At 66.0% G+C, this 55454-nt stretch carries 59 protein-coding genes and 1 tRNA gene (2 of these 60 cut by a window edge); 28 read left to right on the top strand and 32 right to left on the bottom strand.

The features are described from left to right. Positions 1-236: the end of a DUF7344 domain-containing protein gene (locus BM282_RS00525; protein ID WP_089875751.1), read on the top strand. 628 nt of this gene lie to the left of the window's left edge; the window shows 236 of its 864 coding nt (coding positions 629-864); the start codon falls outside the window, past its left edge; its stop codon occupies positions 234-236. Positions 237-281: 45 nt separating this feature from the next. Here the strand turns inward: BM282_RS00525 and BM282_RS00530 are convergent, their stop codons facing one another. Next, positions 282-575: an amphi-Trp domain-containing protein gene (locus BM282_RS00530; RefSeq protein WP_089875753.1), complete on the bottom strand. Its 294-nt coding sequence runs from the start codon at positions 573-575 to the stop codon at positions 282-284. A 76-nt stretch (positions 576-651) separates the two neighbouring features. Here BM282_RS00530 and BM282_RS18325 point away from each other — a divergent pair, with 76 nt between their 5' ends. Continuing rightward, positions 652-825, top strand: coding sequence for a hypothetical protein (locus BM282_RS18325; RefSeq protein WP_175501323.1), 174 nt, complete (start codon positions 652-654; stop codon positions 823-825). A 115-nt stretch (positions 826-940) separates the two neighbouring features. Here BM282_RS18325 and BM282_RS00540 read toward each other — a convergent pair. The 3 genes from BM282_RS00540 to BM282_RS00550 all read right to left on the bottom strand — a co-directional run bounded on the left by BM282_RS00540 (position 941) and on the right by BM282_RS00550 (position 1888). After that, positions 941-1013 (bottom strand) — tRNA-Gln (locus tag BM282_RS00540). 191 nt (positions 1014-1204) lie between these two features. Continuing rightward, entirely contained in the window at positions 1205-1636 is a 432-nt protein-coding gene (locus tag BM282_RS00545; RefSeq protein WP_089875757.1) for a type II toxin-antitoxin system VapC family toxin, read from the bottom strand. After that, positions 1637-1888: an AbrB/MazE/SpoVT family DNA-binding domain-containing protein gene (locus BM282_RS00550; RefSeq protein ID WP_089875759.1), complete on the bottom strand. Its 252-nt coding sequence runs from the start codon at positions 1886-1888 to the stop codon at positions 1637-1639. Positions 1889-2065: 177 nt separating this feature from the next. Here BM282_RS00550 and BM282_RS00555 point away from each other — a divergent pair, with 177 nt between their 5' ends. Beyond that, the gene (locus BM282_RS00555) at positions 2066-2452 is read left to right on the top strand and encodes a hypothetical protein (RefSeq protein ID WP_089875761.1); all 387 of its coding nucleotides are present in this window, start codon (positions 2066-2068) and stop codon (positions 2450-2452) included. Positions 2453-2514: 62 nt separating this feature from the next. On the opposite strand, the gene BM282_RS00560 is transcribed toward BM282_RS00555, so the two are convergent. Then, a complete protein-coding gene (locus BM282_RS00560; RefSeq protein ID WP_089875763.1) occupies positions 2515-3150 on the bottom strand; it encodes an SDR family oxidoreductase in 636 nt (211 codons plus the stop codon). A 135-nt stretch (positions 3151-3285) separates the two neighbouring features. Next, positions 3286-3858, bottom strand: coding sequence for a type 1 glutamine amidotransferase domain-containing protein (locus BM282_RS00565; protein WP_089875765.1), 573 nt, complete (start codon positions 3856-3858; stop codon positions 3286-3288). 131 nt (positions 3859-3989) lie between these two features. On the opposite strand from BM282_RS00565, the gene BM282_RS00570 reads away from it, so the two are divergent. Beyond that, positions 3990-4568, top strand: a complete 579-nt coding sequence (locus tag BM282_RS00570; protein ID WP_089875767.1) for an IMP cyclohydrolase — start codon at positions 3990-3992, stop codon at positions 4566-4568. Positions 4569-4618: 50 nt separating this feature from the next. Further along, positions 4619-5278 carry a metallophosphoesterase family protein gene (locus BM282_RS00575; protein ID WP_089875769.1) on the top strand — a complete coding sequence of 220 codons (660 nt, stop codon included), beginning with the start codon at positions 4619-4621 and terminating at the stop codon, positions 5276-5278. A gap of 46 nt (positions 5279-5324) precedes the next feature. Here the strand turns inward: BM282_RS00575 and BM282_RS00580 are convergent, their stop codons facing one another. Further along, positions 5325-6035 (bottom strand): hypothetical protein, encoded by a 711-nt coding sequence (locus BM282_RS00580; protein ID WP_089875771.1) that lies wholly within the window; start codon positions 6033-6035, stop codon positions 5325-5327. Positions 6036-6175: 140 nt separating this feature from the next. Here BM282_RS00580 and BM282_RS00585 point away from each other — a divergent pair, with 140 nt between their 5' ends. Further along, the gene (locus BM282_RS00585) at positions 6176-6613 is read left to right on the top strand and encodes a hypothetical protein (protein WP_089875773.1); all 438 of its coding nucleotides are present in this window, start codon (positions 6176-6178) and stop codon (positions 6611-6613) included. Between the two features lie 42 nt (positions 6614-6655). Here the strand turns inward: BM282_RS00585 and BM282_RS00590 are convergent, their stop codons facing one another. Then, positions 6656-8017 carry a tryptophanase gene (locus BM282_RS00590; protein WP_089875775.1) on the bottom strand — a complete coding sequence of 454 codons (1362 nt, stop codon included), beginning with the start codon at positions 8015-8017 and terminating at the stop codon, positions 6656-6658. A gap of 231 nt (positions 8018-8248) precedes the next feature. Beyond that, positions 8249-9427, bottom strand: coding sequence for an aspartate kinase (locus BM282_RS00595; protein WP_089875777.1), 1179 nt, complete (start codon positions 9425-9427; stop codon positions 8249-8251). Positions 9428-9611: 184 nt separating this feature from the next. Here BM282_RS00595 and BM282_RS00600 point away from each other — a divergent pair, with 184 nt between their 5' ends. After that, on the top strand, positions 9612-10043 hold the full coding sequence (locus BM282_RS00600; protein ID WP_089875779.1) for a hypothetical protein: 432 nt from the start codon (positions 9612-9614) through the stop codon (positions 10041-10043). Between the two features lie 92 nt (positions 10044-10135). Here BM282_RS00600 and BM282_RS00605 read toward each other — a convergent pair whose 3' ends face one another. Both BM282_RS00605 and BM282_RS00610 read right to left on the bottom strand, forming a co-directional pair. Then, the gene (locus BM282_RS00605) at positions 10136-11275 is read right to left on the bottom strand and encodes an oxidoreductase (RefSeq protein ID WP_089875781.1); all 1140 of its coding nucleotides are present in this window, start codon (positions 11273-11275) and stop codon (positions 10136-10138) included. A gap of 174 nt (positions 11276-11449) precedes the next feature. Continuing rightward, complete coding sequence (locus BM282_RS00610) at positions 11450-13072, bottom strand: DNA-directed DNA polymerase II small subunit (protein WP_089875783.1); 1623 nt, start codon at positions 13070-13072, stop codon at positions 11450-11452. A 94-nt stretch (positions 13073-13166) separates the two neighbouring features. On the opposite strand from BM282_RS00610, the gene BM282_RS00615 reads away from it, so the two are divergent. Then, the gene (locus BM282_RS00615; protein WP_089875785.1) at positions 13167-13958 is read left to right on the top strand and encodes a S26 family signal peptidase; all 792 of its coding nucleotides are present in this window, start codon (positions 13167-13169) and stop codon (positions 13956-13958) included. Between the two features lie 91 nt (positions 13959-14049). On the opposite strand, the gene BM282_RS00620 is transcribed toward BM282_RS00615, so the two are convergent. Next, positions 14050-15792, bottom strand: coding sequence for a Cdc6/Cdc18 family protein (locus BM282_RS00620; RefSeq protein ID WP_089875787.1), 1743 nt, complete (start codon positions 15790-15792; stop codon positions 14050-14052). A gap of 1189 nt (positions 15793-16981) precedes the next feature. Between BM282_RS00620 and BM282_RS00625 the strand changes: the two genes are divergently transcribed. The 6 genes from BM282_RS00625 to BM282_RS00645 all read left to right on the top strand — a co-directional run bounded on the left by BM282_RS00625 (position 16982) and on the right by BM282_RS00645 (position 22126). Then, positions 16982-17623 (top strand): Era-like GTP-binding protein, encoded by a 642-nt coding sequence (locus BM282_RS00625; RefSeq protein ID WP_089875789.1) that lies wholly within the window; start codon positions 16982-16984, stop codon positions 17621-17623. Positions 17624-17688: 65 nt separating this feature from the next. Further along, the gene (locus BM282_RS00630) at positions 17689-18009 is read left to right on the top strand and encodes a DUF2073 domain-containing protein (protein WP_245758300.1); all 321 of its coding nucleotides are present in this window, start codon (positions 17689-17691) and stop codon (positions 18007-18009) included. A gap of 102 nt (positions 18010-18111) precedes the next feature. Then, positions 18112-19236 (top strand): OapC/ArvC family zinc-ribbon domain-containing protein, encoded by a 1125-nt coding sequence (locus tag BM282_RS00635; protein WP_089875793.1) that lies wholly within the window; start codon positions 18112-18114, stop codon positions 19234-19236. A gap of 207 nt (positions 19237-19443) precedes the next feature. Continuing rightward, positions 19444-20913: an MATE family efflux transporter gene (locus BM282_RS00640; protein WP_089875795.1), complete on the top strand. Its 1470-nt coding sequence runs from the start codon at positions 19444-19446 to the stop codon at positions 20911-20913. Positions 20914-21087: 174 nt separating this feature from the next. Next, positions 21088-21177: an adenosine deaminase gene (locus tag BM282_RS19000; protein WP_139229664.1), complete on the top strand. Its 90-nt coding sequence runs from the start codon at positions 21088-21090 to the stop codon at positions 21175-21177. Between the two features lie 94 nt (positions 21178-21271). Further along, positions 21272-22126 (top strand): DUF7089 family protein, encoded by an 855-nt coding sequence (locus tag BM282_RS00645; RefSeq protein WP_089875797.1) that lies wholly within the window; start codon positions 21272-21274, stop codon positions 22124-22126. Positions 22127-22148: 22 nt separating this feature from the next. Here BM282_RS00645 and BM282_RS00650 read toward each other — a convergent pair whose 3' ends face one another. Continuing rightward, positions 22149-22727, bottom strand: coding sequence for a DUF7090 family protein (locus tag BM282_RS00650; RefSeq protein WP_089875799.1), 579 nt, complete (start codon positions 22725-22727; stop codon positions 22149-22151). Positions 22728-22834: 107 nt separating this feature from the next. Beyond that, a complete protein-coding gene (locus BM282_RS00655; RefSeq protein WP_089875801.1) occupies positions 22835-23284 on the bottom strand; it encodes a DUF2391 family protein in 450 nt (149 codons plus the stop codon). Between the two features lie 89 nt (positions 23285-23373). Here BM282_RS00655 and BM282_RS00660 point away from each other — a divergent pair, with 89 nt between their 5' ends. Further along, a complete protein-coding gene (locus BM282_RS00660; RefSeq protein ID WP_089875802.1) occupies positions 23374-24054 on the top strand; it encodes a class I SAM-dependent methyltransferase in 681 nt (226 codons plus the stop codon). Positions 24055-24183: 129 nt separating this feature from the next. On the opposite strand, the gene BM282_RS00665 is transcribed toward BM282_RS00660, so the two are convergent. Both BM282_RS00665 and BM282_RS00670 read right to left on the bottom strand, forming a co-directional pair. Next, on the bottom strand, positions 24184-25896 hold the full coding sequence (locus BM282_RS00665; RefSeq protein WP_089875804.1) for an ABC transporter permease: 1713 nt from the start codon (positions 25894-25896) through the stop codon (positions 24184-24186). A gap of 7 nt (positions 25897-25903) precedes the next feature. Further along, positions 25904-27049 carry a thiamine ABC transporter substrate-binding protein gene (locus BM282_RS00670; RefSeq protein ID WP_089875806.1) on the bottom strand — a complete coding sequence of 382 codons (1146 nt, stop codon included), beginning with the start codon at positions 27047-27049 and terminating at the stop codon, positions 25904-25906. A gap of 109 nt (positions 27050-27158) precedes the next feature. On the opposite strand from BM282_RS00670, the gene BM282_RS00675 reads away from it, so the two are divergent. Further along, complete coding sequence (locus BM282_RS00675; protein ID WP_089875808.1) at positions 27159-28160, top strand: AI-2E family transporter; 1002 nt, start codon at positions 27159-27161, stop codon at positions 28158-28160. A gap of 30 nt (positions 28161-28190) precedes the next feature. Here the strand turns inward: BM282_RS00675 and BM282_RS00680 are convergent, their stop codons facing one another. Further along, a complete protein-coding gene (locus tag BM282_RS00680) occupies positions 28191-29024 on the bottom strand; it encodes a sulfurtransferase (RefSeq protein WP_089875810.1) in 834 nt (277 codons plus the stop codon). 241 nt (positions 29025-29265) lie between these two features. Here BM282_RS00680 and BM282_RS00685 point away from each other — a divergent pair, with 241 nt between their 5' ends. Both BM282_RS00685 and BM282_RS00690 read left to right on the top strand, forming a co-directional pair. Next, the gene (locus BM282_RS00685; protein ID WP_089875812.1) at positions 29266-30126 is read left to right on the top strand and encodes a sulfurtransferase; all 861 of its coding nucleotides are present in this window, start codon (positions 29266-29268) and stop codon (positions 30124-30126) included. Positions 30127-30233: 107 nt separating this feature from the next. Then, the gene (locus BM282_RS00690; protein WP_089875813.1) at positions 30234-30656 is read left to right on the top strand and encodes a CoA-binding protein; all 423 of its coding nucleotides are present in this window, start codon (positions 30234-30236) and stop codon (positions 30654-30656) included. Between the two features lie 82 nt (positions 30657-30738). On the opposite strand, the gene BM282_RS00695 is transcribed toward BM282_RS00690, so the two are convergent. Beyond that, entirely contained in the window at positions 30739-32277 is a 1539-nt protein-coding gene (locus BM282_RS00695) for a stage II sporulation protein M (protein ID WP_245758258.1), read from the bottom strand. 77 nt (positions 32278-32354) lie between these two features. Here BM282_RS00695 and BM282_RS00700 point away from each other — a divergent pair, with 77 nt between their 5' ends. Then, a complete protein-coding gene (locus BM282_RS00700; protein ID WP_089875815.1) occupies positions 32355-32972 on the top strand; it encodes a transcription antitermination protein in 618 nt (205 codons plus the stop codon). Positions 32973-33345: 373 nt separating this feature from the next. Here BM282_RS00700 and BM282_RS00705 read toward each other — a convergent pair whose 3' ends face one another. After that, positions 33346-33618, bottom strand: a complete 273-nt coding sequence (locus tag BM282_RS00705) for a DUF7553 family protein (RefSeq protein ID WP_089875817.1) — start codon at positions 33616-33618, stop codon at positions 33346-33348. A gap of 132 nt (positions 33619-33750) precedes the next feature. Here BM282_RS00705 and uvrB point away from each other — a divergent pair, with 132 nt between their 5' ends. Beyond that, positions 33751-35853 carry an excinuclease ABC subunit UvrB gene (gene uvrB / locus BM282_RS00710; protein WP_089875819.1) on the top strand — a complete coding sequence of 701 codons (2103 nt, stop codon included), beginning with the start codon at positions 33751-33753 and terminating at the stop codon, positions 35851-35853. 130 nt (positions 35854-35983) lie between these two features. Here uvrB and BM282_RS00715 read toward each other — a convergent pair whose 3' ends face one another. Further along, positions 35984-36592: a DUF3426 domain-containing protein gene (locus tag BM282_RS00715; RefSeq protein WP_089875821.1), complete on the bottom strand. Its 609-nt coding sequence runs from the start codon at positions 36590-36592 to the stop codon at positions 35984-35986. A gap of 147 nt (positions 36593-36739) precedes the next feature. On the opposite strand from BM282_RS00715, the gene BM282_RS00720 reads away from it, so the two are divergent. Beyond that, positions 36740-37123, top strand: a complete 384-nt coding sequence (locus BM282_RS00720) for an NUDIX hydrolase (RefSeq protein WP_089875823.1) — start codon at positions 36740-36742, stop codon at positions 37121-37123. Positions 37124-37385: 262 nt separating this feature from the next. Next, positions 37386-38474, top strand: a complete 1089-nt coding sequence (locus tag BM282_RS00725; RefSeq protein ID WP_089875825.1) for a sulfite exporter TauE/SafE family protein — start codon at positions 37386-37388, stop codon at positions 38472-38474. A gap of 106 nt (positions 38475-38580) precedes the next feature. On the opposite strand, the gene BM282_RS18330 is transcribed toward BM282_RS00725, so the two are convergent. Both BM282_RS18330 and BM282_RS00730 read right to left on the bottom strand, forming a co-directional pair. Beyond that, positions 38581-38742 (bottom strand): hypothetical protein, encoded by a 162-nt coding sequence (locus tag BM282_RS18330; RefSeq protein WP_175501324.1) that lies wholly within the window; start codon positions 38740-38742, stop codon positions 38581-38583. A gap of 77 nt (positions 38743-38819) precedes the next feature. After that, positions 38820-39953, bottom strand: a complete 1134-nt coding sequence (locus BM282_RS00730; RefSeq protein WP_089875827.1) for an SPFH domain-containing protein — start codon at positions 39951-39953, stop codon at positions 38820-38822. Between the two features lie 97 nt (positions 39954-40050). On the opposite strand from BM282_RS00730, the gene BM282_RS00735 reads away from it, so the two are divergent. Beyond that, positions 40051-40248 carry a DUF7554 family protein gene (locus BM282_RS00735; RefSeq protein ID WP_089875829.1) on the top strand — a complete coding sequence of 66 codons (198 nt, stop codon included), beginning with the start codon at positions 40051-40053 and terminating at the stop codon, positions 40246-40248. A gap of 56 nt (positions 40249-40304) precedes the next feature. Then, positions 40305-40817 (top strand): 2'-5' RNA ligase family protein, encoded by a 513-nt coding sequence (locus tag BM282_RS00740; RefSeq protein WP_089875831.1) that lies wholly within the window; start codon positions 40305-40307, stop codon positions 40815-40817. A gap of 59 nt (positions 40818-40876) precedes the next feature. On the opposite strand, the gene BM282_RS00745 is transcribed toward BM282_RS00740, so the two are convergent. Together BM282_RS00745 and BM282_RS00750 are read right to left on the bottom strand one after the other, a co-directional pair. Beyond that, the gene (locus tag BM282_RS00745) at positions 40877-42235 is read right to left on the bottom strand and encodes a cytochrome P450 (RefSeq protein ID WP_089875833.1); all 1359 of its coding nucleotides are present in this window, start codon (positions 42233-42235) and stop codon (positions 40877-40879) included. Between the two features lie 84 nt (positions 42236-42319). Continuing rightward, the gene (locus tag BM282_RS00750; protein ID WP_089877278.1) at positions 42320-44476 is read right to left on the bottom strand and encodes an ATP-dependent DNA helicase; all 2157 of its coding nucleotides are present in this window, start codon (positions 44474-44476) and stop codon (positions 42320-42322) included. 137 nt (positions 44477-44613) lie between these two features. Between BM282_RS00750 and BM282_RS00755 the strand changes: the two genes are divergently transcribed. The 4 genes from BM282_RS00755 to BM282_RS00770 all read left to right on the top strand — a co-directional run bounded on the left by BM282_RS00755 (position 44614) and on the right by BM282_RS00770 (position 47442). Next, positions 44614-45546 (top strand): mechanosensitive ion channel family protein, encoded by a 933-nt coding sequence (locus BM282_RS00755; protein ID WP_089875835.1) that lies wholly within the window; start codon positions 44614-44616, stop codon positions 45544-45546. Between the two features lie 90 nt (positions 45547-45636). Next, positions 45637-46146, top strand: a complete 510-nt coding sequence (locus BM282_RS00760) for a histidine kinase (RefSeq protein WP_394327778.1) — start codon at positions 45637-45639, stop codon at positions 46144-46146. Between the two features lie 155 nt (positions 46147-46301). Then, positions 46302-46766, top strand: coding sequence for a histidine kinase (locus BM282_RS00765; RefSeq protein ID WP_089875837.1), 465 nt, complete (start codon positions 46302-46304; stop codon positions 46764-46766). Between the two features lie 193 nt (positions 46767-46959). Then, positions 46960-47442 carry a hypothetical protein gene (locus BM282_RS00770; protein WP_089875839.1) on the top strand — a complete coding sequence of 161 codons (483 nt, stop codon included), beginning with the start codon at positions 46960-46962 and terminating at the stop codon, positions 47440-47442. A 60-nt stretch (positions 47443-47502) separates the two neighbouring features. Here the strand turns inward: BM282_RS00770 and argF are convergent, their stop codons facing one another. The 8 genes from argF to argH all read right to left on the bottom strand — a co-directional run. Next, on the bottom strand, positions 47503-48402 hold the full coding sequence (gene argF / locus BM282_RS00775; RefSeq protein ID WP_089875840.1) for an ornithine carbamoyltransferase: 900 nt from the start codon (positions 48400-48402) through the stop codon (positions 47503-47505). Between the two features lie 13 nt (positions 48403-48415). Then, on the bottom strand, positions 48416-49468 hold the full coding sequence (locus BM282_RS00780; RefSeq protein WP_245758301.1) for a [LysW]-lysine hydrolase: 1053 nt from the start codon (positions 49466-49468) through the stop codon (positions 48416-48418). A gap of 38 nt (positions 49469-49506) precedes the next feature. Next, positions 49507-50643: an aspartate aminotransferase family protein gene (locus tag BM282_RS00785; protein WP_089875843.1), complete on the bottom strand. Its 1137-nt coding sequence runs from the start codon at positions 50641-50643 to the stop codon at positions 49507-49509. Continuing rightward, entirely contained in the window at positions 50640-51578 is a 939-nt protein-coding gene (locus BM282_RS00790; protein ID WP_089875846.1) for an acetylglutamate/acetylaminoadipate kinase, read from the bottom strand. The genes BM282_RS00785 and BM282_RS00790 overlap by 4 nt, the downstream gene beginning before the upstream one ends. Before the next feature lie 72 nt (positions 51579-51650). Continuing rightward, complete coding sequence (argC, locus tag BM282_RS00795) at positions 51651-52706, bottom strand: N-acetyl-gamma-glutamyl-phosphate reductase (RefSeq protein ID WP_089875848.1); 1056 nt, start codon at positions 52704-52706, stop codon at positions 51651-51653. Further along, the gene (gene lysX / locus BM282_RS00800; RefSeq protein WP_089875850.1) at positions 52703-53578 is read right to left on the bottom strand and encodes a lysine biosynthesis protein LysX; all 876 of its coding nucleotides are present in this window, start codon (positions 53576-53578) and stop codon (positions 52703-52705) included. The genes argC and lysX overlap by 4 nt, the downstream gene beginning before the upstream one ends. Before the next feature lies 1 nt (position 53579). Next, complete coding sequence (gene lysW, locus BM282_RS00805) at positions 53580-53759, bottom strand: lysine biosynthesis protein LysW (RefSeq protein WP_089875852.1); 180 nt, start codon at positions 53757-53759, stop codon at positions 53580-53582. Positions 53760-53998: 239 nt separating this feature from the next. Then, positions 53999-55454, bottom strand: partial view of an argininosuccinate lyase gene (gene argH, locus BM282_RS00810; RefSeq protein ID WP_089875854.1) — the 3' portion only. The gene runs 8 nt beyond the window's last position; 1456 of the gene's 1464 nt are visible here — the last part of the coding sequence; its start codon lies off the right edge, out of view; it ends in the stop codon at positions 53999-54001.

Raw genomic sequence — 55454 nt, forward strand, 5'->3', positions numbered from 1 at the left:
TCGTCTCCTACGACCCGAACGGAGAGACGGCGGTGTACGAGGGCCACCCCGCCCTGTGGACGGAGTCGGAGTCCCCTCGCCCCGACGTCGTCGTTCGGAACTGCACCCAGTGCGGCGGGATGCGAGAACACGAAGTGGAGACGGCGCGCGAGGACCGGCACGACGCTCGGGGGCAGCGTCACCGAGAGCTTCGCTGTCTGTACTGTCAGCACGTCAGCGAACGAATCCTCGCCTGAGTGGGAGCGCGTGCCGTCGTCGCGGGGTCCGCGCCGCGAGAACGCCTACTCGACGTTCGGTGCCTTCTCGTCGGTTCGCCCCGGAATCTCCACCTCTATCTCCAACTCGGGTTCGCCGACGCCCTCGAAGTCGACTTCGAGTTCGACCGGTTCGCCGAACGCGAACGGGAGTTCCCACTCGTCCGTCGAGAGCGTCAGGTCGTCGCCGTCGCGGAGTTGTTCGCCGAGTGCGACGAGGAAGTCGCCCGCCTCCGCCGCGTCGAGGCGGAACTCCTGTTCGAAGTCGCGACCGGACCGAATCACCGTCTTCTCGTCTGTCGTCTGCTGGTCGTCGGACATGGCTGTGCACTATTTTAGGGGGGCCTAAATCAAAAAAGCCGGGGCCGATTTATGTTGTCGTCGCTACTCGCTAGTCGTGTTGGGACTGCGTTTCTTCGCGTGTGACCGCTGTGACACCGTCTTCGCCGACGTCGCGGAACCACCGTGGTGCGACGGGTGCGGCGGAGACGATGGGTGCGGCGGTGGGTCGTTCGCCGAGATTACGTCGCGGGTGCAGCGTGACGAGTACTTCTTCGCGCGGGGAGAGTAACGGCAGACTCCCTTCCCACGGGTACACGAGATGTCGTGACTTAGTCAGGAGACGTCCCGTCCACCGTGAGTTGACAGAGAATAGACACCTCTCGAAGCGTCGAAATCGAGAGAAGTAGTTCCACCAGGATTCGAACCTGGGTCGTTGCCCCCAGAAGGCAACAGGATTGGCCACTACCCCATGGAACTGGTACGTCTGCTGTCGTCGGCTCCGTCCAACGACGTACCTACACGTATCCAGTGCCGAACTATGAATGTTGCGAAACGGGTCACGTGACGATTCGTGGGTGGAAGCGAGCGAAGTGCAGCCACCGTTGGACCACACGGGTTCCGAAATCCGTCTGTCACGAACGGTGTTCGTCTCTGGTCTCTGAGCTAGCCTACGACTGGTGTGGCCTGTCGGCAATCTCCAACCGATTGACCCAGTCGAGTGCGTCGAAGTCGTCGTCGAACGAATACAGATACTCGACGCCTTCTCGTTCCATGTAGGCGGCAATCGTCGCGTCGCCGAAGGCGATGCCGTCGTATCGCTCGAACAGTTCCATGGCCCGTCTGAAGTCCTTCTGCGGTGCGTGGTGAACCTCGAAGCCCGAAGAGGCGTTGAGACGCTGGTACGTCTCTGTCGCCTTGTCGTGCCGATTGCGTCCGTGAATCCAGTTCAGCGTTTCCAGCAGGACGTAGGTCGTCACTCGACCGGTCGGCAGGTCCCCCGAGTCGATTCCGCGGACGATATCGAAGCCCGTGCTGTGTCGCTCGTCGTCGGCGTCGAACCCTGCGATGAGAACACTCGTATCGACGACAGCGGAGACCACTTACTGCTGCTCCGTCGCTTCGCTTTCGTGGCCCGCCAGGTCGTGCGTTCCGAGACCGTCACCGCCCATCGACACGGGCTCGAAGTCGGTGAAGGCTCCGTACTGCTCGTGGACCACGTCGACGCTCAGTTCGCCGTCTTCAGCGACTTTCCACCGAATCGTGTCTCCGGGCTCGATGTCGAGACGGCGACGAACGGCGGCCGGAATCGTCACCATGCCGCTCTCGCTCACCTTCGTCTCTTCGGTGGCCATGGTCGTCTGTAGGCGGTGACGGATGAGACATGTTGCGCCACATGTAGACCAGTAAACCAGCGTAGACCGACGGTGCCAAACCGGCTTCGTGGGGTCGCGCTGGCATCCGGTCGACAACGACGAACTCGACACCCGAACCGACCACGACGTTATCTCCGCTGTCGTCCTTATGACGGTGTGGCAGACACGAAGCGCGGCCGAGAGAAACAGGCTCGAAACGCAGAGCGACGGCGGTGGGAACGGGAGATGGCGGACGAGGTGGCTCGCTCCGACGAATCCGAACCCGAATTCGAACCCGAACCGGTGGACGACGAGGAGACCGCGGAGACCGAAGCGGAACCGTCGGGAGAGGCGTGCCACCGTCGCGGCTGTACGGAGCCCGCGGCGTTCGTCGTCGTCGAACGCTATCAAGAGGAGACTGGGCAGGGTGCCGTCGAGGCGAGGGCGGCCCTGTGCGTCGACCACACCGCCGAAGAAGGCCCGACGAACCTCGACCACGCCTATCCGGGATACGTGTTCCGCGTCGAACCGTTCCCGGAGACGACGGTGCAGAAACCGGAGTGAGCGAGCGACGAGCGAGGGGGAGCGCGGACCGTTCGCGCGGCCAATCGCCGCTGTCCGGGGGTTCAGTCCTCGCCGAGGGGGTTCGCGAGCGCGTCCTCGATAGCGTCGTCGCCGCCGAGCATCTCGAACGTCACTCCGTACGTACGCTCCGCGGTGAGCGCGGTGACGAGCGTCCGAGCGACGTCCTCGCGAGGCACGTCACCGTCCGGGTCGATGTCGGCGCCCGTTCGGATACGACCCGTTCCCTCCTCGTTCGTCAGTCGACCGGGTCTGACGATGGTGTACGTCAACTCGCTCTCGCGGAGTCTGTCGTCCGCCTCGGCCTTCGCCCGAAGGTACTCTCTGAGCGCTTCCGGGCCGTCTGCCGGCGAGTCGGCGCCGAGAGAACTCAACATCACGAACCGCTCCACGCCGTGCGCTTCGGCGGCTTCGACGAGGTTCACCGCGCCGTCTCTGTCGACGCCCCACACGTCGTCACCGCCGGACCCGGCGGCGAAGACGACGGCGTCACAGCCGTCGACGGCGTGCGTCACGTCCTCGGTCAGGTCGGCGACGACGGCCTCCGCGCCGAGCGCTTCGATATCGGCGACCTGCGACGCTTCGCGGACCATCCCACGAACGTCGTGAGCGCTCTCAGCCAGCAGTTTCGTGACGTGCTGTCCGACCTGTCCGTGAGAACCCGCGACGAGTACCTGCATCGTGAGTGAACCTCGGACCGGGAGTCGGAAGACGTCATCGGCCGTCACTGGTCGTCATCGGCCTCACCGGACGTCGCCCCGCCGGCGGCGGCCGTCGGCGGTCCGTCACCGGTCGACCGGTCGACCGCGACCGACTCAGGCCAGCGCGCTCCGGTCGACCTCGCCCTCGGCGAACGTCTCGACGATGCCCTCGCAGAACGCTTCTAAGTCGCCCGGGTTCCGACTCGTCACGACGCCAGCGTCGACGACGACTTCCTCGTCGACCCACTCGCCGCCCGCGTTTCGGACGTCCGTCTGAAGGCTCGGGTAGGAGGTGAGCGTCAGGTCCTCCACCACGTCGGCTTCGACGAGCGTCCACGGTCCGTGACAGATGACGCCGATTGGCGTCCCCGTCTCGAACGCCTCGCGGACGAACGCCACCGCGTCGCCGTCGGCGCGGAGTTCGTCCGCACCGACCGTCCCGCCGGGGACGAGAACGGCGTCGTAGTCGGCCGCGAGCGTGTCCGCGACGGCTCGCTCCACCTCGACCGTCTCCGCCGGTTCGAGGTCGTTCTCGACCGTCTGCACCTCGCCCGTCTCGGGGCCGACCACCTCGACGGTCGCGCCCGCCGCTTCGAGGGCGTCTCGCGGTTCGGTGAACTCGACCGATTCGGTGCCTCTCGGTGCCACCAGCGCTGCGACCGTCGTTCCTTCGAGTGTTTCGGACATGGGTTCGAATCGACACGAGCCAGCCCCATACGAGCGGTGCCTAACTCTGAAGGCCGCGCGTCGAGCGGTGCGCGGCAAACGAACGTGTACAATCCGCCACCTATTTACCCTCTGTCTATACACCCTCGTGTATGTACGTCGGACGATTCATCGTCATCGGTCCCGATTTCGGCGCGTACCGCGTCTCCTCACGGTCGTTCCCCAACCGCCGCGTCGTCGAGCGTGACGGCACGCTCACCGTCTCGCCGACGCCGGACGCGCCAGAGACGGACAACCCCTACATCTCCTACAACTGCGTCCGCGAGGGCGGCGACGGCGTCGTCGTCGGCAACGGGTCGCACGTCGACCCCATCGCCGAGAAGTTGGACCTCGGCTACCCCGCCCGCGACGCCCTCGCGGAGTCGCTGCTCGCGATGGACTACGAGAAGGACGACTACGACACACCGCGAATCGCCGGCGTGGTAGGCGAGCAGTCGTATATCGGCATCGTCCGGAAGGACGCCCTCCTCGTGCGTCCCGTCGAAGACGACCCGATGCTCGTCGCCACCTACGAACAGGCCGACCCGGGCGCCGTCACCTTCGACGGGAGCGGGTCGCCCGCCGAGATAGCCGAACGCGCCTACGAGATGGAGTACGAACACGCCGTCTGCGCCGCGGGCGTCACCTACGACGACGGCGACGCGGACGTGGGGTTCTACAACGGCGAGTAAGCGTCGTCCGCCGCACATCGTTTTTGCATCTCGCGCGTGTACGCGGAGCCATGCGAGTCGCCGTCATCTCGGACGTGCACGCGAACCGCGTCGCACTCGACGCCGTCCTCGCCGATATGCCCGACGTGGACGGGATGGTCTGTGCGGGCGACGTCGTCGGCTACAACCCGTGGCCCGCGGAGTGCGTCGCCGAACTCCGTCGCAGGGAGGTTCCGACGGTGATGGGCAACCACGACAGGGCCGTCGCCGCCGGGAGTTCGTTTCGGTTCAACAGCATGGCCGCCGCGGGCGTCGAGTACGCGCGAGAGCGACTGGACGAGGAGGCGATGGAGTGGCTCTCCGAACTCCCCACCGAGCGAACCGAGTTCGGCGGGCGAGTGAAACTCGTCCACGGCCACCCGGCGGACCCCGACCGGTACACCTACCCGGACGAGTTCGCGCCCGAGTTGCTCGAAGACGAGGACGTCCTCGTCCTCGGCCACACCCACGTACAGGGACACCGAACGTTCGACGGGGGAATCGTGATGAACCCCGGGAGCGTCGGCCAACCGCGCGACGGCGACCACCGCGCGGCGTACGCGATTCTGGACCTAGACGAGATGACCGTGGAGGAACGCCGCGTCGACTACGACGTCGACGCCGTCGTGGACGCCGTCGAAGAAGCGGGTCTCCCGGAGCGAATCGGGACGCGGTTGTACGACGGGCAGTGACACTCGCTGATTGCCGAGGCTCTCCTCGGCGACCGACGCGCGTCGGCTACGTCCGCGAATCTCGCCGAACCGGGACGTGGGCCGTCCCTTCGATACACACGGACATGTTCTTCACGTCACCGTCAGCGAACGGCCGGTCCGGCCGGACGACCGCCCCCGCGTCGACGCCGTCTATCGTCGCCGTCGCGTCGGTGACCGCCCACGTCCTGTCAGCCGTGAATCGATACGGCTCGCCGGTCCCGAACCGTCCGGCGACTTTGGTTCCGTTCGCGTCTACCAACCGGTTGAGGAGCGCCGTACTCAGCGCGCTCCCGAACCGAGTCCGGGCGACTGCGTCCGGCGTCACCGCAGACAGGACGTTCAACACCCGTGTCCCCACCGTCTTCTCGAACCGAACCTCGAACGCTATCGACGCGTCGTCGCTCACCACCGTGACGATTACCTCTCCGTCTCTCGGTCGGTCGATAGAGACGTCGGCGACGACCGTCCGGTCGAAACGGTGGTTCCCCGAGATGACGTCTCTCGCCACCGCCGAGTCGATGTAGAGCGTTCGTTCGCCGTCGGGAGCGAACACCCACACGTCGCTGAACGGAGCGAGGTCGTCCGGGACCGAACGGAAGTCGAACGCCCACAGACAGTATCCGCTGTCGAAGCAGATACCCGGGACGAACGTCCCCGAGAACGGTTCGAGTCTCGGGGATTCCGGTACCAGAGACTCGCTCGCGTCGCCTGTCGGTTGTACGGCTGATTCGGCCATCGTCGTGTCAGTTCGTCGTAAGCGTCGATAGCCGTTTTTCACGATGTCGAGGACAGTACGACTTTCCGGCGTTGGCCTCGTACGAAGGTACGGACAGTCCGCGAAAACGCTTTTTTCCGAGCCACACCGAGAGACACGCCATGTCGAAGCGAACGCTGTCGACGGACGCCGAGCACAGCACGACGCGGCGACGACTACTCACGGTCGCGAGCGCTGGCGTCGTCGCCGGCCTCGCGGGGTGTTCTTCGGGGCCCGGGGAGTCGACGCCGATTCCCTCCGAAGAGGCCACCGTCACCATCACGCTCGAGAACCGCGACTCGGTGCCGCGTTCGTACGAAATCGTCGTCGACCAGGGGTCGAGCGTGAGCGACCAGTTCTCGGGGACGGTTCCCGCCGGCGAGTCCGTCGAGATGGTCGCCTCGTTCAAACTGACGGACGAACAGTACGACTTCTCTATCAACACCGATGGCGGTCAACGCGGACAGACGTGGGACCCGACCGAGTGCGCGGACCTCGCCGTCGACGCGGCGATTCAAGACGGCAATCCGCAGTTCGAGACCCGCTGTCGGTCGGAGTGACCGTCGTGGACGGCCTCGCGGCCGCCGCGAACGCTCCGGCGTTCAGTCCGCCGTCCCGGTCTCGGTGACGGGCTCCAACCGCGCCGAGAAGTGCCTGAGTTCTTTCATGGGTGGTTCCTCCACAATCTCCAGTCCCTCGTAGAACGCGGCGGACTGCTTCACCTTCGCCGCCGTCTCCGCGACGTGTTCGAGGTGTTCGCGCGAGTACGTCCGGCGGGGGAGTGCGAGGCGGACGAGGTCGGGTCTGTCGGTGCCGGGGAAGGCGAACCCACCGAGTTCGACGCCGCGAACGCCCCCTTCGAGGTAGAGTGCGCAGACGAGTTCCTGTCCGGGGAAGCGGTCTTTCGGGACGTGCGGGAGGACGGACTCGGCGTCGAGGTAGACGGCGTGCCCGCCGGTCGGTTCGTAGACGGGCACCCCCGCCTCCGCGAGGAGACGGCCGAGTTCGGCCACCTGTTCGACGCGTTCTTCGACGTACGGCGGTTCGACCGCCTCTCTGAGACCGACCGCCATCGCGGCGACGTCGCGGCCCGCGAGGCCGCCGTAGGTGGGAAAGCCCTCGTAGAGGATACCGCGCTGTTTCGCGTGCTCGAACAGTTCGGGGTCGTTCATCGCCGCGAAGCCGCCGATGTTGACGAGGGCGTCTTTCTTGCCGGACATCGTGACGGCGTCGGCGTACGACAGTTGCTCGCGGGCGATGTCGGCGACGGCAGCGTCTTCGAACTCCGCCTCTCGCTGCTGGACGAAGTAGGCGTTTTCCGCGAACCGGCAGGCGTCGACGACGAAGGTCGCGTCTATCTCGTCGGCGAAGGCGGCCACCTCGCGCGTGTTCTCGACGCTCACGGGTTGCCCGGCGACGGAGTTGTTCGTGATGGTCTGGACGACGACCGGAATCGCGTCCGCACCGACGTCTTCGACCAGTTCCCGGCCCGCGTCGAGGTCGAAGTTCCCCTTGAACGGGTGGTCCGCGTCCGGGTCGCGAGCGAGGGGGTGCGGACAGTCCACCGGGTCGGCACCCTGATTGGCGACGTGGGCGCGGGTCGTATCGAAGTGCGCGTTGTTCGGGACGACGTCGCCCTCCTCGACGAGGACGCCGTACACGACGTTCTCCGCGCCGCGGCCCTGGTGGGTCGGGACGACGTACTCGAAGCCCATCACGTCGCGGACGGCGTCGCGAAGTTCCGAGAAGCTACTGCTGCCGGCGTACGCCTCGTCGCCGCGCATGAGAGCGGCCCACTGCTCCGCGCTCATCGTCCCCGTTCCGGAGTCGGTCAAGAGGTCGACGAACACGTCGTCGGCGTCGAGGTTGAAGACGTTGTATCCGGCCGCATCGAGAGCGTCCTCGCGTTCGGCCCGCGAGGGGAGCGTGATGGGTTCGACCATCTTCGATTTGTACGAGCGCATGCGGAGAAACACGCCGCCGGACGTGAAGGTCCTTCCCGACGGAAATCGGGCGACGACGGGCAGTCAGCGACGCTAGTGAACCGAGACGGGGTGTCGATGGTCGATATCTGCGCGGTGATGGACGGACTCGTCCGTCGGCGTCTGCTGTCGGGCGATGCGGCGGTCACGGCACCGTGGAGACCGGTCCGCGTACGAGAGCGAGCGAACGAGAGGGGCGCGACCGGTCGAGCCTCAGAACTCGTTTTGGACGATACGGAGCGTCTCTTCGCGGTCGTCCCACGCGACGAAGATGGCGACGGACGTCGCGGAGGTGATGACGTCGTGGATGTTGATACCCGCGTCGGCGATGGGTTGGACGATGTTCAGGATGACGCCCGGTCGGTTCGGGAGTTCGCCACCCGTGACGCGGATGACGGCGATGTCGTCCTCGACGGTGACGGAGGAGAGCGACTGCTCGTCGACGACTTTCGCGTGCAGGAGGTTCTCGGCCTCTTCTGCTCTCTCTTCGTCGACGTAGAACGTCACCGAATCCATCCCGGAGGCGACGGCGTCGACGTTCACCTCTTTCTCGCGGAGGGCCTGCGAGAGGTCCGCGAGGATGCCCGGTCGGTTCCGGATGGAGCGACCGGCGACGGTGACGCAGGAGAGCGGGTTCTCCTGCATGTCGATGAGGTTGTGGAACTCGCCTTCGATGAGCGTCCCGCCCGTGAGGAGGTTGCCGTGCTGATAGTGGACGACGCGGACGGCCAGCGTGTCGTCTTTGTAGGAGAGCGCGGAGGGAGCGACGACTTCGGCCCCGCGGAACGAGAGGTTGCGGAGTTCGTCGACGGTGATGCGTCCGACGTTTCGCGCGCCTTCGACGACGTGCGGGTCGCCCGTCATGACGCCCTCGACGTCGGTGACGATGACGACTTCGTCGGCGTCCATGTAGCGTCCGAGCATCACGGCCGTCGTGTCGGACCCACCGCGGCCGAGCGTCGTTATCTCGCCCGCGTGGTTCTGCGCGAGGAACCCGGTGATGACCGGGACGACGCCGTCTAACCCCTCTGCGAGTTCGGCGGCGCGACGCTGGGTCTCCTCGACGTCGACTTCGCCGAGGTCGTTCGTGATGACGGGCCACTCGTCCGCACCCGGTTCGACGAACAACGCGTTCACGCCGCGGGCGGTGAGTGCGGCCTTCAGCATCCGGACGCTGGTCCGTTCGCCCATCGAGACGATTTCGGCGCGGTCGCGGTCGTCCGCCTCGAACCGAATCTCGTCGAGGAGGTCGTCCGTCGTGTTGCCCATCGCGGAGGCGACGACGGCTATCTCGTGGCCCTGTTCGACCGCGGCGGCGATGGAGTCGGCCGCGCGGTTGATTCGGTCACCGCTCCCGAGCGAGGTGCCGCCGAACTTCGCGACTACGCGCACGGTCGGTCCTCCGTTCGGTCCGCCAGACGAGACTGAGACTGGTGCTGCATCATGCGCGGGGATAGCGTAGGGCCGGGTATAACTGTGTCTCCCTGTTCAACCGTTGCCGACGCCGACAGTCCGTCCGCCCGTCAGTCTACGCTGCGTGAGTTGTCTTTATCCGTGACGCGTGGTAACGAGTAGTATGGACGCGGACGTACGCGACGCCCTGGAGACGGACGCGGAGTCGTTGGCCGCCATCGCCGACGTGCCGACGGACGTGATGCGCAACGTCGTCCACGACCGAACGGTTCGCGTCGTCGAGCGTCGGCGGTCGACGACCGACCCCAACGTCGACACCGACGCCGACGAGACGGAACTGCTCGGATTCGTCGCGTTCGACGTGCGCGACACGACGGTCCACGTGACCCAACTCGGCGGGTCGGTCGAAGCAGTCGAGCGACTGCTGGGTGAACCGGTTCGCTTCGCCTCGAACGAACGACTCGACGTGGAGTACCTCGCGACGGCGTCGGCGACGGACCTCCACGAAGCGGCAGAACGGGCGGGGTTCGAACGCACCGGACCCGGACCACGGTTCCTGGGCGAAGAGACGGTGAAGTTCCGACTCGACCCCTGAGCGGTCGCCGGAGCGGTCGCGGTCGAACCGCGGCGGTCACGGATAGCGTGCCGTTTCAGTCGCGGGAGACGCTTCAGTCGTCGGCGAATGCTTCAGTCGTCAGCGGCCGTTTCGGTCGCGGGAGACGCTTCGGTCGGAATTTCGTGAGTCGACAGTTCCGCGGAGGGGACGAGAAACTCCGCCGGGTCGAACCCGTCGAGTTCGTCGCCGGCGGCGACGCGGTGCGGCCAGTCGGGGTTCGCCAGCGCACTCGTCCCGAGCGTCAGGAGGTCCGCGCCCGTCCGCAGGACGGAGCGTGCGGTGTCCGGGTCGCCGAGGCCGCCGTTCGCGACGACCGGTGCGTCTCCGTACTCGACGGCGTACTCGGCCAGCGTCGGCCCCTCGTCGCCGAACGCCGGAGCGGTGATGTCCGGTTCGGTGACGTGGACGTAGTCCGCGCCGGCGGCGGAGAACGCCTCGAAGAACGCTTCTGCGGCCTCCTCGCCTTCCGCCCACTCGTAGCTGTCGTCGACGACTTTCGTCTGCGAGACGCGGACGCCGACGACGAACTCCTCGGGCAGTTCCTCGGCGACGGCTTCGACGACGCTCGCGGGGTAGCGGACGCGCGCCTCGGGGTCGCCGCCGAACTCGTCGTCGCGTTGGTTCGTGTCGCTCGCGAGGAACTCGTTGAGCAGGTAGCCGTTCGCGCCGTGAATCTCGACGCCGTCGAATCCGGCCTCCTGCGCGTTCCTCGCCGCGTCGACGAAGCCCTCGCGGGCCGCGTCGAGGTCCTCGCGCGTCGCTTCCGTCGGGACGGCGAACTCGCCGGTCCCACCGTACGCTTCGGCCTTCTCGCCCGGCGGTTGGACCGCCGACGGTGCGAGCGTCTCGTCGCCCTCGACGTGGGGGTTACCCTGCGCCTGCGCCCCGGCGTGCATCAACTGCGCGAAGATGGGCGCTCCGGCGTCGTGGACCGCTTCGGTCACCGTCGTCCACGCTTCGACCTGTTCGTCGGTGACCAAGCCGGGTTGGTTCAGGTAGCCCTGACTGTAGGCGTCGTCGGTGTAGGTGCCCTCGGTGAGAAGGAACGAGAAGCCGCCGTCGGCGAACTTCGTGTAGTACCGCGCCATCTCGTCGGTCGCGCGGCCGTCGTCCGTCGCACTCACCCGCGTCATGGGGGCGAGTCCGACGCGATTACCGAGTTCCAGTCCGTTCAGCGCAGTCGACTCGAAGAGCGGGTCGGCGTCAGTCATCACCCGGCGTTGGGTCGGGGAACACAAGAACGAGACGCGGAAATGCCGGACCCGCGCACATTCCGTGTGCTGACGCGGGGCATACGGAGCGCGATGAACAGTCGGAGCGCGAGGAACGGTTCACTCGGTCGTTGGTGGACCGGCGCGGCAGTGCTGGCGGTTCGAACAGTCCGCTCAGGCGAACTTCCGAACGGTCATGTCGAGGGTGTCGAGGTCCACGATGGGCGCGTAGCCCGAGTCGGGGTCGATGTTGACGGACTTCTGGAAGTCGGTCTGCGACTGCCAACAGCCGGAGTTGACCGCGAGGACGTTGTGGTACTTGCCCCAGCCGAGTTTGTGGACGTGGCCGGTGTGAAAGATGTCCGGCACCTCCTCCATCACGAGGTAGTCTTTCTCTTCGGGTGCGAGGCGAGTGTGGCCGCCGTACTGCGGCGCGACGTGGCGCTTCTTCAGGAGTTGGTACATCGCCTTGTGCGGTTCGTCGTAACTCGCCGACTCCGCGGGGAGTTCCGCGATGACTTCGTCCAAGGAGACGCCGTGGTACATGAGCACCTTCACGCCTTCGAGCGTCACCATCGAGGGGTTGCTCACGATGCGGGCGTCGTGGACGTCCATGATGTCGCGGAGTCGGTCGTCGAACCCGGGTTGCGGTTCCGCGAGTCGGACCGCGTCGTGGTTGCCCGGTATCATCACAATCTCGATGTCGCCGGGCACCTCCTTCAGGTGCTCTGCGAACTGCTCGTACTGGTCGTAGATGTCGACGATATCCAACTCCTCGTCCTGATTCGGGTAGACGCCGACGCCCTCCACCATGTCGCCCGCGACGAGGAGATACTCCACGCGTTCGGCCTCCTGCGTGTGAAGCCAGTCGGTGAAGCGATGCCACGCCTCGGCCATGAACTCCTGACTCCCGACGTGGACGTCGGAGATGAGTGCGGCCTGCACGTCTCTGTCGGCGGTGTTCGGTTTGTACGTCCGGGGCACGTCCGGCGAGTACATCGAGTCGACGAACATGATTCCGGCGTCACCCGAGAGCGTCCCCTCAACGGCGATGCACTCGTCCATCAGGAGTTCGTCGACGGCGGAGGCGAACTCGCGGTCTTTCATCACGAGACAGGGAAACGTGCCCGTCGTGTCCTCCAACTCGACCAACCAGTGACCGCTGGCGGTCGACCGGATGTCGTTCACGAGGCCGACCATCGCGGCGTCGCTGCCGCCCGACATCGACTGAATCGCCTCGGCGGGACGGTGGTTCACCCGCCCGCGGAGTTGCCGAGAGAGCTTCTCGTATCGGTCTTTGAACACCTTCACGAAGTCGCCGTACTCGCCGGTACCGGTGCTCTGTCCGGTCATATCGTTCTCTATCTCGAGCGAACGGAGCGAGCGGTCGGGATTTCGACCGTTCCAGGACCCCCCCGTTTCGGGTGGACCGGTCGTCTCGGTGGCGGTGGTCGTGTCAGCCGAAGTTGCAGTCGAAGTCGAGGGGTTCGACGTTCGCGACGCGGAGGCGTTCGACGCTTGCGACGCAGAGGCGTTCGAGGCCTGCGTGGCCGATTCGGCGTCCGTCGGCGTCGGGTCGGAGACGGCGGCGTCGGTGGCGTTGGCGTCCGCGTCGAGGACGGCCCGCACGTCGGCGGCGGTGACGCGGAACGCGTCAGGTCCGGCGTGTTCGACCGCACGCGCGAGCGTCGTACCGGGGTCCGCCGCACCGGCGATGAGCGTCACGGCCTCTCGTTCGGCGTTGTAGCCGTGGCGCGCGAGTTCGCGGACGATTCGGGCGGGCGTCTCCAGAGGCACACCCGTCGAAGGACGAGGCCGAAGAAAAGCGTACTGAAAACCGAGACGCTCTTCCCAGAAAGTTGAAACTCGGTGACGGCGAATCGAGGGGTAGATGAACGACGACCAGGGCGAGACAGGCGTCGACGACGCACCCCGTCCGGAACCCGACGCGTCGAATCGCGAATCGTCGAAGACCCCCCTCCACCGACTGCTACACGCGCAAGACGGCGTCCTCCTGTTCGTCCGCGAGGTACTCGTCAGCGTCTCCGCCGTCGTCGCACTCGGTCTCCTCCTCTTCGCCATCAGCGGCGTCTGGCCCCCGATGGTCGCCGTCGAGAGCGGAAGTATGGAACCGGAGATGTACCGCGGTGACCTCGTGTTCATCACCGCGCCCGACCGGTTCACGCCCGGGTACGCATTCGAGGATACCGGCATCGTCACCGTCGACATCGGCACCGAGGAGGGCTACACGTCGTTCGGCGGGGCGGGGTCCGTCGTCGTCTTCGACCCGCCCTCCCGCATCGGGTCGCCCATCATCCACCGCGCGCACTTTCACGTCGAGAAGGGAGAGAACTGGTACGACAAGGCGAACCCCGACTACATCAATGCGGAGAACTGCGAGGAGTTGCGCTACTGCCCCGCCCCGCACGCCGGGTTCATCACGAAAGGCGACGCGAACGCCCGCTACGACCAAGCGAGCAACATCGCCGAACCGGTCAGACCCGAGTGGATAGAGGGCGTCGCTCGACTCCGCGTCCCCTACCTCGGGTACGTTCGACTCGAACTCGCGGGGATGCTCTACCCGTCACCGGTGGCGGCGGAGTCCCTCGCCGACGAGAACAGGCCTGCGTCCGCAGACCCCCTCGGTTTCGGGTCCACGACTCGAACAGTCGGCGTCGCGTAACCGTCGGTCGTATCTCACAGTCACGTCCGGTTCAGTTTCGGAAACCATCGGAGAATCGGTGACTCGCCGAACCGTGCAGTTGTCGAACCGTTCAGTTGTCGAACCGCGCTTGGACGAACGGTTGCGCGTTCTCGATGTCGCCGAGACGCGAGTCCGACAGGAGAACGGCTTCCGTCTCGTCGATAGGGACCGAGAGCGAGATTTCTTTCGTGCGGCCGTACCGGCCCTTCGAGACGACGACGGCGTTGACGATACCGAGCATGTCGAGTTCGGAGATGAGGTCCGTCACGCGCCGTTGAGTGAGGATGTCGGCGTCGATCTCCTCGCAGAGGCGTTTGTAGATGTTGAACACCTCGCCGGTGTTGATGTTGCGGACGCCGTTCTTCTCCAAGAGGATGATGGCGAAGAGGACGATTTTCGACTGCGTCGGGAGGGTGCGGACGACTTCGACGACCCGGTCTAACTCTATCTTGTCCTGCGCCTGCCGGACGTGCGCTTCCTCGACGGTGTCGGCCTGCCCGCGTTCGGCGAGTTCGCCCGCCGTCCTGAGGAGGTCGAGTGCGCGCCGGGCGTCTCCGTGCTCCTGCGCGGCGAAGGCGGCGCAGAGCGGAATCACGTCGTCGGTGAGTGCGCCGCCTTTGAACGCGACGTCCGCGCGGTGTTGGAGGATGTCGCGCAACTGGTTCGCGTCGTACGGCGGGAACACGATCTCCTCCTCACCGAGACTCGACTTCACGCGCGGGTCGAGAAAGTCGGTGAACTTCAGGTCGTTCGAGATACCCATGATGGAGATGCGCGAGTTGCTCAGCTCCGAGTTCATCCGTGAGAGGTTGTACAGCGTGTCGTCGCCGGATTTCTCGACGAGTTTGTCTATCTCGTCGAGCATGATGACGACGACGCGTTCGTTGTAGTCGACGGCGTCGAAGAAGGTCGAATAGACGCGGTCGGTCGGCCACCCCGTCATCGGTACCGTCTCCATCTCCTCTCTGTCCGTCTCCAACTGCTCGATTCGTTCCTCGACGGCCTCGACGCTGTCGAAGGAGGTGTCTTCTAACGGGGCCGGGGACTCTCCGACGCGCGTTCGGAGGTCTTCGAGTCGGTCGAGTCGGTTCTCGATGATATCGAAGTTCTTCTCGATGAACTTGTTCGCGAGTTGCGCGAGGACGCGGTACTGGGTGTCCGTCACCTCGCAGTTGATGTACTCGACCTCGCAGGGGACGTCGTACTTCTGGGACGTCGACTCCAGTTCCTGACTGACGAACTTCGCACTCGCGGTCTTTCCTGTCCCCGTCTTCCCGTAGATGAGGATGTTCGAGGGCGTCTCCCCGCGGAGTGCGGAGACGAGAATCGTCGCCATCTGGTTTATCTGCTCGGTCCGGTGAGGCAGTTCGTGAGGCGTGTACGAGGGGCGCAGGACCTCCTTGTTCTCGAAGATGGGTTCGCCGGAGAGTAGGTCGTCGAACAGTCCGCGACTGTCGCCGTCGTCGTCTTCGAGGACGACTTCGTCCAAACTCACGTCCGTCGACGCGTCGTCTTCGACGCCGCCGTCTTCGGCGTCGCTCGGGCCGATGCTCTCGCGGATATCGATGTCCTCGGCGGTGACCGCTTCGCCGCTCTCGGCCCTCTCTGACGCGTCGGACGCGTCGGAAGCGTCGGACGCGTCAGAGGTGTCGGACGAACTGGACGGGTCGGACGAGTCGGACGCGTCGGCGGTGTCTGTCTCCGGCCGGTCCGTTTCGCGGCTCGCCTCCGTGGACTGCGGTGAGTCGGTCGCCGAGTCTTCGGGTGGCCGCGACTCCTCGTCCCGGTCTGATGTCGGTGTGTCGTCGTCCATGTGTGTGACCCCCTCGTTTCGACTGGAAACCGCTCCGTAAACGGCCCACAACGGGCGTGACGTCGTGTTTGAGTGCAACGTAACACCACGAAACCGAGACGGGAGCGTCCAGATGATGCAGACGAACCAGACGAACAGGTGCTACAAAAAACTTGTCTATCGGTCGCACGGTCGGTGTCGAGCATTCCTCGAATGTGCCGCTGCCGGCCCACAGTGGTCGGTGAGTAATCGATACGGGTGCTCCCGACGTGCGAGAGTGAGAACAGCCTCTGCTGTCGTGTTCGAATCGGATTTAGACGTTCAATAGGCGACAGAATAGGCGGTCGACCGCGAGGGTTTTCGACCGGAAGCAGGGGGTGGTGCCGAAAAATCGGAAGAGAGGGGGAGCGTTTCGGGTCTGGACGCTCACCAGAGAGAGTTCGTAGCCGCCGTCTTCGGACGAGTGAGTCGATTCGAGAGTGTATGGACACGAAACGGTGGAGGGGGTCACCTCCCCCACCCCTTCGTTTCGGGTGGAACGCCAATCGAAGGGGGTGGGGGTCTCGCGGGGACTTCTTCGAACAGGTGGTTTTATTACTTAACCTGTTCAACCAAACCCGTAGTAGAGAAAAGAGTATAATTACACTGCTTCACCTATCTAGGATAAGACCGTTCTACCGGTCATCCGAGCAGACGGGGGGACCCGTTCGCCCGGTTCCACCCGAAACGAAGGGGTGGGGGTGTTGTCGCCTTCGACCCATCGCTTCGCTTCGAACCGGATAGACGGGAGGTGCCTGGTCCGCGAACACACAGAAGGCGTTTCGAAACCGCCGGTTCGTCCTCGACCACTCATCGTCTGTTCGACACGAAACCAGGGTGATTTGAGAGTGCCCTGTGTTTCACGTCCACAGTTTCCAGAACAGAGAACCCCCTCAGTCGCCGTCGCGGATGCACCACCGTATGGGTCGTCTTAACTCGCATCCGTCTGCGCGTGCGAGAGAAGCAGTCACGGCGGGTGTCGGTTCTCCTCTCTTGGTCGCCGTCTGCTCGATTCCGCCGAGGGCGAGACTACGCGAGCGTTAATCTGGTGTCTGTCGAGTAAAGCAGCGGTAAATCTGACCGGCGTCTGACGTAGTGCTTAAGTGACCTCAGAAATGTGGTACCCTCATACGCCCCTCCACGACCAAATCGGGAGGTGCGGGAGGATAGGATGGGACTGCTTACAGAACTTAGAGACAGCATCTCACGGGTCGCCGACCGCCTGTTTACGGACTCGGAGCCGAGACGAATCGGCATCTACGGTCCACCGAACGCCGGAAAGACGACCCTCGCAAACCGTATCGCCCGTGATTGGACCGGTGACGCCATCGGCCCCGAGAGCCACATTCCCCACGAGACGCGCCGCGCGCGCAGAAAGGAGAACGTGGAGATAGAACGCAACGGCAAGAAAGTCACCATCGACATCGTCGACACGCCGGGTGTGACGACGAAAGTCGACTACAAAGAGTTCCTCGACCACGATATGCAGAAGGACGACGCCGTCCGTCGGTCTCGGGAGGCCACCGAGGGCGTCGCCGAAGCGATGCACTGGCTTCGCGAGGACGTCGAGGGTGTCATCTACGTGCTCGACAGCACCGAAGACCCGTTCACGCAGGTCAACACGATGCTCATCGGTATCATCGAGAGTCAGGACCTGCCCGTGCTCATCTTCGCGAACAAGACCGACTTGGAGGACTCGAACGTCCAGCGTATCGCCAACGCCTTCCCGCAGCACGAGACGGTGCCACTCTCTGCGCTCGAAGGGAACAACATGGACGAAGTGTACGACAAGATCGCGGAGTACTTTGGGTGAGCACAGTGCCTGAAGTCACACCCGGCGACGACGGGGTACAGATCGACCTCATCAGCGGTGCCCGAATGGAGGGCCTCGCGAGCATGGAGAAAATTCGGCTCATCCTCGACGGCGTCCGCGACGGTAACATCGTCATCTTAGAGGAGGGACTCTCGCCGGACGAAGAGTCGAAGCTCATCGAGGTGACGATGACCGAGATAAGCCCCGACGAGTTCAACGGCATCGAGATAGAGACCTACCCGCAGTCGAAGGGCGGGCAGGGGTTCCTCGGCCGACTGATGGGCAAAGAGACGACGAAGAAGCTCACGGTCATCGGCCCGGCAAACCAGATTCAGACGCTCCACAAAGACGAGAACCTCATCAGCGCGCTCGTCTCGCGGAAGTAGCGCGCAGAACGGCGAAGAACGCCACCAACCCACCGACGCCGACGGTGCGTCCCGACCGGGACGCTCGGCGGCCGCGACGACAGACGACGAGAACGGACACACATGCCCCACCAATGCACGAACTGCGGGAGGGTGTTCGCCGACGGCTCCAAAGAGATGCTGTCGGGGTGCCCCAACTGCGGCGGCAACAAGTTCCAGTTCGACCCTTCGGGGTCCGGGAGCGACGGCGCCGCCCAGACGACGAACCGCCGACAGGCGTCGTCGTCCGACACCACTCCGTCGGGGCGCGCCGCCGACCACAGTCGAGAGGCGACCGGACGCGAGTCCGCGTCGACCGGAAACGACACCGCACGGACGGAATCCGCGTCTTCGACCGACGACGACGCCGCGGGTTCGACGACGTGGCGACGCGCCGCGTCGCGCGCGGCGGAAGCCGACGACGGCGGACGACCCGACACACGCAGTCACGACGGACAGCCTCGCTCGGACGACCAGACGAACGACGTCGACTCCGCCGCCCGTCGCGGGCAGACGCTCCGCGAGTGGGCGAACTCCCGCGGCTTCGCGAGCGAAGTCGAAGACGCCAACGACGAGACGACGCTCCGGGAGAACCGTCGACGGACTGGGGATGCCCAGCGACGGCGCTCGGAGCGACCGGACGAGCAGTCGCCGCCGGGGACGACGGAGTCGTCTTCCTCGGCGTCGACGTCGCCGAACTCGCCCCCGTCGAACTCGTCTCCACCGGAATCGACGCCGTCGGATTCGTCTCCGTCCGAAACTGGACCGTCGACGTCCCCATCGGAATCGACGCCACCGGCATCGACGCCGCCGTCTGACTCCGCCGCGTCACCGTCACCGTCCCCGGAGGCTTCGTCTGCGGACCCCGCCGACCCGTCGGTGTTCGGCGACGACACGGAAGACGACGCACAGGCGAGTGCGCGCTCTGAGGTCGTCTCCCCGGACGAGATTCGAGCGGCGAGCGAACGACCCCCGGACGCCGAGGGGACGGTCATCGAACCACAGAGCGACGAGCGCCCGGACCTCGACGACCTGCGCGAGGAACTGAACGACCAGTTCGAGAGCATCAAAATCGTCGCACCCGGCGAGTACGAACTCAACCTGATGGAACTGTACGACCGCCCCGAGTACATTATCTCGCTTCGCGAGGACGGCCGCTACGTCATCGAAGTCCCCGACACGTGGGGAAGCCACGACGACGACCGCTGAACCACAAAGACGACCGCTGAACCGTCTCCGGTCGCGCCTCGGGCGCTTCGGGGTCCCACTCCTCTCTTCTCTTCCCGCATCCATTCTCGCGTCCTCTCCGCTTCGACGCCGCCGAACCCCTTCGTTTCCGGTCGAACTCCCCTCGCGAGTACCGGTGCTATCGGCCGGTTGGTCAACGGCTACACACGACTCGTCCCTCGTTCGGATATGCGCGCTTCGCTGCAGCGTCGTCTCTCGGCGCTGCTGACGTACTTCCCGGCGCTCTTGGCCCGACTCGGCCTCGTCGACCGAGAGAAGGGGTCACGGGCGTTCGACCTCGCGGTTCCCGTGATGGTCACGGGCGGAATGCGGACGCTCCTGCGCATCTCTGACTTTCTGATGGTGAGTTTCGCGCTCGGCGAGGCGGCCGTCGCCGGACTCGAACTCGGTTTTCAGTACTACTTCATCCCGTTCGGTCTCGCCCTCGCACTCACCAGCGGCACCATCAGCGTCGTCTCGCGGTTCGTCGGCGCGGACGACTACGACGCCGCGGACTTCGCGGTGAAACAGTCGTTGTGGCTCTCGATACTCCTCTCGGTGCCTATCACCGCCGCCGGATGGGCGTACGCCGACCCGTTGGTCGGACTGTTGACGAACGACGAGACGGCCATCCGACTCGGCGGCGACTACCTCCGCGTCGTGATGCTCTCGGTGGCGTTTCGCTTCTGGAGCATGATTGCCGCTCGCGCCCTCGCGGGCGTCGGCGACACGAAAACGCCGATGTACGTCCGACTGCTCACTCTCCCGACCAACGTCGCACTCAACGCCGTGCTCATCTTCGGCCTCCTCGGCGCGCCGCGACTCGGCGTGGAGGGGGCGGCGTGGGGAACGGTCGCCGCGAACACGCTCGCAGCGGTCATCTTCTTCGCCATCCTCGTCTCCGGTCGGCGCGACGTCCGTCTCCGCCTCGGGGGGAAGCAGTGGGACTGGAGCGTCGTCAGAGAAATCGTTCGCGTCGGTCTGCCACTCGCCGGCACGCGACTCTCGCGGACGTTCGGCCGGTTCCCGTTCCTGTTCGTCCTCGGCGTTCTCGGAACGGACGTCGTCGCCGCGTACGCCATCGGCCGTCGGGTGATGCTTCTGGCTCTCATGCCCGCGTGGGGGTACTCCACCGCGGCGTCGACGCTCGTCGGGCAGGCCATCGGGAGCGGTGACGACGCTGAGGCGACCGAGTACGGGTGGCAGACGCTCCGAATCGCGCTGGTGACGCAGTTGCTCGTCGCCGCGGTCATCTTCGTCGCCGCCGCGCCCGTCGCCGAGGCGTTCCGCGCGAGCAACGTGGAACTGACGGCGACGTTCGTCCGCGTCTTCGGTCTCGGCGTGGCCGGGTTCAGCGTCTCGCGCACGATGCGCGGCGCACTCCGCGGTGCGGGTGACACGCGGTGGCCGTTCTACGGCGGCCTCGTCGGGACGTACGCGGTTCGGCTCCCTATCGCCGCCGCGGCACTGCCCGTCGGGTTCGGACTCACGCTGTTCGGCGTCACCGTCGCACCCGGATTCGGACTCGCACTCCCGGCCGTCTACGCGGCCATCCTCGCCGATATGTACGCTCGTGCCGTCGTCAACGGCGCGCGGTACTACAGCGGCGAGTGGATTCGAGTCGCCCGGGAGTCCGGGGTCGGTTCGACGGCGGACTGAGAGGGAGAACTGAGAGCGAAAAACGAGTCGACCGTCGACCGCCGAACCCCTTCGCTTCCACTCGAACTCCGAACGTACTCGACTTCGAGTGGTCTCTTCGAGGACCGACTGCGGACTCGGTCGGAACCGACCGATACTGAAGGCTTTAAGCGCCAGCGCTGTCAGCGTGTCACTATGAGCCAAGCGACGAAAATCGTCATCGGTACCGTCGGTGTCTCCGCCTTTCTCGCCATCGCACTCCTCGCCGTCCTCGCGTTCGGGTAACGGCGTCTCGCGCGGTGGTCTCGCCTCGCCGACGAGCGTCACGACGCCGCGCCGATAGCGCACCGCTGAAGAGTTCGCGGACCAAACGGGCCGTATGTTCGAATCACGTGACCTCGCCGAGGACGTCGCCGCCGTCCGCGACGAGCACGCACCCGACGCGCTCGTCTTCTCTGCGGGCGCGGACTTCGAGACGATTCCGCCCGCGGCGGCCGAGGATTTAGGACTGCTCGCCGACTCGCTCGACCCGAAGTCGTACCCCTCGGAGTGGCTTCCGGACGACGCACCCGCACTCCTCGTCCGCTACGCCGGCGGCGACTTCACCATCGGGATGCCCGGCGACGGCACCGTCGTCTGGACCCGACAGACCGTTCCCCCGAGCGTGATCGCCAAGAAACGCGCCGAGGGGACGCCGACGGACTTTCTGGACTTCCTGTTCGCCGAGGCGTTCGTCCAACTCGGCACCGGCGCGCCCGAGCACTGCCTCCCGTTCTTCGGCGAACGGTACCGCGAACTCGACGAGGCGGTGCCGCTTCCGGCGAACGACGTCTACCAGATAGCGGCGGCGTTGTACGAGGCGTGGTTAGGGCTCCAGACGAGGCCCGTGTTCGAGACGTGGGAGACGGAGCACCCCCGACTGTACGACGCGTGGGTGGACGCCGGCGACCGACTGACCGGGCGACTCGACACGCTCCCGCGCGCCGTCGCCCGCGGACAGACGTCGTTCCCGGAGGCCACCGAGTACGCCTGTTCGGCCGTGAAACACGGACTGGACCTGCCCGCCCCGTTCGCGGCGCTCGACACGCAGGCGTACGTGGAGTACGGCCCGAGTTACGGCGTCCGCTGGGCGAAGAAGACGTTCGAGCGACTGAACGAGGGCGAGGACGACAGCGATGCGGCCGACACCGACGCGACTGAGAACGACGCGGCCGACACCAACGCGGGCGAGTAGCGACCGAACTCGCGAACCGAGTTCAGAACTCGCTGGTGACGCTGCCGTCGACGTCGAGTTCGACGACGCCTTCGAACAGGTCGCGGAACCGCTGAATCGTCTCGTCCTCGTGGACCTCGTTCGAGAGATGGAACAGACCGACGGCGTCGTGTTCGTCCAACAGGTCGAGGAGTTTCTCCGTCGCCTCGTAGGCGCGGTCGACGTCGGCGTAGTACGCCATCTCGGTCACGGAGTCGACGCTGACGCGGAGTTTCCCGTCGTGCGAGTCGAGGAAGTTCCGCGTCTGTTCGACGATGCCGTCCAAGTCGTCGGGGGCGGAGACGTAGTGGACGTTGTCGGACCCGCGGCGCGAGTAGCCTCGCTCCACGGAGAGGGTGTCGAGGATGACCGCGCGGGACTCGTCGACGTCGTAGTGCTCCAGTTTCTGCTCGACTTCGCGCGCCGTCGTGCGCGTCGAGATGACGAGGAAGTGGTCGGTGTCGGTCTTCAGGAAGTCCGTGTCGATACGGTCGGTCTCGCCGATACTCGGATGCAAGAGGAGAATGCCCGTGCCGCCGGGAATCGTGTCCGGCGTGTTCTCGATGGCGAGGGTGTAATCCATACCGAATCCACCAACTCTGTGACCTTAAGAATGCGGGTGAACGTCAGAGAGACCGGTAGGCGAAGCGGGGAGGACCCGCCGACGTTGGGGAGACCTACCACAGTCGTTCAGAACACGCTGTCGGCCGTCGCCGCGCCGATGACGCTGAACACCGCGCCGATGCTCGTCGCTTTGAGCGTCGTCACGACTTGGAACTCGAACGTGATCTCCGCGGGGTCGACGTGGTTCGGGATGAGCGTCGCCGGGGCGTCGAACGCGAGCGCGAGCATCACCACCGAGAGGTAGGCGACGATGATGAGCGAGACGAACCGGAGCGGTATCCCGGCCACGTCGACCTCTCTGTCGGGGTCGCGGTCGTCGTCGGCCTTGTACAGGGTGCCGTAGCCGATGGCGAAGACGATACCGACGGTCACGACGGCCTGATACCACTCCATCCCGACGGCCAGCGCCCACACCTCGTCGGTGACGACGAACGGACCCGCGAGGAGGAAGCCACCGACCACTTGCTGTGCGGTGTCCGTGAGCTTGAACCGGCGACTCCGTCCGACCCGAACCATGCTCTCCTCTCGCACCGACCGACACTAAAGGCACGCGTTCGCCGAGCGAGTCAGAACGAACTTTTACCCGTGCCCGACAACCCGTGCGTATGAGCGTCAGAGACGAGTTCGACGCGTGGGCCGCCGACGGCCGCGACAAGGGGATGGAAGACCGCCACTGGCACACCGCGAAGCACGTCCTCGCGCGGATGCCCGTCGAGGCGGGCGACGTCGTCCTCGATTTGGGATGCGGCAGTGGGTACGCCGGGCGCGCCCTCCGCGAGACGGCCGGGGCCGGGCGGGTGTACGGCCTCGACGGGTCGCCGGAGATGGCGCGGAACGCCCAATCGTACACCGACGACCTGGACGTGGGTTACCTCGTCGGCGACTTCGACGAACTCCCGTTCGCGGACGACAGCGTGGACCACGTGTTCACGATGGAGGCGTTCTACTACGCCGCGGACCCGCACCACACCCTCGAAGAGGTGGCGCGAATCCTCCGCCCCGGCGGCACGTTCTTCTGCGCCGTGAACTACTACGAGGAGAACGTCCACTCGCACTCCTGGCAGGACAACATCTCCGTCGAGATGACGCGGTGGTCCGCCGAGGAGTACAGAGACGCGTTCCGCGACGCTGGACTCTTCGTCGCCGAACAGGACAACGTCGCCGACGCGGAGACGGAGATTCCGCCCGCGTCGGAGTTCCCCCACGAAGGGTTCGAGACGCGCGAGGAGATGGTCGAACGGTATCGGACGTTCGGGACGCTTCTCACCGTCGGCGTCTCGCACTGAACACTGCTCGTTCTGCTCCGCCTCTCCATCGCCAGATCGTTCTGCCCCGTCTCTCCACCGCCACCGACGCACGCGACCGAACCCCTTCGTTTCGAGTGGAGATTCCGAAACGTCGTCGCTCCCGACGACTCAGAACCCGCCGCGGCCGCCGGTCCGACCGCCGAACCGTTCGATGACGACGAAGCTGAGGCTCGTCACGACGAGGAGGACACAGCCCATCGCCGTCGCCGGGCCGAGTCGCCTCCCCAGATAGCGCTCGACGGCGACGGGCATCGTGTAACTGGCCGACCCCTCCGCGAGGATGACCGTCGAGTCGAACTCGCCGATACTGATGGCGAAGGCGAACGCCGCGCCCGCGACGACGCCGGCGGCGACGAGCGGTAACTCGATATCGAAGAGAGCGCGGACGCGACTCGCGCCCAGCGTCCGCGCCGACTCGACGAGTCTCGGGTCGAGACCACCGAGTAGCGGCGCGACGTTCCGCGTCACGAACGGGTACGCACCGACGGCGTGGGCGGCGACGATGGCCGCCGCGCCCGTCACGCGAATCCGCGTGCCGAACACCTCGACGCCGAACACGAGGCCGCGAAGCAGTCCCAGTCCGACGACGATTCCCGACACCGCCAGCGGAGCCATCGACAGCGCGTCGATGACCTTCCGACCGCGGAACTCCCTCGTCGTCAGCACGCTCATCACGACGCCCATCGGGAGGGCGAGTGCGAGCGTTCCGAGGCCGAACAGCAGCGAGTTCCGGACCGCAGAGAGCGGTCTGACCTGGTACGTCGTCCCCGACTGCTGGCGTTCGAGGAGAAAGAGGTAGTGCTGGAGGGTCAGTTCGCCTCGCGGACCGGTGACGCTCGCCAGCAGCATCGAGGCGATGGGGGCGACGAACACGAGGAGGACGACGGCGGCGTACCCCGCGACGGCCGCCCGCGCGCCAGCTTCGGTCGCCGACCACGACGAGGGGACGAGCGAGCGGCGACGTTGGGGACGCGCACCCCGTCCGCTCGACGCGCGACTTCCCTCGTAGCGGAGGTACGCGTACGTCAGTCCCAAGGACAGGGCCGTCTCGACCACCGCCAGCGACGCCGCCTCGGAGAACGCGAGGTTCTGCACGCGCGAGTAGATGAACACCTCGACGGTGGCGAGTTGGAAACCGCCGAGGGCGAGAACGATGGGGAACGACGCGAACGTGAAAACGAAGGTGAGCGTCGCGCCGACGGCGACGGCGGGGAGCAGTTGCGGGAGGACGACGTCGACGAACGCGCGACGCCGGGAGGCACCGAGCGTTCGGGCCGTCTCGACGGCGGAGGCGTCGACGCTCTCCCACGCCGCCGTCGTCACTCTCGTCACGAGGGGTGCGTTGTAGAACGCGTGGGCGACGATGACGACGGGCAGCGAGTACAGAAGCGTCACCTCCGGGAGTCCGAGCGCGGTCAGGGCGCGGTTCAGCGTCCCGTTCCGGCCGAACGTGGCGACGAACCCGATGGCGACCATGATGGAGGGCATGACGAACGGGAGGATGGTGAGAGAGCGAAGCGTCCGTCGGCCGCGAAACTCGAAGCGCGAGAGAATCCACGCGCCGGGGAGGCCGAGTGCGACGGAGGCGACGGTGGACAACAGCGCCTGATACGCCGTGAACCGAAAGATACCGAGGTAGAACGGCGACGTGAGCACGTCGAGGAGGGGGGCGAACGTCCACCCGTCCGCGTCGGTGACGGCGTCGACGAACACCGTCGCGACGGGGAAATAAAAGAGGACGACGAGGACCAGTGCGGTGAGGGCGGCGACGGCGGCGAGGAGCCGTCGTTCGCCCCACCGGACGACTCGCTGGGCGCGCATCCGCCGGTCAGTTGCCGACGAACTGTCGTTCCCACGCGCTGGTCCACTCACTGAGGTTCGCTTGTAGCGCGTCGTACGTGAACGTGACTGCTTCGGGCGGCGCCTGGGCGTACTTCGCGAACGACTCCGGCAACTCGGCCGTCGTCGTCGCCGGATACTGGACGTTGCGGACGGCTATCTCGGCCTGTACCTCCGGCCGGAGTACGAAGTCCATGAACTGCCGGGCCACCTCCGGCCTGTCGGTCCCCTCGAACATCGCCATCCCCTCGGGGTTGGCGTAGCCCTGGTCGTTCAGGAACCGCAGTTGGTGTTTCGCCAGGTCCTCGCCGGACTCGTTGGCGTACACCTGGTCGGTGGAGTAGGAGACGACCATCGGTGCCTCGCCGTTCGAGTAGGCCGCGTAGGACGTAGACCAGTCCTCGACGACGCGCACGTCGTTCTCGCGGAGGTCCGTCCAGTAGTCGAGGTAGCCGTCTTCTCCCTTCGCTTTTATCGTGTGCAGTAAGAACGCCTTCCCGGTCGCACTGGAGACGGGATTCTGCACCAACAGGTCGCCCGCGAACTGGTCTTCCAAGAGGCCGTCGAACGTCTTCGGGGCGGTGAACCCGCCGCCGTCGAACGTCTCATCGAAGACGAGACAGATGTATCCGGTATCGTAGGGGACGGCCCGTCCCCGCGGGTCGAACTCCAAGGACTCCTTGACGTCGTCGCGGCGGGAGAGGCCGTCGACGGGTGCGAACAGGCCCGAATCGAGGTTCTCGTCGATGCGGATGAGCATGTTCACGTCGAGGCCGACGTACACGTCCGCCGGGATGTCGACGCCGCGGGAGGCGCGTTCGATGTAGTAGTTCACCTCGCTGTCGGGCGTCTCGTAGCGAATCGTCGCGTCGAACTCCGACTCGAATCGGTCTTTCAGCCACGGCCCCGGACTCGTACTCGGCGCGTCCACGAACGCGCCGTACGTCGCGACGACCAACTCGGGCGTCTCCGACCCGGCCGTTCCCGTCGTCGCTCCGGCCGTATCCGTTCTCTCGGCCGTCGTTCCCCCTGCCCCGTCGGTCCTCGTCTCTCCGTCCGACCCGCCGCCGAGACAGCCCGTGAGGGCGGCGACGCCGCCCGCACCGGCCGTCGTCAGGAAACTTCGTCGTCTCATTACTCGGTAGTCGTACCTGGTGATACTTAACCCGTCTCATCCACGTTCACGGGGCGAAGACTCTACCGTGGGGAGGAACGATTTTGTTCCTGCACGGGGAGATGAAGCCGTGACGCTCCCCCGTCGGTACGTGTTCGGCGCGTTGTTCGTACTCTCCGGCACCGCCGCCGCCGTCTTCCTTCGGTCGGTCCTCTCGACGGTCTTTTTCGCCATCACCGTCGCGTACGTCCTCTGGCCCGCGCGACAACTGGTCGTCGCGCGAGGCCGGTCGCGCCGGGTCGCCAGCGGACTCGCGACGACGGGGGCCTTCCTCGGTGTCTTTCTCGTGTTCCTCCCGCTCGCAGTCGTCGTCTACCTCCGGTTCGACGCGCTCGTGGCTCTCGTCGGTCTCTTACCGCCGGAACTCACCATCGACCTGTTCGGGATGGCGTACACGTTCACGCTGGCGGAGTTGACCGCCGTCGCCCTCGGCTACCTTCGGGCCGGCGCGACGGCGGCGGCGGCGGCGACTCCCGTGCTCTTGGTGAAGGTGACGCTCTTCGTCTTCCTCGTCTACTCGCTTCTCTACCACGGCGAGGAGGCGCAACGCGCCGCACTCGCCGTCGTCCCGCAGACGTACCGGAGCGCCGCACGGGCGCTGAACCGTCGCGTCAGCGAGACGCTGTTCGCCATCTACGTGCTTCAGGCCGCGACGGCGCTGGGGACGTTCCTGCTCGCGCTTCCGGTGTTCTTCTTCCTCGGCTACGACGCCGTCGTGACGCTGTCTACCGTCGCCGCCGTCCTCCAGTTCGTCCCCATCCTCGGGCCGAGTTTCCTCCTCGCCGGACTCGCGGTGTACCACCTCGCTATCGGGCAGACGGTGCAGGCCGTCCTCGTCTTCGTCGTCGGCGGGGCCGTCGTCGCGTGGCTTCCCGACGTGCTCATCCGGCCGCGTCTCGCGCAACGAACCGCGGACATCCCCGGGAGCCTCTACTTCGTCGGCTTCTTCGGCGGCGTGCTCACGCTGGGTCCCGTCGGCATCGTCGCCGGTCCCCTCGTCGTCGGCCTGTTCGTCGAGACGGCGTCGTTGCTCTCGACGGAACTGCACGGCATCCGCGTCGACGAGGACTGACGTCGTCGGCCGTCGTCTCCGAACACCCGTTCAGGCCATCTCTATCGGCCCGCCGCGCTTCTCCCACTCGGTGAGGCTTCCCTCGTAGAACGCGACGTCTTCGTAGCCGAGAAATCGCAAGACGACGTACGTGTGGCTGATTCGACGCGCGGTGTTACAGTAGAGGACGACGCGCTTCTCGGGCGTGACCCCGACGGATTCGAGCGCCGCTTCCAACTCGTCTGGGGACTTCAGGCCGCGCGTGTCGTCGTCGACGAGTTCGCGCCAGTCGAGGTTCACCGCGCCGGGGAGGTGACCCTCCTCGAACTCCCACGCCTCGCGGGTGTCGACGACGACGCTCTCTTCGTCGTCCAGACTGTCGAGGACGAACTCGTAGTCGACGAGCGGTGTTCGCTCGGGTTCGCGAACCTCGTAGGCCGTCTCCGACACCTCTGTCGCCTCCGTCGTCGTCTCGTGGTCGCGGTTCCACGAACTGTAGTCCCCGTCCAAGAGGTGGAGGCGGTCCGCGGGGTGGCCGTACAACTCCGCGGTGACGAGAAAACGCGCGGCGAAGACGCCGTGGGTGTCGTCGTAGGCGACGAGATGGTCGTCGGAGCCGACGCCGGCCGCCGAGAGGAGCGACTCCCACACGTCTTCGCCGGGAAGCATCCCCACGCCGTCGTCGCCGTCGTTCTCGCGGCCGTCCGCGCTCTCGCCGTCGCTCTCGTCGTCTCCAGACGCCCGGAACTCGTCGAACGGAACGTTGACCGCGCCGGGGACGTGACCGATGCCGTCGAACTCCCACGCGTCGCGAACGTCGACGAGGCGGAGTTCGTCGCGTCGTTCCTCGACCCACGCGGGCGACACGACGATGTCTTCGTACATGTGACTGCGTTACCGTGCCCGTCCCTTCAACCCGAACGGTCGTGGAGTCGTTCGCCGCACGTCAGAGAACGAGGGTGATATTGCCGGTAAAAATCCGACAGACCGTCGCGTTCGACGTGCACGAGGGCTGTGACCTGTCACGGTCACATAAACCGGTAATACTGTCCTCCTCACACGATGACGGGCAGTACGCGCCGTGTCTGTGAGGATTAAGCCTACGGACGTCGTACCTGTATCCGCAATGTCAACCGACGGCTACGCGAAGGACGTTCTCGTCTCGGCGGAGTGGGTGGAAGACCACCTCGACGAGTTCCAGTCCGACGACCCGGCGTATCGACTCGTGGAAGTGGACGTGGACACCGAAGCCTACGACGAGGGCCACGCACCCGGAGCCATCGGCTTCAACTGGGAGACGCAACTCCAGGACCAGACGACGCGCGACATCCTCACGAAGGAGGACTTCGAGGAGTTGCTCGGAAGCCACGGCATCTCCGAGGACTCGAAAGTCGTCCTCTACGGTGACAACTCCAACTGGTTCGCGGCGTACACCTACTGGCAGTTCAAGTACTACGGCCACGAGGACGTCCACCTCCTGAACGGCGGGCGCGACTACTGGCTGGACAACGACTACCCGCTGACCGAGGAGGCGCCGGAGTTCGACGCCGTCGACTACACCGCGAAGGGGCCGTTCGAGTCCATCCGCGCGTACCGCGACGACGTCCAACACGCCGTCGACGAGGGGCTTCCTCTCGTGGACGTTCGCTCGCCCGAGGAGTTCTCCGGCGAGATTCTCGCCCCGCCGGGACTGCAGGAGACGGCCCAGCGCGGCGGTCACATCCCCGGCGCGTCGAACATCTCGTGGGCCGCGACGGTCAACGACGACGGGACGTTCAAGTCCGCCGAGGAACTGCGCGAACTGTACGGCGCAGAGGACATCGACGGCGACGAGACCACCGTCGCGTACTGCCGCATCGGCGAGCGTTCCTCCATCGCGTGGTTCGCGCTCCACGAACTGCTCGGCTACGACGAAGTCGTCAACTACGACGGCTCGTGGACCGAGTGGGGCAACCTCGTTGGCGCACCTATCGAGAAGGGTAACTGAACCTCCGAGCGGTTCGCGACGGCCGCGCCCGACTCTCGTTTCGACGGCCGAAGCGAGCGGTCGAGTCTCGACGACACACTGATTTTGCGTCTCCTGCTACCGGACGTATGCCGATCGAAGACGCCGACGGACTCCGTCGGATTCTCGGATACGACCGCGTCGCCGTCGTCGGGGCGTCGACGTCGCACGAGAAAGCAGCGCACATCGTGCCGGCGTACCTCCAGCGTCACGGCTACGAACTCCGACCGGTCAACCCGACGGCCGACGAGATATTCGGCACCCGGGCCTCCGACTCACTGGCCGACGTCACAGAAACCATCGACGTCGTCGAGATTTTCCGGCCGAGCGAGGAGGTTCCGGCAATCGTCGCGCAGGCACTCGCTCGTGACGACGTGAAGGCGATATGGATGCAGCCCGGGATTCGGAACGACGCGGCGACCCGAAAAGCCGAAGCCGCCGGCCTCGACGTCGTCGAGGACCGCTGTATGAAGGTCGAACACGGACAGTTGATTCGCCATCCGATGGACTGAGACATCGCGTGTGCGCTCCGCGTCGGGACGACGCGCCGACGAACCCGACCAGCGGTCGACCCCCACGCGCCGCGTTCCGAGTTCACCCGACGATGAGCGACGCAACGAGCGGCGTCAGAAACGCCTCGACGAACGCGGCGACGACGAACAGGGGAACGAGCCCCAGGAGCACGCGATACGCCTGTCGAATCGCCGCGGCGACGCCGGTGGCACTCGTCCGACCCCGAACCGCGCGGAGGCCGACGCTCCCGAGCCACAACCCCAGTCCACCGCCGAACACGATGGCCGGAACTTCCAGAATCCCGTGCGGGACGACGAGCGCCGCGAACGTCACCGGGTCGAACACGCCGCCGAGCGCGCCGACGACGACGCCGTTGAGGAGGAGGTTCACCACCGTCGGTACCCCCGCGGCGACGCCGCCGTAGGCCAAGTCGGCGGCGACGAGCCAGTTGTTCGCCGCGAGGTTGGCGAACGTCGCCACCGGGAACGACCCGAACACGGCGCCTATCTCGCCTCGAATCGGAAGCCGCGTCCCGACGGGCGCGGTGGCGGCCCACCCGCCCACGAGTCCGGCGGCGAAGAGGGCGGCCGACGCGGCGTTGGCGATGGGGTGACCGCGGACGAACGCGCCGAGCGCACGGAGTCCGCCGAGGAACGCCTCGCGGAGACGGTCGGCGAGTGCGGGCGTCGCTCTCGGGGGGAGGTCACGCTCGGCGTACAGCGCCGTCGCGAACCCGTCCAGCACGGGAGTGACGAGGAGTATCCCGACGAGCGACCCCACTCGTGCCGCGCCGCCGACGGCGACGAGGGCGTTCACCGCGCCCGCGGCGACCAGCACGCCGAAGACGACGGCGACGTAGCCGAGGAACGCTTCGGTCCGCCGAAACGGGAAACGGGCGCTCCGCTCGACGGCGTCGAACGCACTCGCGTCGTCGACGACGACGGCCGGCCCGGCGAAGGCGAACAGGAGGAGGACGGCCGTCGCCAACACGAACGAGACGAGTCCGCCGAGGAGGAAGCCGACGATACCCAGCACGTTCGAGACGGGGACGAGTGCCGCGCCGGCGAGCGTCGGCGCGAGGGCGACGAGCAACGCGCCGACGAACAACACTCTGACGCCGAGGAGCGAGCGCCAGTCGCGCGGGGCACCCAGTATCGCCGCGCGGACGCCGTCCTCGTCGCGGAGGAGGCCGACGACGGTGTGCAGTCGGGCCGCCGTCGCGAGGGGAGAGAGGACGAATCCGAGGACGAGCGACGCGAGGCCGCCGCCGCCGACGAGAAAGAGAACCTCGGGCGTCAGGAGCGCCGTGACGGCGTCCGTGAGACCGGGTGGGAGCGATTCCGGGCCGACGCTTCCGGGGTCGACCGGTCCGGAACCGCCGACCCCCGGTTCGCCGAAGTCGCCGTCGAGTACCGACGGGTCGACGGCTTGCAGTTCTCTCAGAAGGGTCCCGAGTCGGCCGTCGGCCGACACGAAAGCGAACGCCGCCAGTCCGGCGACGACTAGCGGGACGCGGGAGACACCGACGAGGCCGGCGGCGAGGAGGGCGACGGGAAGGACCAACGCCGAGTACTCCGAGAGCAGTCTCACCCCGGCGCGGAGAGCTGTCGAGACGTTCACACGTCGACCTCTCGGAGCGACGTCAAAGAACCCCTGGTGTCGATGGCTACAAACGGAGAGACGCCGTACGGCGAGGCATGAACGGAAGCGACCTCGCAGACGGCGTTCGCGACGACCACGAGACGGCGTTCTCGCGCCTCGGTTCCTCGAAGGCACTGTACGCACTCACCGGCGGCGAGATGGAGGCCGACGCGGTCCGAACCGCCGCGGCCGACGACGACCACGAACTCGCCGACGTCCTCGAAGACTGGGCCATGGTCGAACACGGCGACGCCGCCCCCCTCCTCGCGGACCTCGCGGAGGCGGCGCGCGAACGCGCCGAGTCGGTCGAACCCGACGGCTACGAACGGAGCGACGCCCCCGAGATGTACGACCGTCTCGCGTTCGAGGACGACACGGTCGGTCGCGTCGGCGGCCTCCTCGGTCGCTACCTCGTCTCCGCGAAGTACGTCGAACAGATGGTCGGCTTCTTCGTCGGCGACGCCGACCCGAAGGCCGCAGACGAGTTCCGCTCGATTCGCTCGGCGGTCGAGGACGAACGCGACCGCGTGATAGCCCTGCTCGACGGCGTATGCGACTCCGACGACGACTGGGACGCCGCCCGCGAGGCCGCCGACGGCGTCGTCGAGGCCGCCTACGACGACTACGTCGAGACGCTCGAAAGTATGGGCGTGAAACCGAAGAACGTCTGCTAGGAGCTTTTTGCAGATTCGGGTCGCGCGGAGCGCGACCACTCTCGCGAGAACGCCTCGCGTTCTCGCTGGCTCACGAGACGTTATGCGTCTCGTGAACATCGCAAAAAGCTCCACCAAAAACATCCCGCGAGGCTCGCGTTCGCTCGCCTCGCGGTACGGCACCGGTGCGGTCACCGCATCCGCTACCGCCACCGCATCCGCTACCGCCACCGCATCCGCTACCGCCACCGCATCCGCTACCGCCACCGCATCCGCTACCGCCACCGCCTCGGCTTCTCCTCCGCTCTCGACGTTCTCCTCCACCCCGCTACCGGTCAGATTCTGCAAATCGTTCTCATTCTCCACTCGAAACGAAGGGGTTCGTCAACGATTGTCAGACGCCTTCGACGCCCTTGCGGTACTCGAACACCTTGTCGCGGGCGGCGGTGACGCGTTCGCTCACGTCGCCCTCGGTGGTCTCGGCTATCTCGGCGAGGATGTTCATGTGTCGGTCGAGTCGGCCGTGGTCGGGGCCGCGTTCGGCGTCGGCCAGTTTCGACAGGGCGTCGGCTTGCTCCGCGAGTCGGTCCCGTACCCCGTCGTCGTCGCTGGCGTCCGCCGCCGCGTTCAGGTCGTCGCTCGCCGCCGCGAGTAACTCTCGTGTCATACCGTCTCAGACATCGCCTCTCGGCAAAACGCTTCGCCCGAGAGCAACGTTCGCGCCGACTCGTGACGCCGGCCGGGACGAGAAATCTGGACGACCGACCGCCTCAAGTACGTCTGTCCCCAAGCGAGGACGATGAGTGACACGTCCGGTTCCGGCGGTGCCCTGACGCCGGACCACCCCGAAGTTGACCGCGAGTTCCGCGTCGACGCGCCGTTCGACCCCGCCGGCGACCAACCGGAGGCCATCGAACAGTTGGCGAGCGGATTCGAGGAGGGGATGCGGCGACAGACGCTCCTCGGCGTCACCGGTTCCGGCAAGACCAACACCGTCGCCTGGACGATAGAGGAGATACAGAAACCCACGCTGGTCATCGCCCACAACAAGACGCTCGCCGCGCAGTTGTACGAGGAGTTCAAGAACCTCTTTCCCGACAACGCGGTGGAGTACTTCGTCTCCTACTACGACTACTACCAACCGGAGGCGTACCTCGAACAGACCGACACCTACATCGACAAGGACATGTCGATAAACGAGGAGATAGACCGCCTGCGTCACTCGGCCACCCGGTCGCTTCTCACCCGCGACGACGTCATCGTCGTTGCCTCCGTCTCGGCCATCTACGGTCTCGGTGACCCCTCGAACTACACCGACATGGCCCTCCGCGTGGAGGTGGGCGACCGGATGGACCGCGACGACTTGCTGGGCAGACTCGTCGACCTGAACTACGAACGCAACGACGTGGACTTCCAACAGGGCACGTTCCGCGTCCGCGGCGACACCGTCGAGGTGTTCCCGATGTACGGCCGCTACGCCGTCCGCATCGAGTTCTGGGGGGACGAGATAGACCGCATGCAGAAACTCGACCCCCTGCAGGGCGAGGTCAAATCCACCGAACCGGCGGTGCTGATTCACCCCGCAGAGCACTACTCCATCCCCGAAGACCAGTTGACGCAGGCCGTCTCCGAGATAGAGGAACTGATGGAGGACCGCGTGCGCTACTTCGAGCGACAGGGTGACCTCGTCGCCGCCCAGCGAATCGAAGAGCGGACGACGTTCGACATCGAGATGCTACAGGAGACGGGCTACTGTTCGGGTATCGAGAACTACTCGGTCCACATGTCGAACCGCGAGTCCGGCGACCCGCCGTACACCCTCCTCGATTACTTCCCCGACGACTTCCTCACCGTCGTAGACGAGTCCCACCAGACGCTCCCGCAGGTCCGCGGGCAGTTCGCGGGCGACAAAGCGCGGAAGGACTCGCTCGTAGAGAACGGGTTCCGCCTGCCGACGGCGTACGACAACCGCCCGCTCACGTTCGAGGAGTTCGAGGAGAAGACCGACAAGATGCTGTACGTCTCCGCGACCCCGGGCGACTACGAACGCGAACACTCAGAGCGGATAGCAGAACAGATCGTTCGTCCCACGCACCTCGTCGACCCGAAGGTCGAGATTTCGGAGGCGACGGGGCAGGTGGACGACCTGATGGACCGCATCGACCGACGCATCGACCGCGACGAACGGACGCTCGTGACGACGCTGACGAAGCGGATGGCCGAGGATCTGACCGAGTACCTCGAAGAGGCGGGCGTCTCGGTGGCGTACATGCACGACGAGACCGACACCTTAGAGCGCCACGAACTCATCCGCGACCTGCGTCTGGGTCACATCGACGTGCTCGTCGGCATCAACCTCCTCCGCGAGGGTCTGGACATCCCCGAAGTATCGCTCGTCGCCATCCTCGACGCCGACCAAGAGGGCTTCCTCCGGTCTGCGACGACGCTCATCCAGACGATGGGCCGGGCCGCCCGTAACGTCGAGGGCGAAGTCGTCCTCTACGCCGACGAGACGACCGACTCCATGGCGTCGGCCATCGAAGAGACCCAGCGTCGCCGCGAGATTCAGACCGAGTTCAACGAGGAACACGGCTACGAACCGACGACCATCGAGAAAGCCGTCGGCGAGACCAACCTCCCCGGGAGCGAGTCGAGCACGTCTCGCTCTTCGTCGGACCAACCGGCGGACGAGGAGGAGGCCAAAGAACAGATCGAGTATCTCGAAGGCCGAATGGAGGAGGCCGCGGAGAACTTGGAGTTCGAACTCGCCGCCGACATCCGCGACCGGATTCGAGACATCCGACGGGAGTTCGACGTGTTCGACGAGGAGGGCGTCGTCGAACCCGAGGCGGACCCACTCGACGACGAAGACGACGGTCTGACCCCGCCGGACGAGTTCTGAGGCGGGTCGTCGTCGTCGTCGGTGTGATGTCGTCGACGGCGTCACTGTGCTGTCGGCGGCGGCGTCACTCTGCTGTCGCCATCGCGTGACCGTCACCTCCGACCGCGCGAAAAAGAAGCGCCGAACGCCGTTAGGAACTCTCGGTCGTCGTCGTCTCGTTGCTGGTGGACTCGTTCATCGTCGTCTCGTTCGAGGCCGACTCGTTACCGACCGCTTCGTCGTCGGCCGACTGCGCGGCGTCGCCGTCGAGTTCGATGGTGTAGTTAGCCACTTCGTTCATCTGCGCTTCCTCGAAGACGACGTTGAACTCCCACTCTGCGCCGGGTTCGAGCGTCGTCGTCGCTTCCTGTTCGGTCTCGTCGATGAACTCGTAGAGGAGTTCGCCCTGGTCGTCCTGCAGGGTGACTTCGACCTGCACCGACTCGTAGGCGACTTCGCCCTGGTTGGCGACGACGCCTTCCAGTCCGACTTCGCCGTCCGTCTCGTACGTCTGGTGACTCGTGACTTCGAGACCCTCGGGTCCCTCGTCGTCGAGCCATTCGCCGTCGAGGTCGCCGAGTGCTCCCTCTTCGGTTCCCGTCTCCGCCGACGTCTCGGTGCCCGCTTCGGTGGTCGCACCGGCTTCGGTCGTCGACTCGCCCGTGGTCTCCGTGCTGCCGCTGGAACTGCCGGAACAACCCGCGAGCGCGCTGCCAACTATCGTCGCACCTGTCGCTTTGATGAATTTTCGTCGGAACATCGTTTAGCTGAACAAACTATCGTAGCGCCGTGACATAGTTAAATTCGGTGGCAAATTTGTTGAATAATAGTTCTACTTCTTGAATTTAACACGTGTTACCGCGACACGAGGTAACGGTTACCTCGGTCCGTCGCGTCTCGGCGAGAGATGGTCGTCTTCGCCGCCGGGGGAATACTCGTGCGCTCCGACGGGCGTCTCTGTGTGCTGCACCGCCCCCGGTACGACGACTGGGTGCTTCCGAAGGGGAAAGTTGAGTCCGGCGAGTCGCTCCCCGAGACGGCGCTCCGCGAGGTGACAGAAGAGACTCGCTGCGACGTCGAACTCGGAGGGTATCTGGGGCGACACCAGTACGACACCGACGCCGGGCCGAAAGCCGCCTTCTTCTGGCGGATGCGACTGGTCCGCGAACGACCCTTCGAACCGGGTCCGGAGATAGACCGGCGAGTGTGGCTCACACCGGCCGAGGCCCGTGACAGACTCACGTACGAGAACGAACGGACGCTCGTCACCGACTCGGAAACGGACCGCTGACGAGGCCCGCTCTCGGTTTGGCACTAGGTCTCTAACGCTCACTGCAATCTCAAGATTTTTTACGGACTCGTCGTTACTGCCGGGCCACGATGGTTCGCAGAGTCGCGGACGACAGCGCCGAACTCGACCGTCACGTCTGGTTGCCCACCGGGGGTATCTCCTAAATGAACGTTTTGGCTCCTCGCACGTGTCACTGCTACGACGCACTCGTTCTCTCACACGCGACAGGAACGGACGCGAGCGCACTCGAACTCTGATACAAATGACTACTGACACTACCAGCGCGATTCAGAAGACGTTCCTGAAGCATCAACATCTGTTCGTCATGCTCGCACCCGTCGTGTTCGTCGCGACGGTGCTCCTCGCCGCACCGACCGGCGGCGACGTCGGCGTCGACTACTGGCTGGAGTTCTGGTGGCTGTTCCCGGCGTTCCTCCTGGGGGCGACTATCGTCAACACCGTCGGTATCAGCGGGTCCGCGCTGTTCGTTCCGTTCCTCATCTTCATCTTCCCGCTGTTCGCCCAACCGCTCCAACCGGAGACCATCGTCAAGGTCGGACTCATAAGCGAGGCGTTCGGCCTGTCGAGTTCCTCTATCGCGTTCATCCAGTACGGACTCGTGGACCGACGACTCGCCCTGACGCTCGTCGGCGGCGCGGTGCCGTTCGTCGTCGCGGGCGCACTGCTGTCGTTCGTCATCCCCGAAGTGGTGTTCCACTCGCTTCTCGGACTGGCGCTCATCGCGGCGGCGTACCTGCTGTTCAGAATCGACCTGGACCACGGCGGACAGGAGAGTAGTGACGACTCGAGCGCCGTCGCCGACGGCGGTACCGTAGACCGAAACCTCCCGAACGACGCCGACAAACTCGGCCCCGCGGGCGTCCGTACCGACGACGACGGCACCGTCACGCGCGTCGACCGAGAGGGTGACGACTACAGGTACACGCGCGGTGGCTACCTCCGTCGCTTCGGTAACTACAGCGTCGGCGGCCTGTTCCAGGGTCTCGCCGGGTTCGGCGTCGGAGAACTGGGCATCATCTCGATGCTCGGAACGAAAGTTCCCGTCCGCATCGCCATCGGGACGAACCACATCGTCGTCGCCCTGACCGCCGTCCTCGCCTCCCTCGTCCACGTGTTCGGCGGTGGACTGGTCGGTGGACACTCGCTCAGTCTGGCGACGACGCCGTGGAACATGGTCGTCTTCACCGTCCCCGCGACGGTCATCGGCGGTCAAATCGCGCCGTACGTCTCGAACGCGCTGGACACGACCACCATCAAGAACTTCGTCGGCGTCCTGTTCGGCATCATCTCGGTGGCGCTGTTCCTCATGGCCGCCGGGAACGCCTTCTGACGGTCACGTCCCGTCGAAGTCGCCGTCTTCGTCGACGGCGATACACCTCTTCGTTCTCGACTCCTCGGCACTCAGAACGCTGTACGGACCGCCTGCCGGTCCGCCGTCACTCGGTGTCCGGGTCGAATCGTCCCGTTCGCATCTCGACGTACCGCTTCGGCCACGTCCGTACGTGTCGGCGCAGTCGCGCGAGGACGCCCGACTCGTCGACGCTCGGACGCGGTACCGGCGCACCCTGTGGCTTCTGTGACTCGCGCTGGTGGCTCATACGTCTCTTTCATACACGATTGTTCATAAACGTTGGGCACTCGCGACGGAGTGACGCGGAGTCGGACGACGCCGGAGTCAGGTCTCTCGAAGTGTCTCTCTTTTCGCCTCGCCGTCCGTCGCGTCGCCGTCGACGAGGTTCTCCACGTCGGCGACTATCTCGTCCACGTCGTCGAGTCCGAGCAGTTCGCGCGTCTCCGCGTCGAAGTCGCGACTCTCCAACGCTGCCGACTCCTGCACGTCGGAGTCCGAGAGTTGGCGGCCGTACCGTCCGAGGAGACTCGTGAGTTCCTGCGGGAGGACGTACTTCGTCGACGGCGAGTCGCCGATGCGTCGCAGCGTCTCCAACCCCTTGTCGACGATGGCGCGTTCGCCCATCGACTCGGCGGACTTCGCGCGGAGGACGGTGGAGATGGCGTCGCCCTGCGCTTCGAGAATCTGGCTCTGCTTCTCGCCCTGCGCGCGGATGATGTTCGACTGCTTTTCTCCCTCCGCTCTCTCGACGGCGGAGCGTCGTTCCCCCTGCGCTTCCAGAATCATCGCCCGACGGCGACGCTCGGCGGCGGTCTGTTGCTCCATCGCGTTCTCCACGCCCGCGGAGGGTTTCACCTCGCTCACTTCGACGGACTCGACTTCGACGCCCCATTCGCTCGTCGGTTCGTCGAGTTGGCTGTGGATGCGGCGGTTTATCTCGTCGCGTCGGGACAGCGTCTCGTCTAGTTCCATGTCCCCGATGACGGCGCGAAGCGACGTCTGCGCGAGGAAGGAGACGGCGGTTCGGTAGTCGTCCACTTCGAGGAACGCTTTCTTGGCATCTCGCACGCGGATGTAGACGACGGCGTCGGCGGTGACGGGCGAGTTGTCCTCGGTGATGGCCTCTTGCGAGGGGACGTTCATCGTCTGCGTCCGCATGTCGAACGGGTACGTCTTCGAGACGAACGGGGGAACGAGGTTCAGGCCCGGTTCGAGCAGTTTGCGGTACTCACCGAACACGGTCAGCGGACGTTTCTCGTAGGCGTTGACTATCTCGACGGTGCTCAACACCGTCGCGACGAGGAGGACGGCGAGGAGGACGCCGACGAGGGTGACTGGGTCGAACCCGACGACGGCGAGGGTGACCAGCAGTCCGAAGACGAGGCCGAACGCGGTGACGACCCAGTCCGGCGGGCCACTCGCCGAGAGGCGACCGAGTTCGCGAAATAGGTTGGCCATAGTCTTCTCTTAGCACCGGTGACACTAAACCTCTCGCCGCCGCCGCGGCGGTTCCGACTCCACAACAAACTTACTGTCGCGAGCAGACCTGACCGTCGTGTTCCCGAACACGCGCGGAAAACTGGACGTAGAGGACCTCTTGCGACTCGTCCTCGTCCTCGTCGTGGTATGGTTGGCGCTCGAAATCGTCGGCGGCGTCCTCGGCATCCTCGCGGACCTCCTCGGTCCGCTTCGACCGCTCCTCGGAATCGCCGTCGTCGCCCTCATCGTCCTCTGGCTTCTCGACCGCATCTGACACGTCGGCGACGCCGAATCCGACGGTTTTTCTCCCGTCCCACCCGAGGGTCGGGCGTGTTCAGCCTCAACGTCCCCGTCCACGGTCGAGTGCGGAGACTCGCGGCCGACCTCCACCCCGAACTCACGCCGTTCGACCGGGTCCGCGAGCGACACAGCCTCGTGGTCAAACGGTTCGACACGTCGCTCGACCCCGACGCCGACTCGCTCCCGCACCTCCGCGAACGACTCCGCGAGACGCTCCGCGGCGTCGAACCGTTCGAGATTCGCGTCGACGGCATCGACTTCTTCGAGCGACCGACTCGCGGACCGGGCCCCGTCGTCTACCTGACGGTGAAGAGTCCCGGACTCTACGACCTCCACGACCGACTCTGCGAGTCGTTCGGAACGGTCGCCGGACTCGAAGGGTCGGAGTACACGCCGCACGTCACCCTCGCTCGCGGCGGGAGCGTCGCCGACGCTGAAACGCTCCGCGAACGGGCCGTCGACGAGGTGCGCTGGACCGTCGACGAAGTCGGTGTGTGGGATTCTCGCTACCGAGAGAACGCCGCTCGCATCCCGATTCGGTAGGCCCGTCGTCGTTCTATCGCCGTCTCACTGTTCTCCGAGAGCGTTCGTTCGCCCCACCGTCATCGACGGTGCAGACGCATCCCCATCGGTTCCTGCGGGTGCATCGTCAGCGACCCTCGGAGTTCGAACGGGTCCTCGCGGACGTATTCGAGTTCGTACTCCTGCGCCACGGTGGCGAGGATGAGTTGCGCCTCCATCATCGAGAACTGCTTGCCGATGCAGTGGCGAGGGCCGCCGCCGAACGGGAAGTAGGCGAATCGCGGCCGCTCCGCCCGGCGTTCCGGAAGCCACCGGTCCGGGTCGAACGACTCGGGGTCGTCGTACCACCGCGGCGACCGGTGGACCACCCACTGCGGGAGCATGATGGCCGACCCCGCCGGGATGCGATAGCCGCCGAGGCGCACGTCCACCTGCGGTTCGCGGAAGATGACGTACACCGGCGGGTAGAGTCGCATCGCCTCCTGAATCACTCGCTCCACGTAGTCGAACCGGCGGACGTCGGCCACGGTGGGCGTCGCGCCGCCGCACACGGCGTCCAGTTCCTCGTGTACCTTCGCCTCCGCCTCCGGGTGCTGAGAGAGGAGGTACCACGTGTACGTCAGCGTCAACGCGGTGGTGTCGTGGCCCGCCAACAGCATCGTCATCATCTCGTCGCGTATCTGCTGGTCGGTCTGTTCGCCCCGGTTCTTCGCACGAAGCAGGACCGAGAGGAGGTCCATCGGCACGCCGTCGGTGTCCGCCACCGACGCGGCGGGGTCGTCTTCGGTCCCCAGTCGCTCGGCCACCACGTCGTCGATGACGCCCTCTAACAGTTCGATCGACTGCTTGTACTCGCGGTTCTCCCGCGTCGGTGCCCAGTCGGGGACGAGAAAGCGCATCGGGTCGGGTTCGAAGCGCTTGCCGAGTGGTTCGAGGTTCTCCTGCACCTCGCGGATTCGCTCGTCGTCGAGCGAGGTTCCGAACATCGCGTCGACGATTATCTTCACCGTGACGCGGGCCATCTCCAACTGGACGTCGCGCACCTCGCCGTCGTTCCACCCGTCCACCATCGACGTCGCGTGGTCCGTCATCGCCTCGCCGAGCGACGAGATTCGTCTGGGGTCGAACGACGGTTGCGCCAGTTCGCGTTGCTTTCGCCACGTCTTGCTCTCGCTCAAGAGCAAGCCGTCGCCGAGGAGGGTGCCGATGGCGTCGTCCTGAAAGTCGGGTTTGTGGTAGCGCGCGTCGTCTCTCACCAGCACGCGTTCGATGTCCGCGGGGTTGGTGAGCATGTACGTGTCGAGTGGGCCGAGGCCGAAGTAGACGACGTCGCCGTACGCCTCCGACACCTGCGTCAGGAACGTGAACGGGTCCTTCGCGTACTGTCTGCTGTTCCCGAACAACGGCACACCCTTCGGTCCCGGGGGGCGGATGCTCATTGAGAGCGACTTAGCTTGGACGCGTATGAACGACTCGGATGTACTAGAAACTGACAATTCGTCACGTCGACGCGGACTCCGCGTTCAGGGTCGGGGCGGCGTCCCGTCGTAGGCGTCGTGGTCGCCGTAGAAGTTCAGCATCGCGAACTTCAACTTCTCCGTGGACACGTCGATTATCTCCGCGCGTTCTTCGGCCGGGAACGTCGAGCGGACGCCGTACTTACCCATCCCGGAACTCGCCTGCGTGTAGCGTTTGTCGGCCAGGATGCGGACGCCGAAGTCCTCCGGCGAGCGGATGACCCGGCCGAGCGCCTGCCGCGTCTTTCGAATCGTGGGAATCTCGACAGCGTAGCGCCACCCCGCCTCGCGCCGACCGCTGTACACCCGGTCGTAGGCGTCCTGAATCGCCTCCATGCGTTCGGAGAGATGGGGATACGGCACGCCGACGACGACGACGGTGCGCGCGTCGTCGCCGTCGAAGCTCACGCCCTCCGCGAGCGTCCCCCAGAGCGAGGTGAGAAGCACCGCGCCGTCGCTTCCGACGAACTTCGAGCGAATCTGCTCTGTGGGCGTGCCCGCCTCGTCCAAGTAGAGGCGGTCCGTCACCTCCGTCCGCCCCTGCAGACGCTCGTGATAGCGGTTCGCCTCCGCGTAGGAGGGGAAGAACACGAGCGTGTTCCCGGGCGTGAACCGCGACGCGTCCGCGAGCACCTGCGTCAGTCGCTCTTGCGTCGCCGGTTCTTCGCGCTCCGAACTGAACAGCGCGGGCGTCTGGACGGCCAGCGTCCGGCGGTTCTCCTCGGGGTACTCCAGTCCGTACGCCATCGTCACCGGGTCCGAGAGACCGAGTACGTCCTCCGTCACGTCGAACGGTCGGAGCGTCGCCGACATGAGGATGCTCGCGTGCACCTCCTCGAACAGCGTCTCGGTCACCTCTCTGGGGATGCAGGTGTACAACTCGGCGCGGCCGTACACCTCCTCCGTCCCGCCGTCGCGCCGCACCGAACACATCGGATGCTGGCCCAACTTCCCGCCGTCGGCCATCCACGCGGCGACGAACTCGGCGGCCTGTAAGGTCTGACACTCCTTTCTGCTCGTCGTCTCGCCGTTCTTGTACGCCTCCTCGTACTCGTCGTCGAGGCGCTTGCCCAACTGGAGCGCCAGGTCGACTTCGGTCCCGATTCCGCGCCCTTCGTACCGCTGTAAGAAGGTGAGCGTCAGGTCGTCGCGCCTGTCGTGGTTCGCGATGGGCAGGTCGTACCAGTCCTCGCCGACCTGTTCGCGTTCGCCGAAGCCGAGGGCGTCGTCGTAGGTGTCCCGAAGGGCGGAGTGAAACGCCGAGATGACGTTCTCGGCGGCGTCGGCGCGCGAGTCGTCCGCGTCTTCGAGTTCGTTCAGCGCCTGGTCGAGCGTGTTCTCCGTCAGCGTCCGACTCGCGTGGTCGCGGGCGGCGGACTCGATGTTGTGCGCCTCGTCGAACACGGTGATGATGTCGTCCGGGTCGCGATTCAGCCACCGGAAGAACTGCTCGCGGATGTTCGGGTCCAACAGGTGGTGGTAGTTGCAGACCACCAAATCCACCTCTTCCATCCCCTCTTTCAGCAGTTCGTAGCCGCACAGCATCCGCTCGTCGGCGTACTCGTAGATGTTCTCGGGCGTCCGCACGTCGTCGAACAGCCACGAGAAGAACTCGTCGGTGTTCTCGGTGAGGTTGTTGTAGTAATACTCGCAGACGTTCCCCTCCCGCAGGTCTTCGAGTTCCTCCGAAATCTGTTCGAGTTCGTCGGTGACGGCGGTTCGCGCCTCCGCCGCGCCCTGTTGCCCCTCGCGCATCCGGTCGACGAGTGCCTCGGCCTGTTCGCCGAGTTCCTCTCTGTCCTCCTCTCTCTCGACGAGACTCCGCGTCGTGTCGCGGAGCGTCTGGCACTCCTGATACTCGACGTCGATGTGACACATCGACGACTTCCCTTTGAAGACGACGGCGCGGATGGGTTCTGTCTGGGTGATGGCGCGCGCGTCTTCGACGAACTGCCGCATCTGCTGGTGGACGTTCGTCGTGATGACCACCGTCTTGTCCTCTCGTCTGGCGTGCGCTATCGCGGGAACCAACGCGGAGAGCGTCTTGCCCGTCCCGGGCGCGCCCTCTACGAGGACGTCACGCTGGTCGTCCAGCGCCTCGGCGATGCCGTCCATCGCCGCGCCCTGATTCGGGTAGGGACGGTCGTACGGGAAGAACCGCATGTGTCCGCTCGTCTCAGCCACGATGCGTTCTTGCGCGTCATCGGTTATAACGTCCCGGTTGCCTGCGACTCTCTCTCTCGTGCCCGGGGCGGCCACAATCCGTTTTACAAGGCAGGACCTACCGATGCTCACAACAGATGGCTATTCAAGAGAGCGTCGCGTCGATTCTACTGCAGCAGAACCAACCGGACCCGATTCCCGACTCGATTCCCGAACTCCTCGCGCAGTACGGCGAACTCGTCGGCAAGGTTATCGCGTTCGTCCTCGCGTTCGTCGTCGTTTGGGCTATCGGCCGTATCGTTCTCGTCCCCCTCGCTAAACGTCTCCTGAAAGAGCGTGGCTACGACGAGACGGTTCGCAGCCTCGCGGACAACGTCCTCGGCGCACTCGCGTTGATTCTGGCGCTCGCCGTCGCGTTCACCGTCGCCGGATTCGGGAGCGTCATCGCCGCCTTCGCGACGCTGGGCGGTGCCCTCGCACTCGCTATCGGATTCGCCGCCCAGGACCTGCTGGGTAACTTCGTCGCCGGCGTGTTCATCCTGAAAGACAAGCCCTTCGAGGTGGGCGACTGGATCGAGTGGAACGACATGTCGGGACGCGTGGAGGACATCGACCTGCGCGTCTCGCGCATCAAGACGTTCGACAACGAACGCATCACCGTCCCGAACGGCGAACTCGCGAACAACGCCGTGAAGAACCCCGTCGCGTTCGACAAACTCCGCCAGAAGTTCGTCTTCGGCATCGGCTACGACGACGACATCGACCACGCGAAGTCGGTCATCGTCGAGGAAGCCGAACGCAACGACGACATCCTCGCCGACCCCGCACCGGACGTGCGCGTCACCGAACTCGCCGACTCCTACGTCGGCCTGCAGTCGCGCTTCTGGATCGCCGACCCGTCCCGCGCGGACTTCGTGAAGATTCGCTCGGACTTCGTGCAGGCGGTCAAAGAGCGTCTCGACGCCGAGACTATCGACATGCCGTACCCCTACCGCCAACTCACGGGCGAAGTGGAGACGACGGCGACGGTCACAGAGTCGCAGTCGCAGGCGCAGTCGACCGACGACTGAGGCTCGTTTCCGAACTCCCGGGACGTCTCGTGCGCATCCGTGACACGACCGGGCGAAGGTTTTGCTCGCCGGACGCCTACTAGACGCGCTATGTCCACGAGGGCGACGGCCGGGGGAGTAGCGACCGAGGAACAACCCGAGATGATGCAGGAGGTAGAGAGTTGGCAGGCGGGAGTCGCAGGAGGAATCCTCGGCGCAATCGCGTTCGGTGCGCTGATGGTTCTCGTCTCGCCGGGCGTGCTGACGAACGCCATCCCCGCGATGTACGGCCTGACGGGCGGTGCGGCGGGGACGTTCATCCACCTCTCACACGGTGCGGTCATCGGCGTCGCGTTCGCGGCCCTCCTGCGCGCGCGGCCCGAACTCGCCGAGACGCTGGGCCGGTCGACGGCCGCCGGCGCCGCCTACGGCGTCGCCGTCTGGGTCGTCCTCGCGGTGCTCGTGATGCCCGTCTGGCTCTCCGCCGTCGGGTTCGCGGGCGCGCCCGGACTCCCGAACATCAGCACGACGAGCCTCGTCGGCCACGTCATCTACGGCCTCGTCCTCGGCGCGGCGTACCCGATGCTCCGCCGCCGCGGGACGATGTCCGACGCCGAGTGAGCGCCGACGGCCGTTTTTCCCGATAGTCACGACCGCTGACTAGTGTCAAATAACCAGCAACATTTGCTCTCTTTCCACCTAAAGCTACCTCCTCCGTGCGGCGCGTCTGCCCGTCCGAAGTGCCGTTATATCGCTGGTCTGCGCTATGAACTCCCATGGCAACAGAAACGGCCACGCAGACGGTTGACTCGACGGCGACCGGTGACTGGCAGGGCGGTGTCGTCGCCGGTGTCCTCGGAGGTATCGTGATGGGCGCGCTAATGGTGATGCAGATGCGCCCGGTGCTCGAAGTGGCGATTCCGTCGATGTACTTCCTCAGCGGCGGCCTCGCCGGCTTCACCATCCACGTCGCCCACGGCGCGGTACTCGGCGTCGGCTTCGCCGCCGTCGCGGGCGCACTCGGGACGCTCTCGACGGGCAAGAGCCTCGGATTGGGTATCGCTTACGGCGCGGCGTTGTGGCTCGTTCTCGCCGTCTTCGTCATGCCCGTCTGGCTCTCGGCCGTCGGGTCGCCCGCGAACCCGCCGCTCCCGAACATCAGCACGACGAGCCTCGTCGGCCACGTCGTCTACGGCGCCGTCGTCGGACTCGCGTACCCGGCCGTCCGCGGACAGTTCTGAGACGCGCGAGCACTCGGCGCGTTCGCGCCACGACTCCGATTTTTCCGGACGCTTCGTCGAGAGCGTGTCGATAGCGCGCCGTTCGAGCGTGCGTCGTCGCGTCTCGACTGTGGCCGTGAACCGGTCGCCTCCGGCTACAGTCGGCTTCGAGACGCAAACAGCCTCTTCCGTCTCACGCCGCAAGCTGTGGTCTATGTTCGGTGCCTACGCGCTCGGAAAGAAGGCTGCAAAGTTCGGCTACAAACGGTACGGCGTCCCCGGCGCAGTCGCCACGGGCGGCCTCGCACTCGCGGGGTACGTCGCGGTGCGACGCGCGGTGCGGTCCGCGACGAAGTCCGGCGACGTCACCTCGGCAATCGACGCGGAGGCGATACGCGACGCGGTCGAGGAGGACGGACTCGACTCGGTGAGCGACCGCGAGACGCTCGAAGACGTCATCGACGAAGACGAGTTGGAGACGTCCGTCGACGTGGACGAGGTCCAGTCGTCGGTCGAAGACTCCTCCGAGGCGGCGACCGATTCGGACGGAAGCGCCGCACTGGGGACGGACGACAGTCTGGACGAGATACCGGACGCAGAGAGCGGTGCACCGGACGAGGCGACGGACGCAGAGAACGACGACGCGGAGACGACGGAGTCGGAGCACGACGACGCGGAGGCGGACGACGAGAACTGAACCGCACCGGTCGCGTCCGTTCGCGCCGAGACGACTCGGTCGGCGGCCGCCCCGAACGCGCTACTCGTCCAGCAGTTCGACCAGTAGTCCCTTCTGCGCGTGCAGACGGTTCTCGGCTTGGTCCCACACCAGCGCGCGGTCGGACTCCAGCACGTCGTGACTTATCTCCTCGCCGCGGTGGGCGGGCAGGCAGTGCATCACCTTCGCGTCGGTGCCTGAGAGCAGTTTCTCGTTCACCTGGTAGCCCTCGAACGCCGCGAGTTTCTCGTGGCGCTTGCCCTCTTGGCCCATCGAAATCCACACGTCGGTGTAGACGACGTCGGCGTCCGCGACGGCCTCCTCGGGCGTCTCCACGATTTCGGGTTCGCCGTCGTACTCGGCGGCGTGGTCCAACACGTCGTCGTCGATGCCGTACTCCTCCGGCGTGGCGACGGTGAGGTCCAGTCCGGCCATCGCACACCCGAGGACGAACGACTGGCCGACGTTGTTGCCGTCGCCGACCCACGCCGCCCGCACGCCGTCGAACCCGCCGAACGCCTCGCGGATGGTCAACAGGTCCGCGAGCGTCTGACACGGGTGCGCGTCGTCGGTCAACCCGTTGACGACGGGGACGTCCGCGTACTCCGCTATCTCCACCAAGTCGCCGTGGTCGAACAGGCGAGTCATCACCACGTCGACGTACCGCGAGAGGACGCGCGAGGTGTCCGACAGCGGTTCGCCGTGGCCGAGGTGGATGTCCTCGGGGCCGAGGAAGATGGCGTGGCCGCCGAGTTGCGTCATCCCCGTCTCGAAGGAGATTCGGGTGCGCGTGCTCGGTTTCTCGAACACCATCCCGAGCGTCTGGTCTTCGAGCCGGGCGTCGTCCGCGCCGGATTTGATGGCCGCGGCGCGGTCCAGCACCTGGTGCAGTTCGTCGGTCTGTAGGTCGTCGATGTCGAGAAAGTGTGTGGTCTCCAGCATGGGCTCTAGCTCGTCACTCCGTGAGCGTCTCGCAGACGCTCGTCAGTACGTCGACGGCGGCGTCGTACTCCGCCAAGTCGAGGTGTTCGTTCGGCGCGTGGTCTAAGTCCGAGTCGCCGGGGCCGTACGTCGCCATGGGGCAGTCCCACTCGCCGGCGAAGATGTTCATGTCGCTCGTCCCGGTCTTTCTGAGCAGTCGGGGGTCGCCGTCGGCTTGCCGGATGGCGACGCGGAACGCTCGCGCGACTTCCGTGCGGGGACTCGTCATCACGGGCGGGATGGGACGCTCCCAGTGGACGCTCCCCTCGACGAGTTCGCCCTCGGCGACCTCTTGGACGTCCTCGATGGTGAGGCGCGGCGGGACGCGGAACTGCACGTCGACGGTGGCTTCGACGGCCAGTCCGTCGGCCGTCGGGCCGCCCTCGAAGGTGACGGGTTTCGTCGTCACCGTGTCGAAGACGCCGTCCTCCTCGTCGACGTCGAAGAAGTCGGCGACGCGCGACCACCAGTCGACGGCCGACTGGATGGCGTTGTTCTCCGGGCGCGAGGAGTGACCCAGTTCGCTCGTCGCGACGTACGTCCCCGAGAGAATGCCCCGATAGCCGAGCGTGATTCCGTCCCACCCGGAGGGTTCGCCGTTGATGACCGCGTCGGGTTCCGCCCTGTTCTCGACGAGATGCCACGCGCCCTTCGAGGTGGTCTCCTCCTCGACGACGCCGACGAACGAGACGCCCGTGCGGACGGCGGCGACGGCCATCGACGCGAGCGGACCGGTGGCGTCGACGCTCCCGCGCCCCCACAAGACGCCGTCTTCGACTTTCACCGGCACGTCGCCGGGGACGGTGTCGATGTGCGAGGTCAGGAGGACGGAGTCGTCGGCGGGCGCGCGAACGTTGCCCACCTCGTCTATCCACACCTCGCGGTCGTGCGCCTCGAAGAACGCCTTCAGACGCTCCGCGGCGGCCGCCTCGTCGCCGGAGACGGAGGGCGTCGAGACGAGGTCCGCGAGGAGCGTCTGCGCGTCGGTCAGCCCCTCCGTCAGTCCCGACTGCACGTCGAACGTCATCGTCTCCGCTTCCTCCGTCTCGTCCGCCGTGTCGACGCTCATCCGAGCACCTCCACGAACGAGTCGACGAACTGGTCGGCGTGGTCCTCCGTGATGGTCAGCGGCGGCAACAGGCGCACGACGGTCCGACCGGCGGGGAGTGCCAACACCTGCTCGGAGATGGCGAGGTTCTTCAGGACGCGGTTCGCGCCCCGTTTCACCTGAATCCCGAGCATGAGGCCCTGTCCGCGCACCTCGCGGACGGGCAAGTCGTGCTCCTCTGCGGCCGTCTCTATCTCCGACTGCAGGTACTCGCCCACGCTCGCGGCGTGACTCGGCACGTCCTCGTCGACGATGGTGTCGAGCGTGGCGTTCGCCGCCGCACAGACGACGGGGCCGCCGCTGAACGTCGACCCGTGGTTGCCGGGGTCCTCGGCTATCCAGTCGGCCACCAGCGTCGCGCCGAGGGGGAGGCCGTTGGCGATACCTTTCGCGGTGGTAAGGACGTCCGGCGTGACGCCCGACTGCTCGCAGGCCCACAGGGTGCCGGTTCGGCCGACGCCGGTCTGAATCTCGTCGAACGCCAGCGCCGCACCCGCCTCTTCGGTCAGTTCGCGCGCCGTCCGGAGGTAGTCCGTCGTCGCGGGGTGGATGCCGCCCTCGCCCTGCACCGGTTCGAGGAAGACGGCCGCCGTCTCCTCGTCCACCGCCTCCGCGAGTTCCTCCGCGTCGCCGTAGGTGACGAACTCCACGTCGCCCGCGAGCGGTTCGAACGGCTTCTTGTACTTCTGTTTCCACGTCATCGCCAGCGCGCCCATCGTCCGGCCGTGGAAGCCGCGCTTGGTGGCGACTATCTTCGAACGCCCCGTCGCCGAGCGTGCGAACTTCATTGCCGCCTCGTTCGCCTCCGTCCCGGAGTTACAGAGCCAGACGTTCTCCAGTCCGCCGGGGGCGACGGCGGCCAACTTCTCGTACAACTCGGTCCGCACGTCGACGGGGTAGGAGGCCTGCACGTACGTCAGCTTCTCCGCTTGCTTCTGGACGGCCTCCGTCACGGCGGGGTGCGAGTGACCGAGGGCGGCGACGGCGTACGACGCCCCGAAGTCGAGATACTCGGTGCCGTCGGCGCCGTAGAGGTATGCGCCCTCGCCCGACTCGATCTGGATGGGCTTCTCCGAGAAGACGAAGCCGCTCATGCGTCCACCTCCTCCGCGAGGGCGGCGGCGTGCACGTGCGTTCCGCCCCCGTTGAGCGCCTCCACGATGGGGCTGTTCACGTTCGCGTCCGCGACGATTACCTTCGAGGCACCGCCGGTGAGCGCTTCCTTCGCCGCCATGACCTTCTTCGTCATGAAGCCTTCAGCCGCCGACTCCAGCGCCTCGAACTCCGCACCGGTCGTCACGGAGTCGATGAGCGTCGCCTCGTCGTCGGGATTCTCGTAGACGCCCGAGACGTCGGTGAGGACGACGAGTTCCGCGCCGAGTGCGCCCGCGACGGCCGCCGCCGCGCGGTCCGCGTCCGCGTTGACGGCGACGCCGTCGTCCGCGAGCATCGGGACGGTGACGACGGGCACGTAGCCGTCGCCGAGGAGCGTCTCCAACAGACCGGCGTTCACGTCGGTTATCTTCCCCGAGTGGTCGCCGCGTTTGATTTTCTTCTTCCCGTCTTCGACCACGCGGACGGCCGACTTGCGTGGGCCGGTCAGGAGGCCGCCGTCGACGCCGGAGAGGCCGAGGGCGTCCACGCCCGCCTCGCGCAGGGTGACGACGAGGTCCGTGTTGAGTTTGCCGGGCATCACCATCGAGAACACCTCCATGGTGCGCTCGTCGGTGAAGCGTCCGACGACGCCCGAGGGTGTCTCGACGTAGTTCGGTTCCTCGCCGAGCGCTTCGAGCGTGTCGTCCACCGCCGTCGACCCGCCGTGGACGACCACCACGTCGCGGCCGTTCGCGACGAGGTGCGACACGTCTTCGACGGCACCGGCCGGGTCCACCGCTCGCGCGCCGCCGACTTTGACCACGACCGGCGGGTCGTCCGCCGGAACGGTGCCGCCGTCGGCGCGGAGCGTGGGGTCGTTGTCGACCAGTTCGTCGTGTAACGCGGCCAGTTCGTCGCGGGTGTAGTGTGTCATCGTGTATCGTGTCGTGTGAAACGGTTCGGGGGTGGTGCGGTCGAGGGTGGTCAGTCGCGGTCGGTTCGTCGACTACGGTGCGCCCACCGGGTGGAGACCGGTGAACTCCAGTCCGGCCGTCTCCTCCAGTCCGAGGGCGACGTTCGCGGCGTGGACGGCCTGTCCGGCGGAGCCTTTCATCATGTTGTCGATGGCCGAGAAGACGACGACGCGGCGGTTCGAGGGGTCGAGTTCGAAGCCGACTTCCGCCATGTTCGTCCCGGCCACGGCCTTCGGTTCGGGGTAGCGGTAGACGCCGCCGCCGCCCGCGACGGTGCGGACGAACGGTTCGTCGGCGTACGTGCCACGGTAGGCCTTCCAGAGGTCGCTCTTCGAGACGGCCGACTCGGGGAAGACGTGACAGGTCGCACTCGCGCCGCGGACCATGTCTACTGCGTGGACGGTAAAGGAGACGGAGATACCGAGGAACTGCTCTATCTCGGCCTCGTGACGGTGCCCGATGGGTGCGTACGGACGGACGATACCCGAGCGCTCGGGGTGGCTGGAGGCGTCGCCGCCGCCCGCGCCGCCCTCCGAGGAGCCGACTTTCACGTCGACGACGACCTGTTCGTCGCCGGAGAGGACGTCGGCGTCGAACAGCGGTTTGAGTCCGAGGATGGTCGCCGTCGCGTTGCACCCGCCCGAGGCGATGAGCGACGCACCGGCGAGGTTCTCGCGGTTTATTTCGGGCAGTGCGTACTCGGCTTTCTCCAGATACTCGGGGCAGACGTGCCCGTCGTACCACTCGTCGTACTGTGCTTCGGTGTCGAGGCGGAAGTCCGCCGAGAGGTCGACGACGGTGTCCGCGGCGTCCTGAAACTCCTCGACGTGTTCCATCGAGACGCCGTGCGGCGTCGCCGCGAACAGCACGTCCACGGATTCGAGGTCCTCGGGCGAGGTGAAACGGAGGTCCATCTCGCGGAGGTTCGGGTGGACGTGGCCGACGGTCTTGCGCTCTTTCGAACGACTCGTCGCCTGTACCACGTCGAAGTCGGGGTGCTGGTAGAGCAGACGGAGGAGTTCGCCGCCGGTGAACCCGGTTCCGCCGACGACGGCCGCCGTGTACTCGGGGTCCGTGTCTCCTGTCATACGGCCGCCTCTGCCAACTGCGAGTCACTCTCGACTTTCGCTTCCAACCAATCGACGACCGCCGCGGGGACGTCCACGTCCACGGCGTCGTTCAGCGCCTTGAACTCGACGGTGTGGTTGACCTCGTGGACGGTGTAATCTTCTCCCGTCTCCATGAGGTCCACACCCAGCAGGCCGCCGCCGACGGCGTCGGAGGCCTGCTTTACGAGTTCTTTCGCGCGGTCGTCCAACTCGAACTCCGTCGCCTCCGCGCCTTTCGCGGCGTTCGTCAGCCAGTGCTCCGAGGAGCGAGTCATCGCCGCAACGGGTTCGCCGTCGACGGCGAGGACGCGGATGTCGCGGCCGGGTTTCTCCACGAACTCCTGCACGTAGAACACCTTGTGCTGGTAGTGACCGAGCGTGGCCTTGTGTTCGAGGATGGCTTCGGCGGCCGACGGCGAGTCTATCTTCGCCATCAGGCGACCCCACGACCCGACGACGGGTTTGAGGACGCAGGGGTAGCCGAACTTCTCGATGGATTCCATGGCGCTGTCGGTGGTGAACGCCACCTCCGTGTTGGGCGTGGGCACGCCCGCCTTCGCCAGCGCGAGACTGTTCTTCGCCTTGTCCGCGCAGACGTCCGCCGTCTCCGCGGAGTTGACGACGGGGATGCCGTAGGCGTCCAGGAACTGGGTGGCGTACAGGCTGCGACTCGTCGCGAGACAGCGGTCTAAGACCACGTCCACGTCGTCGAGTATCGCCGGCGGTTCCGAGATGTCGAACTGCTCTTTCCGTACGTCTATCTTCGTCACTTCGTGGCCACGCTCGCGAAGCTCCGAGAGGAGGAGCTTCTCGTCTCTGCGTATCCGGGAGTAGAGCAGTCCAACGTTCATCTTACTCGCCCCAGTCCTCTTCGAGTTCGGGTGCTTCCTCCAAGACGAGGGGGTCGACGGAGACGACTTCGAGTTCCGCCCCTGTCGCGGGACTGTCCACGATTTCGCCGACTTCGACGTCGGCAGGGAGTTCGATCTCTTCGCCGGTCAGCGGGTCTTCTGCGGTAATGGTGTCTGCCATCGTACTCTCCGCTGGGCGAGGGAGAGACTTAAACCCATCGAACTTATCAGATGAATTAAACGTACAGAGAAGGGTCTCAGTGGGGTTAGAAGGTCGAACGAGCCTGCCGTGTGAAATCGACGTCTGATTTCATATGTTAGATGTCCCCGGACGGGGACGGTCGTCGCGGCGGTCGCGGCACTGGTCGAAGCGGCGTCGTGTCGATGCGCTGTGCGGCAGTCCGGTCGGTGGTTGTCGTCTCAGACACGGGTGTTCACCTCTGTCGTCAGTTCCTCGGCCGCCGCGTCGAGTGCGTCTCGACGCTCTGCGAGCGCCGTGCGGTGGGCGTCGAGTTCCGCCGTCGCCTCGTCGAGTTGGGCCGCGACGGCCGCCGGGGCGGGTCCGCCGGCGGAGTCGCGACTCGCGACGCTGTCGACTGGGTCGAGCGCGCGTTCCACGTCTGCACGGCTCACGTATTCGAACAGGGACGCATCTAATACGTCCTCCGCGGATGCGTCAAGTGTTGCGAGGTCCGGCGTCCCGTCGCCCGCGCGTTCGGCCGCCGCGGCGACGACTTCGTGCGCCGTCCGGAACGGCAGTCCGGCCATCGCCAACGCGTCCGCGACGCCCGTGGCCGTCGAGAAGCCGTCCGCGGCGGCCGATTCGAGCGTCTCCGCGGGCCACGTCGCCTCCGACACCGCGCCGGCGACGACGGCCGTCGCCTCCGACACCGCGTCGACGGTGTCCCACGCGTGCGGCGTCGCGCGTTGCAGGTCGCGATTGTACGCGCGCGGGAGTCCCTTCAGCGTCGTCAGGAGGCCGGAGAGTCCCGACGCGGCGTCGCCCGCCGTGGCGCGAACGAGTTCGAGCGTGTCGGGGTTCACCTTCTGCGGCATGATAGAGGACGTCGAGGAGTAGTCGTCAGAGAGGTCGACGTAGCCCTTGTTCGCGAAGATGACGAGGTCCTCGGCGAGTCCCGACAGCGTCGTCGCGTGCGTCGCGAGCGCCGACACCGATTCGAGGAGGAAGTCGCGCGCGGAGGAGGCGTCCATCGAGTTGCGGAGGACGCCGTCGAAGCCGAGCAGTTCGGCGGTTCGCTCGCGGTCCACGTCGAACGGCGTGCCCGCGAACGCCGCCGCCCCGAGGGGTGACTGGTTCGTGTGGTCGTAGGCGTCCACGAGACGCGCGGTGTCGCGGGCGAACGCCGCCTCGTACGAGAGCAGGAAGTGCGCGACGGTGGTGGGCTGGGCGGGTTGCAGGTGGGTGTAGCCGGGCATCACCGTCTCAGTCTCCGCCTTCGCGACTTCGACGAGCGCTTCGCGGAGGGCGAGCGTCGCCTCGATGGCCGCGAACAGGTCCTCGCGCAGGCGGTAGCGGATACAGGTCGCCACCTCGTCGTTGCGACTGCGGGCGGTGTGCATCTTCCCGCCGTCGGGGCCGACGCGGCCGACGACGGCCGTTTCGATGGCCTCGTGGACGTCTTCACCCTCCGGGAGGGCGCCGTGCCCGTCGGCTTCCACCGCGTCGAGGGCGGACAGAATCTCGCTCGCGGTGTCGCTCTCGACGATGTCCTGCTCGTCGAGCATCACGACGTGCGCGCGGTCCACCGCCACGTCGGCGGCGAAGATGCGCCGGTCGGCCGCGAGGCTCGACATGAACGCGCGGGCGGGGCCGCCGCTGAACCGGTCGCGGCGGACGACGCTCTCGTCTCCCTCC

It is taken from the genome of Halogeometricum limi (genome assembly GCF_900115785.1).
Taxonomy (GTDB): Archaea; Halobacteriota; Halobacteria; order Halobacteriales; family Haloferacaceae; genus Halogeometricum; species Halogeometricum limi.

Coding starts and splice junctions, on each gene's coding strand:
- BM282_RS00570 (WP_089875767.1), top strand. CDS start 3,990: ATGTACGTCGGACGATTCATCGTCATCGGTCCCGATTTCGGCGCGTAC.
- BM282_RS00560 (WP_089875763.1), bottom strand. CDS start 3,150: ATGCAGGTACTCGTCGCGGGTTCTCACGGACAGGTCGGACAGCACGTC.
- uvrB (WP_089875819.1), top strand. CDS start 33,751: ATGAGTGACACGTCCGGTTCCGGCGGTGCCCTGACGCCGGACCACCCC.
- BM282_RS00715 (WP_089875821.1), bottom strand. CDS start 36,592: ATGTTCCGACGAAAATTCATCAAAGCGACAGGTGCGACGATAGTTGGC.
- BM282_RS00600 (WP_089875779.1), top strand. CDS start 9,612: ATGGACGCGGACGTACGCGACGCCCTGGAGACGGACGCGGAGTCGTTG.
- BM282_RS18330 (WP_175501324.1), bottom strand. CDS start 38,742: ATGAGCCACCAGCGCGAGTCACAGAAGCCACAGGGTGCGCCGGTACCG.
- lysW (WP_089875852.1), bottom strand. CDS start 53,759: ATGGCAGACACCATTACCGCAGAAGACCCGCTGACCGGCGAAGAGATC.
- BM282_RS00550 (WP_089875759.1), bottom strand. CDS start 1,888: ATGGCCACCGAAGAGACGAAGGTGAGCGAGAGCGGCATGGTGACGATT.
- BM282_RS00745 (WP_089875833.1), bottom strand. CDS start 42,235: ATGAGCATCCGCCCCCCGGGACCGAAGGGTGTGCCGTTGTTCGGGAAC.
- BM282_RS00755 (WP_089875835.1), top strand. CDS start 44,614: ATGGCTATTCAAGAGAGCGTCGCGTCGATTCTACTGCAGCAGAACCAA.
- BM282_RS00680 (WP_089875810.1), bottom strand. CDS start 29,024: ATGTACGAAGACATCGTCGTGTCGCCCGCGTGGGTCGAGGAACGACGC.
- BM282_RS00705 (WP_089875817.1), bottom strand. CDS start 33,618: ATGACACGAGAGTTACTCGCGGCGGCGAGCGACGACCTGAACGCGGCG.
- argC (WP_089875848.1), bottom strand. CDS start 52,706: ATGACAGGAGACACGGACCCCGAGTACACGGCGGCCGTCGTCGGCGGA.
- BM282_RS00580 (WP_089875771.1), bottom strand. CDS start 6,035: ATGGCCGAATCAGCCGTACAACCGACAGGCGACGCGAGCGAGTCTCTG.
- lysX (WP_089875850.1), bottom strand. CDS start 53,578: ATGAACGTTGGACTGCTCTACTCCCGGATACGCAGAGACGAGAAGCTC.
- BM282_RS00630 (WP_245758300.1), top strand. CDS start 17,689: ATGGAGGGCCTCGCGAGCATGGAGAAAATTCGGCTCATCCTCGACGGC.
- BM282_RS00590 (WP_089875775.1), bottom strand. CDS start 8,017: ATGCGCTCGTACAAATCGAAGATGGTCGAACCCATCACGCTCCCCTCG.
- argF (WP_089875840.1), bottom strand. CDS start 48,402: ATGCTGGAGACCACACACTTTCTCGACATCGACGACCTACAGACCGAC.
- BM282_RS00685 (WP_089875812.1), top strand. CDS start 29,266: ATGTCAACCGACGGCTACGCGAAGGACGTTCTCGTCTCGGCGGAGTGG.
- BM282_RS00720 (WP_089875823.1), top strand. CDS start 36,740: ATGGTCGTCTTCGCCGCCGGGGGAATACTCGTGCGCTCCGACGGGCGT.
- BM282_RS00660 (WP_089875802.1), top strand. CDS start 23,374: ATGAGCGTCAGAGACGAGTTCGACGCGTGGGCCGCCGACGGCCGCGAC.
- BM282_RS00575 (WP_089875769.1), top strand. CDS start 4,619: ATGCGAGTCGCCGTCATCTCGGACGTGCACGCGAACCGCGTCGCACTC.
- BM282_RS00670 (WP_089875806.1), bottom strand. CDS start 27,049: ATGAGACGACGAAGTTTCCTGACGACGGCCGGTGCGGGCGGCGTCGCC.
- BM282_RS00640 (WP_089875795.1), top strand. CDS start 19,444: ATGCGCGCTTCGCTGCAGCGTCGTCTCTCGGCGCTGCTGACGTACTTC.
- BM282_RS00760 (WP_394327778.1), top strand. CDS start 45,637: ATGTCCACGAGGGCGACGGCCGGGGGAGTAGCGACCGAGGAACAACCC.
- BM282_RS00620 (WP_089875787.1), bottom strand. CDS start 15,792: ATGGACGACGACACACCGACATCAGACCGGGACGAGGAGTCGCGGCCA.
- BM282_RS00625 (WP_089875789.1), top strand. CDS start 16,982: ATGGGACTGCTTACAGAACTTAGAGACAGCATCTCACGGGTCGCCGAC.
- BM282_RS00750 (WP_089877278.1), bottom strand. CDS start 44,476: ATGCGGTTCTTCCCGTACGACCGTCCCTACCCGAATCAGGGCGCGGCG.
- BM282_RS00730 (WP_089875827.1), bottom strand. CDS start 39,953: ATGGCCAACCTATTTCGCGAACTCGGTCGCCTCTCGGCGAGTGGCCCG.
- BM282_RS00700 (WP_089875815.1), top strand. CDS start 32,355: ATGAACGGAAGCGACCTCGCAGACGGCGTTCGCGACGACCACGAGACG.
- BM282_RS00585 (WP_089875773.1), top strand. CDS start 6,176: ATGTCGAAGCGAACGCTGTCGACGGACGCCGAGCACAGCACGACGCGG.
- BM282_RS00690 (WP_089875813.1), top strand. CDS start 30,234: ATGCCGATCGAAGACGCCGACGGACTCCGTCGGATTCTCGGATACGAC.
- BM282_RS00785 (WP_089875843.1), bottom strand. CDS start 50,643: ATGAGCGGCTTCGTCTTCTCGGAGAAGCCCATCCAGATCGAGTCGGGC.
- BM282_RS00645 (WP_089875797.1), top strand. CDS start 21,272: ATGTTCGAATCACGTGACCTCGCCGAGGACGTCGCCGCCGTCCGCGAC.
- BM282_RS00530 (WP_089875753.1), bottom strand. CDS start 575: ATGTCCGACGACCAGCAGACGACAGACGAGAAGACGGTGATTCGGTCC.
- BM282_RS00565 (WP_089875765.1), bottom strand. CDS start 3,858: ATGTCCGAAACACTCGAAGGAACGACGGTCGCAGCGCTGGTGGCACCG.
- BM282_RS00655 (WP_089875801.1), bottom strand. CDS start 23,284: ATGGTTCGGGTCGGACGGAGTCGCCGGTTCAAGCTCACGGACACCGCA.
- BM282_RS00765 (WP_089875837.1), top strand. CDS start 46,302: ATGGCAACAGAAACGGCCACGCAGACGGTTGACTCGACGGCGACCGGT.
- BM282_RS00605 (WP_089875781.1), bottom strand. CDS start 11,275: ATGACTGACGCCGACCCGCTCTTCGAGTCGACTGCGCTGAACGGACTG.
- BM282_RS00665 (WP_089875804.1), bottom strand. CDS start 25,896: ATGCGCGCCCAGCGAGTCGTCCGGTGGGGCGAACGACGGCTCCTCGCC.
- BM282_RS19000 (WP_139229664.1), top strand. CDS start 21,088: ATGAGCCAAGCGACGAAAATCGTCATCGGTACCGTCGGTGTCTCCGCC.
- BM282_RS00635 (WP_089875793.1), top strand. CDS start 18,112: ATGCCCCACCAATGCACGAACTGCGGGAGGGTGTTCGCCGACGGCTCC.
- BM282_RS00770 (WP_089875839.1), top strand. CDS start 46,960: ATGTTCGGTGCCTACGCGCTCGGAAAGAAGGCTGCAAAGTTCGGCTAC.
- BM282_RS00780 (WP_245758301.1), bottom strand. CDS start 49,468: ATGACGTTCGACGTGCAGTCGGGACTGACGGAGGGGCTGACCGACGCG.
- BM282_RS00790 (WP_089875846.1), bottom strand. CDS start 51,578: ATGACACACTACACCCGCGACGAACTGGCCGCGTTACACGACGAACTG.
- BM282_RS00725 (WP_089875825.1), top strand. CDS start 37,386: ATGACTACTGACACTACCAGCGCGATTCAGAAGACGTTCCTGAAGCAT.
- BM282_RS00615 (WP_089875785.1), top strand. CDS start 13,167: ATGAACGACGACCAGGGCGAGACAGGCGTCGACGACGCACCCCGTCCG.
- BM282_RS00650 (WP_089875799.1), bottom strand. CDS start 22,727: ATGGATTACACCCTCGCCATCGAGAACACGCCGGACACGATTCCCGGC.